The organism is Rhodococcus sp. KRD175 (genome assembly GCF_017168275.1).
Taxonomy (GTDB): Bacteria; Actinomycetota; Actinomycetes; order Mycobacteriales; family Mycobacteriaceae; genus Rhodococcoides; species Rhodococcoides fascians.
Window position 1 is genome coordinate 275,689 of record NZ_JABFAQ010000015.1, and the last position, 41,724, is coordinate 317,412.

Consider the following 41,724-nt stretch of genomic DNA (forward strand, 5'->3'; position numbering starts at 1 on the left):
AGCAAGGCATTAGCGTGTGACACGAGGACCTCTCGGTTGTCGGTGCAGTTGTGGTAACCACACCGATACCGGAGGTCCTCACCTATCTGTCGCTGCCACGCCGTCCACAACGTCCCTGCTCATTACATCTAGCCTTCGACGAACGCGGCGAGTTGGCCGATGACGGTTCCCCAACCGTCATCGAAGCCCAACTCCTCGTGCATCTTTCGGTCTTCTACGTTGCGGTGCATCACGTGCGCCCGGTACTCCGTCCCGTCGGGATGATCGGCGAACGTGATCACCGCGGTCATGAACAGTTGCGGGGCAGGTCGCCAACCTTCGACGAGGGAGTTGGTGAACACGATGCGTTCCTGATGGTCGACGGCGAGGAAGCACCCGTCGATGTGCGGTTCGAAGTCGCCTCCGGGTTCACTCATCAGCGTTCGGAATGCGCCTCCGGGCTGCAGATCCCACGCGTCGGCTCGGGTCGGACTCGCCACAACCATCAGTCGTCGGCGAGGTCCTTGAAATACCGGGCGACAGGCCACCGCTCGAAACCACTCTTCTCGTAGACCGACCGCGCCGGCGCATGACCGGGATCGTCACCGGTCTCGACCATTACCATGCGCATTCCGGCGGATCTCACTCGCGCGAAAGACCGATCGAGGAGCGCCCTTCCGACGCCGGCTCGCTGCTGAGCTGGGTCGACCACCAGGACGTACACCTCACCCATGTCGTCGTTCGGGTGCAGGCGGGTACAGACCCAGCCGACCGGCGTGTCACCGTCCACGGCCACGTCCACGCTCTCGGGTTCGTCGTCGATGACGGATGCGAGATCGTCGTACTGACGTGCCTGCCACCCCTGGGGATAGAAGCAGTCGTACACGAACGACGGGACCGCCTCCTGCACGAGAGGAAACACCGGTTCCCACGCGCGAAGCGACAGTGCGAGCAACTCGGCCCGATACCGGGGGACGTACGGCACGATGGTCACCATCGGATCGAGTGTAGGTTGCAGCATTCGAGCGAGGCGGCGGTTCGACCGTCACACCGACTACTGCACGCCACCCCCATTGCGCCGCAGCACTATTGAGTCCAAAAATTTCCGAAAATGTGCCGAAAAGGTCTTGGCACTCGCCGCAATCGAGTGCTAATTTCTGTGTTGCACAGTTGAGGAGCGCCTCGCCACAGGGGCGAGCGCATCTGGGTACAGGAGGTGGTTGCTGTGCTTCGTTTCGATCCGTTCCGTGACGTCGATTCGCTCACCTCGGCATTGTTGGGTGCGTCTACCGGTTCGGACCGCGCACCGCGATTCATGCCCATGGATCTGTACAAGGTCGACGATCACTACGTACTCAGTGCCGACCTTCCCGGCGTCGACCCGGGATCCATCGACGTCGACGTCGATCGCGGCACATTGACGCTCACCGCGCGACGAACAGTGCCGGAAAGCTCCGGCGTGCAGTGGATTTCATCGGAACGGTTCGCCGGGACGTTCCGTCGACAGATCTCTCTGGGTGACGGCGTCGACACCGAGGGCATCTCGGCGTCGTACGACAACGGCGTCCTGTCGATCACCATTCCGCTTGCCGAGCGAGCGAAGCCGCGCAAGGTCGACATCGCTCGTGCCGAGCTGACCGGCGAGCAGAGATCCATCGAACACCAATCGACCTGATCCGTCACGCGCACAAGCACATCGAGCACTGTCGAACTACTCAGGGAGGGTGATGCATATGGAAACGGATACCGTGGTCTGGCCGGAATCTCCCGATCGTGACCAATGGTGGCGCACGGTTCTCGGGGTCGGGACCGAGATCCGTGAATGCGCCGCGGCCGATCTACTGGATCAGCAGCGAGCAGAGCCGGTCGACGACGACCTCTACCCGCACGTACCGCGACAGCCCGTCGCTGCGTGATCCCAACGACCGCAAGGCCGGCACCGACATTCGGTGCCGGCCTGCGTCATTGCCGCACCGAGTAACTGGTCACAAGGCCAGACATCACAGGACCAACGAGTAGAACGTGCTCGACGGGTCCACGACGTAGTCGCCGAACGGGGGCACTGCGACGAATCCATGTCGCTCGTAGAGGCGTCGAGCTGCGGCGAAGTAGTCCTGGGTACCCGTCTCCAGGCTGACGCGCTCGAACCCCAACCGCCGCGCCTCCGTCAGAACGTGCTCGAGCAGTTCGGACGCCACCCCGCGGCCTCGCGCGAAACGCGAGGTGCGCATCGATTTCAGTTCTCCGTGTTCAGGAGTGAGTGTCTTCAGCGCGGCAATGCCGAGCAGTGCCCCGGCCTCCCACGCCGTCCACACCCCCATGTCCGGCCCGCGCAGACCCGACAGATCCAGTGCGTGAACACTCTCTGCCGGGGACGTCGCGTGCATGTCCGCAAGGTGCTCGACGAGCAACGCACCGACCTCCGGCCGCGACAGATCGTCGACCTCGAGACGCATGCAACCTCCTGTCGTGAGTGGAAGTTCGACCCCTGCTACGAAGTACCACTCACCTGCGGCGAAGCCGCTCCAAAGCGTCGAACATCTTGAATCGTCCACTCGTGGGTACGGTTTCGATGTCGTGGCCGGTGACGCCCCAGCCCGCCAACAGGGTGTTCGCTGCCTGCAGTCCGGTGGTGGCGGCACGTTCCATGAGAGCAACGGGCAGATCGATTCGAATGCCGTCACCCGCGAGTACCAGCGAGGGCTCGGGGGTGCGCACGGTGGGCCGCTCGGCGAATGCTCCGAGGCCGAACATCGGACAGTCGTCTCGCCATTCGGATCGTTCCGCGATTACTTCTGCCGCAGCGGTTTCCGGGTAGATCTCGTGCATGCGAGCCATCAGCTGCGCGCGGGTGACCTCCTCGGATTCCTCGGCGGCGTAGGCATGCAGTTCGACCACGGAACCTCCGGTCCTCGCTGCCCACTCCGCGGCCTCGTCCTCGAACCGCTCGAGCACACTGATGTTGTCGATCGGAGGCATACCGCCGGTGCCGATGAACGCGGGACGATCGGCATTCACCGCCTTGCTCAGCCACACGCGGTGGACCATGAAAGGCGGGGTGTTCTGCAGCGCGCCGATCTGCTTGCGCCACGCCGGCGTCCCGAGCTCGGGGGATTCCTCGAGCACCCGCTGCAATCCGGCGATGTCGGTAGCGAGGACCACCGCGTCGGCGTCGATGATTCCGCCGGCGTCGACGCGGAACTTGCGCAGGCCACCGCGGGTGATCTCGCCACACGGAGTGGACGTTCTGATCTCGACACCGAGACCGCTGAGGTACTCCCCCAACGGGTTCCACAGTGCCTGTGGGTAGGGATCGCGGGGGACGTCGAAGATCAGACCCTCGGAGGAGCCGAGGAAGTAGATGTGGAACATCATCGCCAGTTCGGCAGCCGACATCTCCTCCGGGTCGGCGAAGAAGCTGCGTGAGAACACCCCGAACGCCAGATGGCGTGCCGCTTCGGGGAAGTTGATGTTGCGCAGGAACTCCGCCGCGGGAGTGGTGTCGAGTTCGTCGAAGGTCTTCGGCACGCTCACCGTCATCAGTGGCAGGGCGGCGATTCCGTTGAGATCGGTGAGGTCCTTCCACCGGAACGTCGGACTGCGCTTGACGAACGCGAATGCATTGAGCGGTGGCGTCTCGGGCAGACCCTTGAATCCGTCGATACGTCCGTCGCCGTCGATCAGCGGGTAGTCGTCGACCGGGCGTAGACGCGCCAGGTCGGGGTCGGTGCGGCGCAGCAGGTTTCGCAGGTTGTAGTACTGCCGGAAGAACGCGTGGAAGCCGCGGCTCATCGTCGCGGGCGAGCCGTCCTCCAGCGTCGTGTCCCAGCCACCGACGCGGCCACCGAGGTAGCTTTCGCGTTCGACCAGATGAACCTTGACGCCGCGTTCGGCCAGCGCGGTCGCGGCGCTCAGCCCCGCGATACCGCCGCCCACCACCACCACATGCGGGACGTCGGCCAGCTGGCCTGCGTCCGAATATCCTTGCACCGCAGCATGGGTGACCTTCTTGGAGTCGGTCAACGCTCTTCCTTCGCGGGTCGAGAGCCCAGGAACGTGTGCACCACACCGTTCTGCCATCCGGTCATCGTCTCTCGGGCGACACCGCTGTAGCCCGCACGCTGCATCCGTCGCATGAACGCCGATGCGCCGTCGAACGTCACGACGCTGCGCCACAGATGCCGATACAATGTGGCGTCTCGCGTCGCGAGCCAGCCGAGCGGGATGATGATGCCCCAGCTCACGACGTTCCAGGAGATGCGAGCACGCAGTGAATCGTGCACCGAGTATTCGTGGAACGCGATCGTCGAACCCGGACGCAGCAGCGCCAGTAGCGATTTGAGTTCGGTGTCGGGGTCGTCGACGTTCCTGATCAGATATGCGGCCAGGATGGCGTCGAACGGTCCGTCGACCCCGTTCACGGCCAGATCCTCCACCCGCGAATGCACGAACGTGACGTTCGACGGCCAGTCCTTGCTCCGGGCGACCTCGAGCATCTCGGCGGACGCGTCGGCGGCGACGATCTCGGCGTGCGGTGCCGCTTCGAGCAGCGCTGCGGTGGACGCACCCGTACCGCAACCGATATCGAGCAGGCGCAGTCCGCTCCCGAGGTCGGGGATGCGGAGGCGCTGCGCGGACTTGACGAGGTGCTCGTGGTAGCCGGGGTTCGCTCCGACGAGTCGGTCGTACGCCTTGGCACCGACGTCGAATGCGCCGGGAACTTCGTTTCGCGGCAGACCGCGCTTACCGACCTTCACAGTGCCTCTTCCTTGCTCACGCGGGCAGCTGGCCCACCCTGGACCGACACGACATCTCCGTGCTGCAACTGCCGTCCGCGGCGGATGTCCACGTCCCCGTTGACGCTGACCAGGCCGTCGGCGATGATGCCCTTGGCTTCGGCACCGGATTCGATCAGGTTGGCGAGCTTGAGGAATTGGCCCAGCCGGATCGATTCGTCGCGGATGGGGACATCGTGTGCATCGGACATGTCTCCATCCTGTACTAGCGGGCCGCTCGCTGCTACCAACGAGTCACATCGTGGCGCGGAAGCGGCGCAACCGCAGGCTGTTGCTCACCACGAACACCGAGGACAGCGCCATCGCCGCCCCGGCGAGCATCGGGTTGAGCAGGCCCGCGGCCGCGAGGGGTATCGCCGCGACGTTGTAGGCGAACGCCCAGAACAGGTTGCCCTTGATGGTGCTCAGTGTGCGACGCGAGAGCCGGATCGCATCGCCGACGGCCCGTAGGTCGCCGCGGACGAGCGTCAGATCACTCGCCTCGATCGCTACATCTGTACCGGTCCCCATCGCGAGCCCCAGGTCGGCGGTGGCCAGCGCTGCCGCGTCGTTGATGCCGTCGCCGACCATCGCCACGACCTTGCCTGCGGCCTGCAGTTCACGAACGGCATCGACCTTGCCCGACGGCAGCACACCGGCAACGACCTGCTCGATGCCTACCTCCGCGGCGATCGTTCGGGCGGCGGCCTCGTTGTCGCCGGTGAGCATGACCGGCGTCAGGCCCAGCTCGCGCAGTTCTGCGACGGCCTGCTTCGACGTCGGCTTGACCGAGTCGGAGACCACCAGAACCCCGCGAGCCTTCCCGTCCCACCCGATTGCGACGGCGGTGCGTCCCTGGCGTTCGGCGTCGTCGAAGGCGTCGGCCAGTTCCGGTGGCAGGGGCATCGACCAGTCGGCCAGCAGGCTGCGACGGCCGATGACCGCGGCGCGACCCTCGACGACGCCCTGGACACCGAGACCCTCGAGGCTGGTGAACTCCTCGACCGACTGGGACAGTGCCCCGCCTGCGATGGCCCGCGCGATGGGGTGCTCCGAACCCGATTCCAACGCTGCCGCCACGGCACGGACCACGTCCTCGTCCTCACCGTCGGCCACGTGCACCGAGTGCAGTGTCATCTCACCGGTGGTCACGGTGCCGGTCTTGTCCAGCACGACGGTATCGATGCGGCGGGTCGATTCGAGCATTTCTGGGCCCTTGATCAGAATCCCCAGCTGCGCCGCCCGACCGGTGCCGACCATCAGTGCTGTGGGGGTGGCCAGCCCGAGTGCGCAGGGGCACGCGATGATCAGGACGGCTACCGCCGCCGTGAAGGCAGCGGCCACCGAATTGCCGGTGCCGAGCCAGAATCCGAGCGTTGCCACCGAGATGGCGATGACGATCGGCACGAAGATTCCCGAGATACGATCGGCCAGACGCTGGGCCTGAGCCTTGCCGGTCTGCGCATCTTCCACCACCTTCGCCATCTGCGCGAGCTGGGTGTCTGCACCGACTCTGCTGGCGCGCACGGTGATTCGACCACCGACGTTCACCGTGGCTCCGGTCACCGCGTCGCCGGCCCCGACCTCCACCGGCACCGACTCGCCCGTCAGCATCGACCGATCGACGGCCGAGGATCCACTCTCGACGGTTCCGTCCGTGGCGATCTTCTCACCCGGACGAACGACGAACAGATCGCCGACGGCGAGCTGATCGATCGGAATCTGTTGCTCCTCATCGCCTTTCACCACGGCGACGGTCTTGGCACCGAGGTCCATCAGTGCGCGCAACGCCGCACCGGCCTGCCTCTTGGACCTGCTCTCGAACCACCGGCCGGCCAGGATGAAGGTGGTGACACCCGCAGCCGCCTCGAGATAGATATTGCTCGCCCCGTCCATCCGCGCGATAGTGAACTCGAACGGATGCGTCATGCCGGGCTCGCCGGCTGTACCGAAGAACAGCGCATATAGCGACCAGCCCAGTGCAGCAAGGGTTCCCATGCTCACGAGGGTGTCCATCGTCGACGTACCGTGCTTCAGGTTGGTCCACGCGGCCCGGTGGAACGGCAGCGCTCCCCAGACGACGACCGGCGCGGCGAGAGTCAACGACAGCCACTGCCAGTTGGTGAACTGGAGAGCTGGAATCATGGCCATCGCGATGACGGGCACGCTGAGCACCGCCGAAACGATCAGACGCTGCTTCACCGGATCGACCGGCGTCTCGGCGTCGACCGGCTCGGTCACCGGAAGGCTCGCGGTGTAACCGGCGGCTTCGACAGCGGCGATCAGGGCCTCGGTGGCCACGCCGTCACTGGTGACACGCGCCTTTTCGGTGGCGTAGTTGACCGTCGCCGATACCCCGTCGAGCTTGTTGAGCTTGCGTTCGATGCGGTTGGCGCACGACGCACAGGTCATGCCGCCCAGAATCAGTTCGGTTTCCGTACTCATCCCTGATTTCCCTCTGCCTCGATGACGAATGTGGCCGTGCGGACGACACCCTGAGGCTGGAAGTCCGGATGGAGCGCAGATGTTCCGTCGTACGACTCGTGGTCGGAATGCGTCGGTTCGCTGGCCGACGCGTCGGGTCCGATCGTATGGCCTACGAACAGCGCGAGGAAGAAGACGAGGGTTATGCCGACGACGAATCCGACGAGCTTGGTCGGGGTGCCGAGTTCCTGTCGCGTGAAGTTCACATACTTACCCTACCCCCCAGGGTATCTAGTGGGTAGTGCCGATCGCCTTCTTGAAGCCGACGTGCGAGGCAGTGAAGCCCAGACGGGTGTAGAACCGGTGGGCATCCACTCGACGCGAGTCGGACGTCAGCTGCACCAGCGCGCACCCTCGCCGCGTGGCCTCCTCGATCGCCCACTCGATCAACGCGCCACCGAGTCCGCGGCTGCGCCAGGTAGCGGCCACCCGTACGGCTTCGATCTGAGCGCGCAACGCACCACCTCGCGCCAGTCCCGGAATGACCGTCGACTGCAGAGTTCCCACCACCTCGTCACCGTGCACGACGACAACCAGCACGTTCCGTGGATCAGAGGAAATGTCCTCGAAAGCGGTGCGATATCGGTCCATGTCGTCGACGGATTCGCGCGTCGCGCCCAACTGGTCGTCCGCCAGCAGCGCCACGATCGACTCGAGGTCCGACGCCACCGCCTCACGCACGACGCAGGTCGATCCATCGGTCAGAGCTAATTCCATCGGTGTCATTCGAGCGTGAAAAGTCATGTCCACGACGGTAAACGAAGCGTTTTGTAACGCGAACCATCCGAGCGACGAAATGCCGGGTAACCCACTGGCAACTGCAGTCGGGATCGGTTCGGGCGTGGATGATGGGGATCGAAAACATGAATGGTGGCAAGTCGAAGCGTGTGCGCATCGCGCTCAGTGCGTTTGCGATCGGCGCACTCGGTGCCGGAGTGCTGGTAGCAGCACCCTGGTCCGCATCGGAAACGAGTGTCGAGGCCTCGGTCGAGCTGGTGTCGACATCGACCTGCTACGACATGGTCAGCATTGCCATCGGCGGCCGCAGCGACACACCCCGCGAAGGCGTCAAATGGCTGACCAAGCCTGACGGCACGCGGCTGCCTGCAGCGATGTCCGGCGACTACACCAGTGACTGGATCGATCAGGCGGTGCGGGCACCGATCGGCAAGGTAGACGCCGATTCCTACGCGGCGGTCTACGTGGAGTACCCGGCGGACCTCGCGAGCTACGAGAACGCCGTGCAGACGGGCGTCACCAACTCGCAGACCATCATGAAAGAAATCACCGCGTCCTGCCCCAACACTCGCTTCGCCATAGTCGGCTACAGCGAAGGTGCAGACGTGGCTCGCCGCACCGCCATGGAGATCGGCAACCAGGCAGTTCCCGAGGATGGCAAGTACGGCATCATCGATCCCTCCCAGGTCGTCGGGGTCGTCATTCTCGCCGACGCCGGCCGCGTCGCCGGCGAGGGTCCGTTCCCCGGTGCCGAGAACCCGTTCAGCAACCCGGACGGTTTCGGCACCAAGTACCAGAACGGCAACACCGCCATCCCCGGTCAGGGCGCGTTGCCCGGAACCTCGGGCAGCTTCGGCGCACTCGACGGACGCGTCGCGTCCTTCTGCTCCGACGGTGACCTCACCTGCGCTCTGCCGCAGAACACGTCGCTGATCCACTTGGCCGCCAACGTCGGTCGACAGGTCAATGCCGACGCGCTGCAGAACGAGCAGCTCACTCCGGCCACCGGAGCCGATCTTGCTCTGGCCATGGGCCGCATCGCAATCAATGCATTCAACGACATTGCGTCGCAACCCAACTGGATGCAGAGCGACGAGACGTTCCTCGACGTGCTGATCAAGGTGTCCGAGCCCAATTACAAGCCCGGCACCGCAACGACCCCCGTCTCGGCCGAGGTCGACGGTGAAGAACCGATCGAGACCGGCCAGATGGTCGACCTGGTGTACCTGCCGCAGAAAATCTTCCGCGAAATCACCGGATTCATCTCGTCCAACCAGAACACGATCCCGGTCGTCATGAACGATCCCTACGGCCTCACCCTCGGACCCGGCACGGGACACCACTTCGACTACTGGCGCGACGCCGACGCAGCCAACGGCAAGCCACTGACGTCGGTCCAGTACGCCGCAGCCTGGCTGACCCAGCTGGCCGAGCAGGCCAACCGAGGCGAGCCGGTGAAGACCAAGGAAGTACAGGAGAAGGCAGGCCGCGCAGCAATTCAGGCCATCGCCGCCACACCCGAGACCACCACCTCGGCAACGGCAACTCCGACCGCAACCACGACGGCACCGGTCACCACCAGCCCGGCTGCCCCGGCCGCCCCCGTTGCGCCTGCTCCCGGCCCCGCGGCCGAGGTGCCGGCACCGGCACCGGCTCCCGCTGCCGAGCCTGCAGAACCGGCTTGCACGACTGCAGCCGAGGGTGAGGCACCCGTCGAGGGCGCACCGCCGGTATGCGTCACCGCGCCCGCCACGGACACCCCGGTCACTCCCGACGCCGCAGCTCCGACGACGACTGTCGCGCCGACCCCGTAGGTGCGTGGAAACTCGTAGCCCACTACGAGTTTCCACGCACGACGGGTGAGCGACGCGCCAGCAGAACAGCGGCACCCGTCACCACAGCAAGAACCACGAGCCCGGCCACCGACAGCACCAGGTGGTCGGGCTCGCTTGTGCGTGAGATGACCGATTCATCCATGGAAAACGACGGTGTGTAGCCGGCGGACACCACGGTCACGGGCAGGGCCATGACGAACACCGCCGGCAGTGAGATCACCAGAGATCCGGGCGAGGTCGCCAGTGCGGAGACCAGAACATAGGCCGCAACGAGCGGCAGAGCGAACTGCGAGACGATCGGAATGTCGACGTAGTTCTCCGTCAGGCTCGTAGCAGCGATGACGAACAGGCCGCCCAGCCCGATGTACAGCTGCGGCCACCGGTAACCGATCCCGGCTCCCACTACCAACAGTGCTGCGCTCGCGCACAACCGAACGGCATCTCCCGCGGCGAAGCCGGAGGTGCCCAGGGCCGTCGCCGACACTGCGAACAGCACCAGCAGCAGGCATCCGTCGCGCCCAGGAAGTAGGAACGAGGCCAGCAGCGCGGCAGCCGTCATACCGACGAGAGCCCCGAGCCACTCGACGCTCCGCGTATCGGCATCTGCCGCAATCCAGCTCAGGACGCTTGCCACGACGGGCAGCGACAGGCCGACGAGCAGAATCCGCGGGGTCTCGGGTGGCTGCACCACCTCGTGGCGGCGTGCCAGGAACAACGTGACTGCCGCGGCCACTGCAGCGATCACCATGACGATCGCGCGCTCGGGCGCCACATCGTCCTCGGCACCGACCACATCCCAGACGAAGACGGGACCGTCGTTCGCCTGCATCAGCGCATCGAGCCAATAACCCAGCAGCCCGGCGCCCACAACCGAGACACCCAGGGCGGCCTGTGCACCACGGTGGTGTCCCGACAAGACCGCGGCCGCACCCAGCAGCACACCGGTGCCCACTGCAGCGGCCCAGTGCCCGAGTATGCCGGGCACCATTCCGACGGTCTGGAACACCACGACGAGCAGCGCTGCCATCGCCACGATGGTCGCAGTTGGCGCACTGACCCGGGCCACGGCGACCGCCGTCCCACAGGCAGCGACGGCAACGACTGTGAGCCCGTTGACAATCGACCAGAACGACCCGAATTCCGCAGTGCTGTTCACCAGCGACTCGACGGGGCCGATGTCACTGATGGCATAGCCGAGAACGAAACCGGCCAAGAGCATCGACAGTACTTTCATACTGCCGATCATGCCGTCAGCCGAATTTCACTCCCTGCGCCAGGGGCAGTTCGTTGGAATAGTTGACCGTGTTCGTCGCCCGGCGCATGTAGGCCTTCCATGCGTCCGAACCTGATTCGCGTCCGCCACCGGTTTCCTTCTCGCCGCCGAAAGCACCGCCGATCTCGGCACCGGAGGGACCGATGTTGACGTTCGCGATGCCGCAGTCCGATCCCGCAGCCGACAGAAAGCGTTCCGCTTCACGCAGGTCGGTAGTGAAGATCGACGACGAAAGTCCCTGCGGCACATCGTTGTGCAGGGCGATGGCCTCGTCGAGGGTGTCGTAGGTGAGCACGTACAGGATGGGCGCGAACGTCTCGTGCTTGACGATGTCGGTCTGGGCGGGCATCGTCACGATCGCGGGCTGCACGTAGTACGAATACTCGTCGACGACATTCACGCGCTCACCGCCGACCACCACCGTTCCGCCGTCGGACCTGGCGGCCTCGAGCGCCTTCTGATAGCCGGCGAACGCGCCCGCGTCGATGAGCGGTCCCACCAAAGTGTCACTCTCCAAGGGAGATCCGATGGACAGCGTCTCGTACGCCGCGACCAACTTGGCCACCAGTTCGTCCGCAACCGAGGAATGCGCGATGACGCGTCGGAGCGAGGTGCACCGCTGGCCGGCCGTACCCGCCGCCGAGAACACCAGCCCGCGCGTCGTGAGATCGAGGTCTGCCGACGGCGTGACGATCGCCGCGTTGTTGCCGCCGAGTTCGAGCAGCACGCGCCCGAATCGCTGCGCAACCCGCGGCGCAACAGCCTTGCCCATCCTGGTCGAACCGGTTGCCGACACCAGAGCAACACGCGAATCGTCCACCAGCGCTTCACCGGACGCTCGGTCCCCGATCACCAACTGAGCGATCTTGGGATCCACACCTGCAGCGGCAGCAGCACGCTCGAACAGAGCCTGCACGCCGACGGCAGTCAGCGGGGTCTTCTCCGACGGCTTCCAGATGACGGTGTCGCCCGCCACCAACGCCAACGCCGTGTTCCAACTCCACACCGCGACAGGGAAATTGAACGCCGTGATGACGCCGACGACACCGAGCGGATGCCACTGCTCCATCATGCGATGCCCGGGGCGTTCGGTGGCAATGGTGTTGCCGTACAGCTGACGTGACAGGCCGACGGCGAAGTCGCAGATGTCGATCATCTCCTGCACTTCCCCGAGCCCCTCGGAGACGATCTTTCCGGCCTCGATGGAGACCAGGGCGCCGAGGTCCTCCTTGTGCGTACGCAGCAGTTCCCCGAGTTCTCGGATCACCTGACCCCGCGCCGGTGCCGGCACCTGCGACCACGAGACGAACGCCGCAGCTGCGTCCGCGATGACACCGTCGACGTCTGCGGCAGAGGTCGATGCCAGCGACGCCAGATTTCCGCCGGTGATCGGCGATCTCGCGGTGATCGCGTCGAGACCGGCCGGCACGTCGAGCGCGATCGTCGCACCCAGCCGGTCGAGAATGGCGCGCGTACGCACACTCAGCTCGTCGTGGGTGATGGATGCAGACATGCGCGTACACCTTCCGTGGAGAGAATCGAACCGTCGGAGATAAGCCTACCGACGGGGGTTACAACCGTATTATTTCCTGTCTAAATGTCTTGCTTACGGAATATTAACGCGTATGTTCGTCATCATGACGCAAGTATTACAGCGCACCGGAGTGCCCATCGACGCCTCGACCGCCCGCGGCGTGATCGGTGAACACCTATTGGCCGACGGTTTCGAGCTGGTCCTGGACCTGGACGCCTCCACCGGGTCCACCCTGGTCGACGCCCGAGACGGCACCCGCTACCTGGATCTGTTCACCTTCTTCGCGTCCAATGCCCTGGGTATGAACCACCCCGCCCTGACCGACGATCCGGATTTCCGGGCCGACCTGCTGCAGGCGGCGATGAACAAACCCAGCAACTCCGACATCTACACCGTGCCGATGGCACGCTTCGTCGACACGTTCGCCCGGGTGCTGGGCGATGCTCGGCTACCGCACCTGTTCTTCGTCGAGGGCGGTGCATTGGCAGTGGAGAACGCATTGAAGGTGGCATTCGACTGGAAGTCCCGGTGGAACGAGCGCAAGGGCATCGATCCGTCCCTGGGCTCGCAGGTGATGCACTTCGAGCACGCATTCCACGGGCGCTCCGGGTACACGATGTCCCTCACCAACACCGATCCGAACAAGGTCGCGCGCTTCCCGAAATTCGACTGGCCCCGAATTCCGTCCCCGTTCATCAGATCCGACGCGAACATGGACGAGCTCGAAGACGCATCGTTGACGGCCGCGCGGCTGGCCTTCGAAGCCAATCCGCACGACATCGCCTGCGCCATCATCGAACCCATCCAGGGCGAGGGCGGGGATCACCACTTCCGCCCCCGCTTCCTGCAGAAGCTGCGCGCACTCTGCCACGAGTTCGACGCACTGTTCGTCATGGACGAGGTGCAGACCGGAGCCGGAATGACCGGCACCGCATGGGCTTTCCAGCAGCTCGACGTCGTCCCGGATGTGGTCGCCTTCGGTAAGAAGGTCCAGGTCTGCGGCGTGATGGCGGGCGGTCGCGTCGACGACATCGACGACCACGTGTTCGCGGTCAGCTCCAGAATCAACTCGACGTGGGGTGGCAGCCTCACCGACATGGTGCGGTCGCGTCGAATATTGGAGGTCGTCGAAGCCGAGAACCTCATCGAACGCGCCGGCCAACTCGGAACAGTGCTGCTGAAGCAGTTGCAGGAGTTGGCAACTCGACATGAGATGGTCTCCGAGGTTCGTGGACGCGGACTCATGTGCGCCTTCTCCCTGCCCGACGCTACGACCCGCGACCGAGTGATCGAACTGCTGCGCACCGAGGAGCACGTACTCGCGCTCGGCTGCGGCGACGCGGCAGTGCGATTCCGGCCGGCACTGACAGTCACCGAAGCCGAACTGACACAGGCAATCGAGTCGATCGATCGGGTGTTGAATCGGCTCTGACCCACCGCGTCAGGTAATCCTTGACATCAGCCGCAGCCTTCTGTCAGGATAAACCTGACACAGGAGGTGGATCATGGATCCGATCGAGCTGGCCGCCGAGGCCGACATCACTGCGGCAACACGGGCGGTCGTGACGGCCGCAGCCACCGAGGCCGGTCGCATTGCCGACGAGATCATCGGCACCGGCCCACTGCCGGGCACACCGGAATGGGAGGCAGAGCAGTCGACCGAGCTGCCTGCACGACGGAGCCTCGCGTGGCATCTGTTGAGTCTTCGTGTGCAACTGGCGGCGGGGCTCGACGGCATCGAAACCGTTGTGGTGCTGCGCGTTCAGGGTGCGACGTGGGCGATCATCGGCCAGGCGGTCGGCATGTCTCGTCAATCGGCGCACGAGCGGTGGGGTGCCCGCGCGGCGGCGATTCTCGATCCCGTCGGCGATGGGCAGCCCGACATCGTTCCGAACGACAGTCCGGCGTGACTCACCGCAGCACGGTCGCTGCCGCGGCTGCGACGGCGTCGGCCGCTCGCTGCAGTGCAGGCGACGACAGCGACCACTGCTGCCAGTACAGCTGAACGTCTTCGATGCCGTCGGCGTCGAAGCACGTCAGCGAGTCACAGTCCTGGAGGTCCGGGATCATTCCCCAGCCGAAGCCGAGTTCCACCGCCCGGGCGTAGTCCGAGGACGCCGGGACGAGGTGACGGGGCGGGGTATGCGAATCGACGCCTCGGTGCCGTAAGTAGTTGTCCTGCAACCGGTCGTCGGCATCGAACACCACCACCGGCGCGGTCTGCAGTGCCTCGATCGTCGTGCCGGGGCCGAACCATCGCTCGGCGAACTTTTCGGTGGCCGACGGCCGGTAGCGCATGGCACCGAGGGATCGGACGGTACACCCGCGAACCGGCTCGGTCACCGATGTTATTGCAGCAGAGACGATTCCGTCGTGCAGGAGCTGGGCCGTGCGGTCCTGGTCCTGGCGATGCAGATCGAAGGTCGTCGTACCGGCGAGTGGCGCGAGCGCAGGTAGCACCCACGTCGCCATCGAATCGGCATTGACGGCAATCGAAATGGGGGCCGAGACGCCGTCGTCGTTGAGCTCGGCCCTCGTCTGATCCGTGAGCGTATCGATCTGACGAGCCAGGCGTAGTACCGCGGCACCCGACTGGGTGGCCACCACCGGTTTCGTCCGCTGCACCAGGGTGCGCCCCAACGACGCTTCGAGCGACTTGATTCTCTGGCTTACTGCCGACGGGGTCACATGCAATGCACGTGCGGCAGCCTCGAAAGTTCCACCGTCGACTACTGCTGTCAGCGCTCTGAGCTGCTCGATCTCCACAATATGAAGTTACACTTACCGATGGTGAAAAACATTCGCTGGCTCTAATGCTGGTCGCCTCCTAGCGTGAACAGCATGACCTCGCTTGCCGCAGCACAATCGACGTTGACCGGATTGGGAGTCGGCCTGTCCCTTATCGTCGCCATCGGTGCGCAGAACGCGTTCGTCCTGCGCAAGGGCCTGCAACGCACCCATGTGTTCCCGGTGGTTGCGGTGTGCGCGCTGTCCGACGCCGTGCTGATCGTCGCCGGGGTGGCGGGCATCGGCGTCCTCGTGGACCGGTTTCCGCTGGCGTTACGCGTCGTCACCGTGCTCGGAGCGCTGTTCCTCTTCGTCTACGGAGTGATGGCGCTGAACCGCGCCCGCACCCCAGCGGCGATGACCACCGACGGCGGCGGTGGGGGCTCGCTGATCGCCGCTGTCGCAACGTGTCTCGCGTTGACGTGGCTCAACCCGCACGTCTACCTCGATACCGTCGTATTTCTCGGGTCCATCGGTAACCGGCAGCCGGGCGAGCTTCGGTGGTGGTTCGCCCTCGGTGCCGTGCTGGGCAGCGTGCTCTGGTTCACCGCTCTCGGATACGGATCGCGCGTGCTCAGCCCCCTGTTCGCGCGGCCGACGGCGTGGCGGGTCCTCGATCTCGGTATCGGAATCATGATGCTCACCCTGGCCGCGCTGCTGTTATTCGGCTGAGTCTGCCGCGCCGACGGAGCGCGAGCAGTGAGCTGAGTGTCCACAATTCTCGATCGCGGCCCTCATCCCGATTTCGCATCCACAGAATGGACACGCAGCCCACCACCCGATACGAAGGACCCATGGCACAGCTGACGACGTTCCCGGAGCCCGAGTCCTCCTTGTCCGATCCCGCCGACCTGTTCGTCGAGTACCTCCGCTTCTACCGCGGTGAGCTCGCCCGGCGGATCGCCGCGTTGAGTGACGACGCGCTGGCCACGTCGGCTGTGCCGTCGCAGTGGACTCCCCTCGAGATGCTCATCCATCTTGTGTACATGGAGCAGCGCTGGTTCGTCTGGGGGTTCCTCGGGCGCGCCGTCGACGATCCGTGGGGGGACAAAGAGGACGGATCCTGGCATGTGCCGACCGACGTGCCGGCGGCGGCATTGCTCGCGCGCCTCGACGACGGCGCTCGACTGACCGAGCAGGTGCTGCGGTCTCATCGCATGGACGACGTGGCCACCCTGGGTGGACGATTCACCGAAGAACAGCCCACCCTGATCTGGATCTGCTTTCATGTACTGCAGGAATACGCCCGCCATCTCGGCCACCTCGACGTCGCCGTCGAACTGACCGGCGGGCCCACAGGCGAGGGGCCGCAATGAGAATCAACATCACCAGTGTGTTCGTCGACGATCAAGACAAGGCACTGGCGTTCTACACCGACGTACTGGGCTTCGTGGTCAAGCACGACATTCCCATGGGCGGAACAGATCGCTGGCTCACGGTCGTATCTCCTCAGGAGCCGGAGGGCACCGAGCTACTGCTCGAGCCCAGCGGCCATCCGGCAACCGGCCCGTTCAAGACGGCACTGTTCACCGACGGCATTCCGTTCACCCAGTTCGCCGTCGAAGACGTTGCCGCCGAACACGATCGGCTTGTCGGACTGGGTGTCAGGTTCACTCAGGAGCCCACCGAGATGGGCCCGGTGATCACCGCCGTGTTCGACGACACCTGCGGCAACCTGATTCAGATCATCGCTCCGGTGAGCTGACCGGTCACACGTTCGCGTACAGATCGACGGTGGTGCCGTCGGGATCGTGCACGACGGCATAACGCTGCCCCCAGAACGCATCCCACGGCTGCAGGTGCCCTGTGTACCCCGCGTCGGTCACCGCCGCCCACGCGGCATCGACCCCGGCGGCCGTGCCGCAGTCGAATGCCAGCGCGACGCGGTGGCCTCCGCTCGGCGCGGTCCACGTCGGATCGAACGAGGTGATCGTCGAGGGTAGGTCGAACAACAACCGAACCCCACCGAGGTCGACCTCCACATGTTGCTCGGCGTCGGCGTCGGCCGGAATGTCCAGTCCCAGAACGCGGTAGAACGCCAATGCAACTGCCATATCGGCGACGACGATTTCGATTCCTGCCAGACGTGGTTTCACCCGGACAAGGCTAGCCACGTCAGCCCCAGTTCGCGGCATTTGTCAGGCAGAACGGATGCCCGGCCGGATCCAACAGCACACGCCAGGTCTCACCCGGTTGCTCGTCGGGCACAGTTGCACCCAACTGCACTGCGGCTGTCGCGGCCGCATCCAGATCGTCGACCGCGAGATCGAAGTGAAACTGTTTGCTGCCCTTCGTGTTCGGCCACTCCGGCCGCTGATAATTCTCCACGCGTCCGAATCCGAGCGCGCTGGAGGGCCCCTGCAGCATCGCGTAATCCTTCTCCGCGTGGACGACGGTCCAGCCGAGTAGCGCAGACCAGAACGTCGCGCTGGCCTCGGGATCTCCGCAGTCCAGCGTGACCATCTTCAGGGTTGCCACGGGTGCATCGTTCATGGTGTTTCTCCTCGACAGCGTCGATCGTTTCTCGAAGGTGTCGGACCAGACTCCTACACTGACGCCCGTGCCGGATAGGAAAAATGCGACAGCCACCCACGCCGGTGTCCTGCGGCCGGATCAGCTGGCGCAGTATGTCGACCTGGTCCGGCTGCCGTGTGCGGCGTCGTTGGAACCATGGGTCGAGAACTACTGGCAACTTCGGTGGGATCTGCCGTCGGGCACCTCGTATCGCAGCTCGACCCTGCCCCACCCGGCATGCACGCTCAGCGTCGAGCACGGCTGGACCCGCGCCGGCGTCACCGAGCCGGTGGTCGTGACCGGAGTGCTGACCCGACGGTTCGACGTCGAACTCGCCGAGTCCGGGTGGGTGTTCGGCGTCAAGTTCCGACCCGGCGGCTACGCGAGCTTCACCGGAACCGTGGCCCGAACTCTGCGCGACGTCCCAGTAGCTCCGCCCACCCCCTTTCGATCGGAGACCGTCGCCGCGTTGACGCAACTGGACGCACAGCACGATGCCGACCACTGCCGAACCGTCGTCGACGCGGTTCTCGAGCCCTACGCCCACGATGTCGAGCCGGAGTACGAGATCGTCTTGGATGTCATCGGCACGATGCTCGGTGATCGGACGCTGATACGCGTCGGCCAGGTGGAGGACAGATGTGGCATCGGGACTCGTCGGCTACAGCGGATGTTCGAGCGTTATGTCGGTGCGACGCCCAAGTGGGTTCTGGGCCGATATCGGATTCACGACGCACTCAGTGATCTCGACAACGGATACAGCGGGTCGCTGGCGGAACTGGCCGCGCGGTACGGCTGGTTCGACCAGGCGCATTTCACCCGCGAGTTCACCGAATTGGTCGGTGTGCCTCCCGGTACGTATCAACTGTGAGTAACACCTTCGTCACGCAATGCGACTTTTGCCGATTCGTTTGGCACAGTATCCCGCGGTGCTCGGTAGCACCCGGTGGGCAACCGCAGCACAGAGGAAGAGTGGGCTTCAACGCATGATCAACATTCTCGTCGCCGGTGGAATCGCATTGGCGGTCTCGATTCTGTTGACGCCATTTCTCATCGCGCTGTTCACCCGACAGGGCTTCGGCCAGGAGATTCGCGTCGAAGGCCCGGCGAGCCACCAAGCCAAGCGAGGAACGCCGACGATGGGCGGCGTCGCGATCATCGTGGGTCTGTGGGCCGGTTACCTCGGTTCCCACCTCGTGGCGATGGGAGGCGACGGGCCGTCGGCATCGGCGCTGTTGATCCTCGGTCTCGCGACCGCCCTCGGCATCGTCGGTTTCCTCGACGACTACATCAAGCTCCGGATGAAGCGAAGCCTCGGCCTCAAAGCCACCGGAAAATACGTCGGGCAGATCAGTGCCGCGGTGATCTTCGCGGTTCTGGCTCTGCAGTTTCGCAACGGCAACGGGCTGACGCCGGGCAACGTCGAACTGTCACTGGTGCGTCAGTCGACGTTCTTCACGATGGCTCCGATCGTCTTCGTGCTGTTCTGTGTGTTTCTCGTCGTTGCCTGGTCCAATGCCGTCAACCTCACCGACGGGCTCGACGGGTTGGCGGCGGGCTCGATGACCCTCGTCCTCGGCGCCTACACGGTGATGACGTTCTGGCAGTACCGGCAATCGTGCGCCACCAATTCGGTGGCCGGGTGCTACCAAGTGCGTGATCCCCTCGACCTCGCTGTCGTGTGCGCGGCGGCCGCGGGAGCGTGCATCGGATTCCTGTGGTGGAACGCGGCACCGGCCAAGATCTTCATGGGCGACACCGGCTCCCTGGCACTCGGTGGTCTGCTCGCCGGCCTGTCCGTCGTCAGCAAGACCGAGCTGATCGCGGTTGTCTTCGGAGCCCTTTTCGTCGCCGAGAGCGCGTCGGTGGTCATCCAGGTCGCGTCCTTCAAGTCCACCGGCAAGCGGCCGTTCCGGATGGCACCGATCCACCATCACTTCGAGTTGGGTGGCTGGGCGGAAACAACGGTCATCATCCGACTGTGGCTGTTCGCGGCCATCGCGTCGGCGCTGGGGCTCGGATTGTTCTACAGCGAGTTCCTCGCAGCCGTCGGCTGACCTCTACGATTCCGATATGACCGACGAACTGTCTCCGCTGGCCAAGGTCGATGCTCTCGCCGCCGAACTCGAGACCCTCGATGCTCGACGCGTCGCCATCGGAGTCGAACTCGTCAACCTTCAGTTCGGACTCGACGGAAACGCAAAGATCCGCGCCACCGAGGTCTTTCACAGCGACTACCTGGGCAGGCTGTTCACGTTGGTCGACGAACTACGCACGGACGAGTAGGGCTCGCTAGAGCGCATCCGGGTCCGATCGTGACACCGCAGTCAACCGAAAATCCCTCAGCGACAACGTCCATGCCGCCACCGCGGCCAGCACGGCACCGCCGACCGGAAACACCGTCCACGGACTGCCGATGATCGGGGTGAAGGTCGACTCCGGCTCACCGCGAGAGATGTACGACGTATCGGTGCTGTACAGGTCCGATACATACGTGTCCGAGAAGTACGTGTCTGCAGTGTGAATGTCCATCGAAGTCCAGCCGTAGTCGGATGCTGGAGTCGTTGGCTCGTCACCCGAGTCCACGAACATCAACGTGGGGAGCAATGGAGCCGCGGTGTCCGCCTCCGACCGCTGCGGCGGCCAGTGGGTCCACGCGAAGGCGCTGCCCGCTCCCAACGCCGCACCGACGACGATCAGCAACGCGAACAGGTGGGCGGAACTGTACTGACGGTCTCTGACGACGCGCATTCCGGAATCGACGAGAAACCACGCCACCACCAGAGCCAGAGCCACTCCGGCGGCAACGAGATACAGCGACACAGGGAACCAGCTCGGTCGCAGATGTGCCGTCCCAGGAGTGTCCGGCGGTTCGGTGATCGCAACGTGCCACACCACTGCGGCCGCAGTCCCTGTGGCCGCGCCGACGCCCCCAAGCACTGCGACGAGCGATCTGCCGGATGGTCTGTCCACGCGCGAGACTCTACCGGCCAGTCGGTCTCTTGACCTGAAGCATTGTTCAGGTTCTACCGTTCGATGCATGACGACACAGCGCCCTATGCAACCACCCGAGATGCAACCCATCGGCTTCTGGACCATCCGCGCCGGGGAGGCCGTCCGCGCTCGAACGCGCGGAGCGCTCCGCGACATCGGCATCACCCAGGCCGAATGGTGGCTCCTGCATCAGATTTCACTGCATCCCGCTGGTGCCGATCGAGCGAGGACTATCGACACGATCGGACACAACGACACCCCTGGCGCGATCGTCGACGCAATCGACTCCGCTACCGAGAAGGGGTTGATCACCGAATCCCATGCACGACTGAAGTTCACGCCTGAGGGCGAGCGGCTGTTCGCCCGCGCCGCGGACATCCAACGGATGCTGCAAGACGAACGCATGCAGGGAATCAGTCAGGACGATTTCGCGACCACTATCCGCGTCCTGCAACGAACCATCGAGAACGTCGGCGGCGACGCATGGCACTGGTAGGGCAGTCGCCCGGAAACGACAGCGTCAGCGTCGCTTTCTGGTGAACAGAACACCGACCACGAGGCCGAGAACAGCGCCGAGGACGGGCAGGCCGAAGACAACGAACGCCGTTGTGTAGGTGATTCCCAACGAGCGGATGTAACTCGAACTGTCCACGACGAACGCGTAGTTGACCCGTCGCGGCCTGATCTCCCACAGCAAGTATCCGAGCGAGCCGATCAATCCGAGACACAGCCCGACCAGGGTGCTCAACCTACGCATTGCCGTGCGCCCCACGGGCCGCGTCGGCAAACTCCGCCATGCTCGGGAACTGCATCGCAAAACCGTAGTCGCCGTTCGGCTCCGGTGTTGCGCCCCACCCTGGCCGATCGTGTCTGCGATCGATCCACACCGACGCAAGGCCGTGACGCCGCGCCGGGACGTGATCGTGGAACAGGCTCTGTGCCACGTGCAGCAGACGTGATTTGGGCACACCGAAGTCGTCGAGGATCGCGTCGAGCGCATCGAAATGGTTGTCCGCCGGCTTGTATGCGTGCACATCCTCGGCTGTGACGATGGCGTCGAATTCAACGCCGAGCCGACGGTTGCTACCGGCAAAACCCGCGCGGTGCACGTTGGACAGAATCACCAGCTTGTAGTGCTCGGCGAGTGATGCCAGTGCGTCCGCCGAGTCCGGAAACGCCGGCCAGTCCGGAACGGAGCCGGCGAGTCTGCCTGACCATTCCGGGGTGACCGGTATACCCAGCGCGTCGCCTGTTCGTCCGAATGCGTCGGCCAGGATGTCGGGATAGAGCATCGACGGTGAATCCTGCTGCGCCTGTGCTTCGTTGGGCGCATAGGCGGCGAGTAATTCGTCCTTGGACATCGGCGACCCTGTATCCGCAGCCCATGCGCCGAGCACGTCACCGATACCCGACTCCCAATCGATCAACGTTCCATAGCAATCGAAGCTCGAGACGTCGTAGTCGGCCAGGTTCATCGGGCTCCCTTGGGTATTCGGTGGCGGTCGGATCCGGATGCCTCTATCGTCTGCAGGTCATGTGCATCGTACTGCGGTTGGCCGACCCTCGACCGATCGATGGTCGGCGGTTGTGACGGCGACCCGGCTACGGCCGGCAGCCGCCACGGATGCCGAATTCCTGTACTCGATGGCCTCGGACGCCACCGTCATGCAGTGGGTGGGCGACGGAAAGCCCTGGACAAGAACTTATTTCGACCGTCGATTCAGCCGAGCACTGGCGACGACGGACCTCGATACACCCGACCTGCCCATGTGGTCGATCGGAGTCCAAGACGCGGTACCGGTCGGACTGCTGAGCCTCATCCGTCGAGCCGATCACGTCGAGGTGGGCTACTGGGTGCATCCAGAGCACTGGGGACGCGGCTGCGCTGGGCAAGTGCTGGGCTTGGCCCGCGAGACCGTGGGCAACCTCGCGTCGGTTGCGTCAGTCGCACGCGGCAATGCGGCGTCGCGCCGAGTGCTGGAGAAGGCAGGTTTCACGGTCGTGCACGACGGTGATCCGTTGACCTATCGTCGATCACCGTCGTCCTGATTCGAATGCTCACCAGGTCCGATCACCAGGACCGCGGCGGGCGTGGACGCACCGACGTCCGCCCGCTCGTGACCCCGCGGACCATCGGACGCGCCAGGAATTCGTGCGGAAACCCCATGTCGATCGCGCTGACCGAATGCAGCCGAGCCAACTGCGACTCGTCGAAGACGATATCGAGGGCACCGATGTTGTGCTGCAACTGTTCTGCGGTCCGCACACCGATCAACCAACTGACGACGGCGGGATGCAGCAGCGTCCATGCCAACGCCACCTGGGCCGCAGTCGCACCCAACTCTTCTGCCACCTCGACGACGACGTCGGCTGTGCGCAGCCCACGTTCGGTCAGTGTTCGGTTCGACCTCGCGTGATCGCGCCGACTGCCCGTCGGTGAATTCGAGCTCGCCCCTTCGAGGTCGGCAGCGGTGTACTTACCCGTCAACACACCCCCGCCGAGCGGTGACCACGGAATCACACCGAGACCCAGATCTGCTGCCATCGGTAACAACTCGCGTTCGGTAGTGCGCTCGATCAGGCTGTACTCGACCTGCAGTGCGGACAGCGGTGGCCATCCGCGTAGCTGCGCAAGGGTCTGCATTCGCGCGACCTCCCAGGCCGGGGTATCCGAAATGCCGAGGTAGAGAACTTTTCCCGATTGCACCAAATCACCGAGGGCGGCCATGATCTCGTCGCTCGGCGTCACACCGTCCCATGCGTGCAGGTACATCAGATCGATGTAGTCGGTGCCCAGGTTCCGCAAACTGGCCTCGACCGAACCACGCAGGCTCTTTCTCCCGCCGCCACCCGCATTCGGGTCCGCCGGATCGCGCGTCGCCGCATATTTGGTCGATACGACAACCGAGTCGCGACAACCTTCGAGAAATTCCCCCAGATACCGCTCCGATTGACCGTCGGTGTAGATGTTCGCGGTATCGATCATGTTGCCTCCGAGGTCCAGATAAGCGTCGAAGATGCGTTTCGACTCCTGCTTGTCGGCTCCCCACCCCCAGGCGTCCCCGAATGTCATGGCCCCCAACGACAACGGTGCCACGCGCAGTCCCGAGCGTCCCAGGAGTCGATAGTCGTCCATCCGTGTCATCGTGTGTCTCCTTCTCGATCGATCCGTCCGGCTCACAGTGCCGGTCCGGTCGAGAAGCGGGAAGGTCATGGTCATCCTGGGACGCGCGATACCAGGCTGAGTGGTCCGAATTGACCTACGCTGTCTGGAATGACCACGACGCCACCGGAGATGGCCCGCCGAGAACTGGCGGCCTTCCTGCGGTCTCGACGTGAAGCGCTCGTTCCGTCCGACGTCGGTCTGCCGCCACGGATCGGGGCCTCCCGGACCCCCGGACTCAGGCGCGAGGAGGTCGCCGCGCTCGCCGGTGTCAGCGTCGACTATCTCGTGCGGCTCGAGCAGGCCCGTGATATCCGACCGTCCGCCCAGGTGGTGGGGTCACTGTCGAGGGCCTTGAAGTTGTCCGGCGACCAGACGGGCTACCTGTTCACGTTGGCGGGGCATCGTGCACCCGAACGGCCCACCGACCGAAAGATTCCCGACGGAATCGCCCAGTTGGTACACGACGTCGAGCCGCTGCCTGCCATGGTCCTCGATTACAGACTCGACATCCTGGCCATCAACGAAACCATGGCCGCCCTGCTGCTCGACATAGACGAACGGCCCGCCGAGAGTCGTAATGTCCTCCGAATGTGCTTCTTGGACAAATCATTCGACGGCTTCTACGAGTCACGCGACGACGTCGTCCGCGGTGCCGTCGCCGATCTGCGTGCCGCGTGGGTCGACCACTCACACGACACTCACCTCGCCCTGCTGATCGACGAACTCCAACACGGCAGTGCCGAATTCTCGCGATACTGGCAATCGCGTGAAGTATCGATACGAAGCCGGGGAGACAAGCCGATGCGGCACCCGCTTGTCGGCCCGGTGACCGTGACGTTCGACGTCCTCACTCCACTCGGCGACCCGGATCTTAGATTGATCGTCTATCGCCCGGCCGACGCACAATCGCATGCCGCGTTGGCCGAACTCGGTCGCCTCCGTGCGCGGCGACGCGGACGGCATCTGCGCACCATCTGAACCCGACCCAGCCGGGCTCGAAAAGTCGAGCCAACCGTGCCTGCGCCTCCCTATCGTTGTCACCAGACCGAAGGAAAGGCCACCGGCACATGCTCGAACGATGGAATGCAGCACTCGATTACATCGAGGACAACCTCGATCACGACATCGACCCGGCACAGCTTGCTCGCATCACCCTCACGTCCGATTATCACTTTCGACGCGTGTTCTCCGCACTGGCCGGAATCCCACTGTCGGCATACATCCGACAACGGCGAATGTCGTTGGCAGCAGCAGACATTCTCGCCGGCAACGGGGTGCTCGACGTCGCGACCAAATACGGCTACAGCGGCGACGCATTCACTCGCGCATTCCGAGACATGCACGGGGTCACACCATCCCACGCCCGCAAGCCAGGGACCACCCTCCGCTCCAGACCACCACTGGCATTTCACCTGACCATCGAAGGAAAGAGCACCATGGACTACCGCATCACCGAACTGCCCGCATTCCACATCATCGGCAAATCGACGCGAATCCCCCTCACATTCCACGGCGAGAACACCGCCATGACCCAGTTCCACCAGACCTTGCCCACCGGATTCGGCGAACAACTCCGCCGACACGCCGACCTGCCCGAACTCCCCCACATCCTCTTCGTCAGCGATGGCTTCGAGGCCGACCGAACCGACGGCAGTCTCTTCGACTACTACTTCGCCGTCGCCACCACAGCCCCCATACCGGCCGACCTGAACTCCCTCAGCGTCCCCGCATCGACATGGGCGGTCTTCGAAACACGCAGCGACACCGCACTCGCCCCAGCACTACAACAACTCTGGGCCGACGCATTCAGCGAGTGGTTCCCCTCCCACCCCTTCCACATCACCCCCGGACCGGAAATCCTGACCGTCACCGAGAACACGCCCGACTGGTCATCGGGAGCCGGAGAACTCTGGATCCCGGTTGCCCGCAACCAATGACTTCCCGCCCGCCCTGGTCACTCAATGTGACACTTGGTGGCCTTTTCGGGGGTCAATGGCACATCCAGTGGACTGTGGGGGCGGGTGTCGGTGCCAACTCATGACTAATCTGGCGTGATGTCCAGTAGTCGCCGGAACGAGTTGCGGCGACGGTATCTGTCGCTCGGCCTGGGTGAGCTGTCCGCCGCAGCGGTGTTTGCTTCGATTGCGCTCACCATGGCAGAACCACGGCTCGACGGTCGAGAGGAGTCTCTCGCCATGTGGTCTGCTCTCACCCCGTTGCTTGCCGTCCTCGTGCAGGCGGGAATCTACTGGTTGATGGCGCGATCCTGGGTCGAACTCAACCCGATGCCACCGGTCATTCGCGCGTTCTATCGCGTATGTCGAGTCGCAAACGTTCCATTGTTGGCGGCTGGGCTCATCGGTGTCGTCGTATGGTTCCCGTCGAGCGCCGGAATTGGCGTCGCACTGCTCGTCGTGTGGCTGTTCGCCGTTGTCGAATTCGTCAACTACTTCGTGGTTCGACTGTCGTATCCCGCACACCGCTGGTGGTCGACAGTCGGTCAGATGCGCACTCCTCGGCTTGTCCTCGACATCAACACGCGTCGCTGATCGAAACAGGGACCATTAGCACGACATCCCGGTACTCAATGTGACATTCGGTGGCCTTTTCGGGGGTCAATGGCACATCGAGTGGACTGCATGGGTGCGGACGCACCGCCGAGAATCAGGAGCTGCGGCGGGAGAGGATGCTCGTGATTTCCGCCAAGGCCGGCAGAGCTGCGGCGATGGCCTCGCGGTTGTGTCGACTCAGTTCGTCCAGTGCGTCCGCGAGTACTCGGGAGCTCGCCGCGTCGTATTCGGCGAGGAGCTTCACAGCTTTCGGCGATGCGGTGAGTGTCGCCCCTCGAAGGTCACCGGCGGTTATCGATCTTTCCACCAGGCCGGCGTCGACCATCGCTCTGATCAGGTTGCTCACGGTGGATCGGGCCAGGTTGAGGCGGGCGGCAAGGCGTCCCGGACTCATGGACGGTTCTGCTGCGAGGGCTCGCATCACCTCGATGTGCGAGTCGGCGATGTCGGGCAGCTGCGCGACATCCCGCGTCGCCCGGAGCAGTGATCGCCGCAGGGGCCCCAGCTGTCGGCCCAATTCCGTTGCGGTGGAGTCCATGCGTCGATGATTGCACAGATAGTTTTGCCGCAAACATAGTTTTGTGACAAAATGAAGACCATGACCACAGTCGAGAACCCCATCCCCAGCCAAGATCTGAGCGGCATCGTCGGGCATCGCTTCATCTACACGTACGCCAACAGCTGGCAGTACGAGATGTATGTGAAGAACGCGACCACGATCGACTACCGAATTCACACCGGCATGGTCGGCGGACGCTGGGTCAAGGACCAGGAAGTCGATCTCGTCCAGCTCGACGACGACGTCTACAAGATCTCGTGGAACGAGCCCACCGGGACCTCGGTCGTCGTCAACGTCATCCCAGGAAAGCGTCGTCTGCACGGAACCATCTTCTTCCCTCAGTGGATCGAATTGGACGGCACCAAAACGGTCCTCTACCAGAACGATCACCTCGACGAAATGCGTGCGTACCGCGACGCCGGACCGACCTACCCCATCTATGTCGTCCCCGAGTTCGCCACGATCACGCTCTTCGAGAACGTCGGAGCCGACGACGAGACCATCGTGTCCGTCGCACCTGGCGATCTTCCCGACGGCTTCGCAGACCGAACGAACTGACGTGCGCCCCGATCTGACGTTCGTCGCGCACTTGTCCGTCACGGTCGGGGAGCCCATCGATCTCGGCCAGGTCAGCGACGGGCATCGACGCCTCGTACCGATCCTCGGTGGGACCGTCGACGGGCCGGTGATACGAGGACGCGTCCTGGCCGGCGGCGCCGACCACCAGGTCCTCAGATCGGCCACTGTCACCGAACTCGACGCCCGATATGCACTCGAGACCGACGCAGGCGAACGGATCTCGGTCCACAACGTCGGGATGCGCACCGGCAGCGAACAGGACATCGACGCACTGACTCGCGGCGAGCAGGTTCCCGCCGACCGAATCTACTTCCGCACCTTTCCCCGACTGTCGACGTCCGCCGACTCCCTCAGCTGGATGAACGGGACACTCTTCGTGGCCACGGGTGAACGTTTACCGAATTCCGTCGAACTGGACGTCTACCAACTCACATGACGGAGGCAGATATGCACCGACCCCAGTGCACTCAATGGCACATTCAGTGGCCTTTTCGGGGGTCAATGGCACATCGAGTGGACTGCCTAGGCGATCAGGTGAGGCTTTCGCCATAGACGTGGTCGACGGCGATGGTCACCAACACTCGGCGATCCGCGGCCATTGCGGCGCGGTATTCGGTCCAGTCGGGGTGCTCTCCGGCGGCGGCGCGGTAGTAGTCGACCAGCGCATCGATTTCGGGGCTGTTCGGGTTCGCGCCCGGTCCGGTGAGGGTGACGGATCCTTCTGCTGTTGCCCAGGCCTTGCCGTCGGCGCTGGTCACTTCGAGTGCAGCGCGCGGGTCTCGGCGTAGGTTGGCCGTTTTCGCTCGTCCTTCGGTGACCGAAATCTTGATTGTTCGCTCGGTGCGATCGTAGAACGGCGTCACCGGCGACAGTTGCGGCAGGCCGCTCGCTTTTATCGTGGCGAGTACGCCGAGTCGGCTGCGCTCGAGGAGGTCGTGTGGATCGAATGCTCCGCTGGTCATGGCTTCACCTCGGGGTCGTCGAACGAACTGGCACGATCATGGTGGGCAACACGGTCGTCGGTGCCGCTGTTCCTCGGCCTGTCGGTAGGGAGGTCGTCGGCATAAGTTCCGATTGCGCGACGGTATGTGCCGAGCGCAGGCTTCGCTGCCTGCAGTGCCGCCTTCAGCGCGCCAGCACCATCGCCCAGATCCCACAGGATCAGGGCAATGAATGCATCTCGCGCAGAGGAGAATTCGTCGGAAAACTCGAAGTCTTCCAACACACGCGACGCGTCCTCGAGTCGCCCGACATTACGCAGCGAACTGGCGAGCTGAATTCTGGCCTTGCTCTCGTGCACGGAATCGAGCCCACTCGACAGCGCCGCCTCGTACAACGGAATCGCAGCCGATTCTTCGCCCAGAAAATCCTCGAGCGACGCACGTTCGAACAGGGCCCGTGCTCGGGAAAGCCTTGTCGCCGAAAGCAACTCATTCATCTCCGACCGCATCAAAGCAGGCTCGCCGTCATCTGCGTGGCACCAGAACGCAGCTATGGAGTCCATCTGGGCCCCCCGGGATTCGGCCGGACAGCTACCGACGAACGACATGCGCTCACGTTCGTCCCCTCACCAGTCCATCCTTGCAGAGCATGCCTACGCTTGGAACCTTCACTCTGTGATGTTCTCTGAACCGAAGCGAAGTACACGATCGGTGTGAGTCGTCATCGACGGTATCGGCCGGGCTGCGAACTCGAAAAGATGGTGAACAGCACCACCACCGACCTGGGTGAAGCCGGGTCTCGAAACGTCCCACTCGATTGACACGTCGGTGAACGGTAAGCAAACGTATAGCCATGCAACTGAGATTTCTGGCCGGCATCTCGACGGCTTTCGCATGCAAGCTTCTGCTGATGCGAGTGCTGACCCTCAAGTTGCAGCGAGACATCGAGGCGCTCAACAACGGAAACTATCGCCCTCTGCTCTCGTCGTTCCACCGAGACGCGGTGCTCAAATTCGCCGACGGTGACAGCCGATGGTCGGGCACCCACCGCGGACGACCGGCAATCGAAAAGTTCTTCCAGGACTTCGTCGCCGCCGGCATCCGCGGGCAGGTCACGGAAATCTACAGCGGCGGAGCCCCCTGGCGCATGACCCTCCTCGTCCGCTTCGACGACCAAGCACACGCAGCCGACGGCACCGAGTTGTACAGCAACCGAACGGTGCTCCTGGTCCGCACCAGCTGGGGCAAAATCGTCTCGCAAGAGGACTTCTTCGAGGACACCACACGCATCGACGCATTCGAGCGGAAATTGCGCCAACTCTAGATTCGGTCCTGTCTCCTGTCTCTTATACACCTCTGACGCTGCCACCAGGATCGTCGCCGCAGCGGTCACCGCCCCGATCCCCCTGGCGTCGACGACGACGCCTCCCACCAGGGCCCCGGTGGCAATGGCCAGTTGGAAGGCGACGACGTAGATCGCCGACGCCTTGTCGGCGTCGGCAGGGGCGGCCCGAACCACGGCGGACTGGATGCAGACCGGCAGTGTGGTGAATGCCAGACCCCACAACGCGATCGCCCCGACAGCAAGGACGGCCAGGCTGCCCGGTGCTGCGCTGAGGGTGCCCCACAGGATCGCCGTCGCGGCCGCGACGGCACCCAGAGCTGCGATGGTGGAGGGCCGCGGCCAACGGTCGTACGTTCTGCCGATCACCCAGATACCGACGACCCCGAACAAACCGTAGAGCATCAACATCAGCGTCAGAGTGGTTCCGGCCGAACCGATTGCGCGATCGACGATGAGCGAGAAGTACGTGTACGCGGCGAAATGGCCGAGGACGGCCAGGAACGTCACTCCACACAGGATCGCCAGGGTGCCGTCGAGCACGCGCGGTGATTTCTTGTTGCCCGCAGCTGCTCGGGTGACCGGTAGTGCGGGGAGGACGAAGTAGAGCGCCACCGCGATAGCGGCGGCGACGACACCGAGAATCGTTGCAGCAGTGCGCCACCCGAACCACTGACCCATGGCCGCGGTGATCGGATTACCGGCGACCAACGCCAACGAGGTGCCGGCGTACACCGTGGCGATCGCTTTTCCTTGCTTACCGGGAAGTGCGAGTGACGCCGCGACGGGTGCGACCACGGCCCAGAAGACTCCGTGGGTGGCCGCGCACAGCATCCTCGACAGCACCAGCATCGGGTACCCGACGGACACCGCGGAGAGGAGTTGGGAAAAGGCCAGTGCTGCAACGGTGATGACGACGACCCGTCGCCGCGGCCAGTCGCGTACGAACCTGATCAACGGCATGGTCATGACGGCGACGCCGTATGCGTAGAAGGTCAGCAGCAGACCGACAGCGGATTCGCCGACGCCGAGATCGCCCGAGATCTCCGGAAGCAGACCCACGGGCAACGTTTCGGCCGTGACATAGATGAAGGCGGCTGCACCGAGGACCAGCAGCTTGGGGAGGGGCGACGACATGCTGTGTATCGTTACACAGATGGTCGACGCACGCTAAGGTGACCCCGTGAACAATCGGGTGACGATGGCCGACGTCGCGGCGTCTGCGGGAGTCTCCACCATGAGCGTCTCGTACACCTACAACCAGCCCGACCGCGTCTCGCCTGCCACCCGAGACCGCGTCCACGCAGCGGCGGCGGCCCTCGGATACGCAGGTCCCAACCGTGCGGCACGCTCGCTCCGCAGCGGAAAGCACAACAGCATCGGCGTCGTACTCGATGAAAAACTCACCTACGCCTTCGAGGATCCCCAGGCCCGACGGTTCCTCTCGGGCATCGCCGACGCGTGTCTCGACGCCGACACTGCACTGGTGATGCTGCCGAATTTGCACCGCGACAGCGATATTGCGAGGATTCGCGACGCGCAGGTCGACGGCTACGTCGTCTGGACCACCGGCGTCGACGACCCCGTCCTCGACGTCCTCGTCGGCACCGGTCGACCCACCTGCGTCCAGGGCGGACCCGAGCATCCGGGATTGAACTCCATCGGAATCGACGATCGCGCCGCCGCCGACGCGATCGGCACCATTGCTCTGCGCAATCGCCGTCGGCCCGCGATCGTCGCGCTGCGACCCGATTCGCGACGCGAATCGACGGTCGTGCACGGTGCCGACGCGTCGGACATCTCGATGCCGGTAACCCGCGCACGACTCGAGGGCTACCGCGATGCGTGCATGCGTCGAGGCATCGAGTGGTCGACGGTACCGACGCTGTTCACCACCCACAATTCGCGTGCAGAGGGCACACGGTCAGCGCGACTGTTGTTGCGCGACAACGCCGTCGACGTGATTTTCGCGATGAGCGACGAACTCGCCTTCGGCGCACTCGACGCGGCGACGGCTGCCGGTATCGACATTCCCGGCCACGTCGCACTGACCGGATGGGACGACTCCCCGGCAGCGGCAGCGGCCCACTTGACCACCGTCGCTCAATCGTTGTTCGACCAGGGCAGATCGGCGGCCCGGTGGGTGCTCGGCCTCAGCGACACCGTCGACGCAGCGGTGTGGAACATCGAGAAGCGAGGGTCGACGGGCGGGCTGCGTAACGCCCTCTAAAAAGGGCACGTTCCCCGTTTATAGGCGATAAGCAAACTCTTCGGCTAGTATCGCCGGTGGCCGTCCGGCTACGAGGGGGCACTGTGAGTCGAGAACACGACACGCCGCTCCGCCATGCCGACCCCAACCCGACGCTCGACGCCCTCACCGGGCTTCCGAACCGGGACAAGATTCTGGCCACCATCACCGCCGCGCTGGTCGACCTCGGCACCGAACAGCACTTCAGCGTCCTCCTCGTCGACATCGACGGCTTCCGTGAATACAACGACGCGCTCGGACCGGCCCAGGGCGACGAGCTGCTGTGCATGGTCGCCGACCGGCTCACCGCATCGACCCGACCCGGCGACACCATCGGTCGACTCACCGGAGACGAATTCGTCATCGTCGCCTACGGCAGCCATGCCCTGGCAGCCCGAGCCATGGCCGCGGGATTCGCCAGCATCTTCGAGCCCCCCTTCGAGCTCGGCGGCCGTCAACTCACTCTCACCGCCAGCGTCGGTGTCGCGTCCACCACCGGCAGCACCGATCGCGCCACCCAGCTTGTGCACAACGCCACCGCCGCGATGCACGCCGCCAAGGCCACCGGACGCAACCGCCATCACATCTTCACCGACGAGCTGCACCACACCAACCGCATGCGACTCGAACTCCTCGAACGATTGCGCGGTGTCGCCATGACCGAGCGCGAGCTCACCATGGTCTACCAACCCATCGTCGAACTCGCGACCGGAGCAGTCGTCGGAGCCGAAGCCCTCGTCCGCTGGAACCACCCCGAACTCGGACTCCTCATGCCCGACGCCTTCATCCCCCTCGCCGAAGACAACGACCTGATCGTCCCACTGAGCATGTGGATTCTCACCGACGTCGCGGCAACCATCGCCGACTGGCAATCCCGCGCGATCATGCTCCAAGTCGGAGTCAACGTCAGCCCCGCACACTTCGCCGCAGGAACCCTGGCCACCGACGTCATCGACATCGTCGACACCCACGGCATCGAACGCGGTCGACTCGCACTCGAACTCGCCGAATCGCAGACGCTGCACGACCTCGACGCCGTGCACTACCAACTCCGCGACGTCCAACGCCACGGCGTCCTCATCGCGATCGACGACTTCGGCTCCGGCTTCTCCTCCCTCGAACGACTCGCCACCCTCCCCGTCGACATCCTGAAGATCGACAGATCCCTCACCCAACACCTCGACAGCACCAACCTCCACCGACGCCGCGCCATGACCACCCTCTGCACCGCCCTCGTCGACGTCACCACCACCCTCGGCAAAGACACCGTCATCGAAGGCATCGAGACCACCGAACAACTCCGAATCTGCACCGACATGGGCGTAACCTTCGGCCAAGGACACCTACTCGGACGACCCATGCCCGTCGCCGACCTCGAGCAATACATCACCCGACACAGCAGCCACAGCGAATCCGCATGAGGAACCGAACGTGAAGATAGACAACGAAATTCAACGCTTCACCGACGCGCCCCGCGCCCAACTCTCCACCATCAACCCGAACGGCACCCCACACCTGGTCCCCATCGTCTACGCCGTCGCACCCACCGGCGACCGCATCTACACAGCCATCGACTGGAAACCCAAAACCACCCAGAAATTGCAGCGACTCGACAACATCCGCGCCGACCCCGCCGTCAGCCTCATCGTCGACCACTACTCCGACGACTGGTCCCAACTCTGGTGGATCCGCGCCGACGGCAACGCTCGCATCGTCGACGCGGGCAGCGCCGAAGGCACAGTCGGTACCGACACCCTCGTCGCGAAATACAGCCAATACAAGAACAACCGACCCGAGGGGCCGGTCATCGTCATCGACAAACTGTCCTGGAGATCGTGGTCAGCTTCCTGATCGTTTTCCTCCTCTCCACAGCATCGCCCACCCCCCGGCTGACCATCTGACACCACTACCGTCTGACACCACTACTGTCTGACCACTCAATGTGACATCCGGTGGCCCTTTCGACCGTCAATGGCACATCGAGTGGACTGCACATGGGTCGGAGGGCACCGAAAAACCAGTGGAATCGGCATTAGCAGGGAGTCAGACTGTCCCAATGGTCAGCAAACCTCCCGTTCGGATTGTCACCGACCGTCTCGTGGTTCGACGCGAGACGGCAGACGATGTTGTCGTCATTGCCGAAACGATCGAGCGAAATCGGGTCCGCCTGCTGCCGTGGCTCGGTTGGGCCACCGAGGACGCTGCAAACAGGTCGGCGCAGATCGTCCGCATCGCGGAAAGCCGGAAGCTGTGGGACGCCGACGAAATGTACGACTACGGGATTTTCGGACGATCCACCAGCGCATTCCTGGGGAAGATTGCATTGCACCGACGAGTCGGACCGGGTGGGATCGAAATAGGGTACTGGCTCGACAGTGCAGCCGAGGGTGACGGCATCATCTCCGAAGCCACCGCGACCCTCACGCAAGAGGCATTGAAACTCGCCGACGTCGATCGCGTCGAAATTCATTGCGATGCAGCCAATTCGAGGAGTCGAGCCGTTCCGCAGCGGCTGGGTTTCGTCCTCGACAGGATCGAGCCGCGAGCCTTGGCCGCTGCGGCCGAAACCGGGGACCAAATGATTTGGGTGTATCAGCCCGATCGGCGGTAGGACGGGTCGACGGTGACGTCGGGGCGCGGACGCGCGAGCGCCTGTCGGTACCGGGACCGCAGGTCGGAGAGAACACGTTCCGGATCGTCGCGAATATCGCTCGGCAGGTGAGTCACGACAATGATGCCCGCGTTCTGAGCGCGCTCCCGTCGTTCCACGGTGGCGCGGTGCGCCGCGGGTGACAGGTGATATTCGAGCGAGTCGATCTCCCAGTCGAGGGCGACGTCGTCGAGCCAATTGTCGGCCACCAGCAGCAACCTGCCCGACTCGTCGCGTACCGCGACATTGTGAGTCATCGGGGGAAGACCGCTGCGCGCGTACAACTTCTGCGCGTGTGCTTCGGCAACGGAGTGCGCGCCGGCGGCCAGTTCGCGAAGTACTCGACGAGGCATCGCGGTTCCACGCGTGGTGCCGGCGTCCAGTTCCTTCATGATCGCCTCGATCGTTGCGGCACCCCGCTGAACGACACTGGCAACGAGCGCCATGCACTGCTCGGCGTTCTTCATGCGACGAATCGCGTCGCACAAACACCGAACAACCGGCGCGACGGGAAGACCCGACTTACTTTCCGCCGTTGGCATCCGCCACGTACGTTCCACCGCGGCGAAGCTCACGGACCTGCGGTGCTGCGCCTCGGGAATGAGCACGAACGTCTCCTCGAACGAGCCGGATGTACCGAGACCATGCAACGCCAGCCCGGCCCGACCACTGATGACGCCATCACGACCGCAGTAGATGGACGCGGCAACCGCCCGCTCCAAGGGCGTCAGCGAACGGTTCTTCAAGAACACCAGGCCAGGTAGCGCCCGTGACCAGATACCGTCCGGCAGCGTGCGCCGAACAATCGTCTTCGACGCGACGCCGAGTTCGAGAAGATGAGCAGTCCGCACCAGCCCGCGATCCGATGCGGCCGCAATTACCCTCGCATCGACCCGTGCGCCGCCCCTCTTCATACAGACGATCCTGCACGCTCGGCCGGACACCGGATCGCACCCGACGTCGCACTATCAACAGCCCTGTGGACAACCGAATGCCTGTGGACAAACGCATACAGAAAGGGTGGCCCACACTCTGACTCGAGCAAGGCCAGGCGCGCTCTCGTGACCGGACGCGAGTCCACTCAATGTGCCATTGACTGCCGGAAAGGCCACCAAATGTCACATTGAGTGGACGGCGGGGCGGCAACAGGCAACCCACCCACCTCAGCGGGGATACCGTCTATCTTGCAACTCGTGCGTTCTTATTTCGGGAGTGAGACATGACGGCGACAGCAGTTCCCTCGGATCGGTCGGGTACCACGGCACCACGGTCGTTTTCGCCGCCGCAGCGCGGTCGGTTGAGTGAGGTTCCGCATATCGCGGGGCTGGTGCTCGGTGTGTTCGCGGCGGCGTTGTTTCTGTGGAGTCTGTCGCCCACTTTGCGGTATCTGGTTCATGCGCCGCGGGAGTATGTCGACACGTATTACTTCGATGCTCCGGATACGAGTTTGTCGTGGGCGTTGGTTGTCGGGTTGTTGGCGGCGGCGTTGGCGAGTCGGAAGCGTATTGCGTGGTGGTTGCTGACGATCTATTTGGTGTTGTTGGCGATCACGAATGTCGCGGAGGGCATCGAGGACAAGAACGTCAGTTCGTGGATTGCGTTGGCGGTTCATGTCGTCGTGACGGGTCTGTTGATCGCGTCGCGCAAGGAGTTCTACACGCGGGTTCGGCGCGGTGCGGTGTGGAAGGCGCTCGGGGTGCTCGTGCTGGGAGCGGCCGTCGGCACGATTGTCGGGTGGGCGTTGGTGGCGTTGTTCCCGGGTTCGTTGCCGGAGGGTCAGACGTTCCTGTGGGCGTTCAACAGGGTGACGGCGTTGGCGACGGTGGACAACGAGCAGTTCGACGGTAGGCCGAACGGTTTCGTCAATACGGCGTTGGGACTGTTCGGAGCGCTGGCGTTGCTCGGTGCCGTGGTCACGTTGTTTCGGTCGCAACGGTCGAGCAATGCGTTGACCGGGCGCGACGAGTCGGCTCTGCGCGGCCTGCTCGACAAGTGGGGTGCCGACGATTCCCTCGGCTACTTCGCGACCCGCCGCGACAAGGGCGTCATCTTCGCCACCAGCGGCAAGGCGGCGGTGACGTATCGCGTCGAGGTCGGGGTGTGTCTGGCCAGTGGTGACCCGATCGGCAACCCCGAGGCGTGGCCACATGCGATATCCGAATGGCTCGACCTGGCCGAGAAGTACGGTTGGACCCCAGCTGTCATGGGGGCCAGCGAGATCGGGGCCACGGCCTACAAGCGGGCCGGCCTGAGTGTTCTCGAACTCGGCGACGAAGCAATCCTGAAAACCAAAGATTTCAACCTCAATGGACGCGAGATGCGTCCCGTGCGTCAGGCCGTCAACCGGTCTCGCAAAGCGGGTGTCGTGGTCACCGTGCGTCGTCATCGCGATATTTCGGCCGAGGAGATGGACGAGATCATTGCCTGCGCGGATGCGTGGCGCGATACCGAGACCGAGCGTGGTTTCTCGATGGCGCTGGGCCGGTTGGGCGATCCGCTCGACGGCGATTGTCTTCTGGTGCAGGCGGTTCAGGGCGAGAAGATCGTCGGTGTTCTGTCGCTGGTGCCGTGGGGTCGGACCGGCGCGTCGTTGGACCTGATGCGCCGCGATCCGGCGTCGCCGAACGGTGTCATCGAGTTGATGGTGACCGAACTTGCCACCGGCGCAGATCATTTCGGTGTCAGCAAGATTTCGCTGAACTTCGCGGTGTTCCGTGCTGCGTTCGAGGAGGGTAGTCGGATCGGGGCCGGTCCGGTCCTGCGAATCTGGCGCAGCGTATTGGTGTTCTTCTCGCGCTGGTGGCAGCTCGAGGCGCTGTATCGCTCGAATGTGAAGTACTTGCCGGAATGGGAGCCGCGCTACCTGTGCTTCGCCGACAATCGGGTGCTGCCGAAGGTCGGTGTCGCGTCGGCCATCGCCGAAGGCTTCTTGACTCTGCCGACCTTTCGGCGCGCCTCGAAGCACACCGGGTCCCACGTCGCGGTGCCGGCAGCGTTGGTCGACGCCGAGGACATTCATCCCGACGGCAGCGGACCCGAGACTCCCGCAGACGACACCGTGCCCGGCCGCAAACGTCCCGACCAGGTACGCGTGCGCATGGCCAAACTCGATCGTCTCGAAAGTGACGGCATCGAGGGCTATCCCGTCGCCTATCCCCCGACACACACCGTCGGTGAAGCGGCGGCTTCGCCCCAGGGCACGACGGTCCGAATTGCGGGTCGAATACTGCGCATTCGCGACTACGGCGGCGTGTCGTTCGCCGTCATCCGGGACTGGTCGGCCGATATTCAGGTGCTGTTCGACCGCGAACGCGTCGGCGACAGAATCGAGGAATTCGATGCCGACTTCGACCTGGGTGACCTCATCGAAGTCAGTGGCACCATCGGATACAGCAGGCGTGGTGAGCTGTCGCTGCTCGCCACCGAGTGGCGAATGAACGCCAAATGCCTGCACCCTCTACCCGACAAGTACCGCGGTCTGACCGATCCGGAAGCGCGAGTACGGCAGCGGTACGTGGACCTGGCGATCAACCGCGATGCGCGCGCGTTGATGATCGCACGCTCGAATGTGGTGAAGTCGCTTCGTGATTCACTGAGCGATCGCGGCTACATGGAGGTCGAGACACCGATCCTGCAGCAGGTACACGGCGGTGCGAACGCTGCCCCGTTCGTCACCCACATCAATGCCTACAACCTGGATCTGTACCTGCGCATCGCACCGGAGCTCTATCTCAAGCGGCTGTGCGTCGGCGGCATGGAGAAGGTCTTCGAGATCGGGCGAGTGTTCCGCAACGAGGGAGCGGACTTCAAGCACAATCCGGAGTTCACGATCCTCGAGGCGTACGAGGCACACAGTGACTACGAGCGCGCAATGGTGTTGTGCCGCGAACTGATTCAGCGTGCAGCCGTGGCAGCGCACGGCCGCGAAATCATTCTGCGTCCCGACGGCCCGGACGGCGAGATGATCGAGATCGACATCTCCGGGGAATGGCCCGTCAAGACACTGCACGGTGCCGTCGCCGAAAAATTGGGTGTTCCCGTCGAGCCGTCGACGCCCCTGGGCGAGCTGCAGCGGCTGTGCGACGAGAACGCCATCCCCTACGAGAAGTCGTGGGACGCGGGTGCCGTCGCCCAGGGCATGTACGAGCACCTGGTGGAGGACTACACCGAATTCCCCACCTTCTACAAGGACTTCCCGACGTCGATGTCGCCGTTGACGAGACCGCATCGGAGCATCCCCGGCGTCGCCGAAAAGTGGGACCTGGTGGCGTGGGGGGTCGAACTGGGCACGGCCTACAGCGAGCTGACCGATCCCGTCGATCAACGTCGACGCCTCACCGAGCAGTCGTTGCTGGCTGCGGGTGGCGACGAAGAAGCGATGAGCTTGGACGAGGACTTCCTGCAGGCGCTCGAGCACGGGATGCCCCCGACCGGCGGCCTCGGAATGGGCGTCGACCGCGTCGTCATGCTCATCACCGGCGGCAGCATTCGCGAGACACTCGCATTTCCGCTGGCCAAACCGCGACAATGACGGTCTTCCCGAGGCGATCCTCCACGGGAAAGTTGCAAAACGGGGCGAATGGTGGAAACTGGAGGCTTAAACAAACTTCGAGTAGGCAATGCATGGTGGGGACGAAAACATGGATCACGGGAATCGAACCGAGCGCGAGGCATTGTTTCCCGTGAAACATCCTCCCGGGCGGTACATCGAAGTGGACGGCCAACGTCTGCATCTGTTCGTCCGGGGAACCGGCCCCACGATCGTTCTCTGCGGCGGCCTGGGCAGTAACTGGTTCGACTGGAACGACACCGTCGATATCTTGAGCGCCCGACATCATGTCGTGGTTCTCGACCGCCCCGGCTTCGGACTCAGCGACCCTCTGCCCGATGGCGCCACTCCCACCGTCCGCGGCGAGGCCGACAGGATCGTCGGCGTCCTCGACGCGCTCGGTGTCACCGAGCCGGCCGTCGTCGCGGGTCACTCGATTGCCGGCTTCTACGCAGAAGCGGTGGCCCGGCTGTACCCGTCGCGCATACGTGGTGTTCTTCTCCTGGACTCGAGCGCCGAGTCCGACCCCCGCCGCATCCTTCCGGCGGCTCTGCGAGTGCGCGCAGCGCATTCCCTGTCGACGCTACTGAGCCGCACGGGCCTTCAGCGGCTCGTCGGCCCGCGCGTCCGACCGATACTCAACCAGGCGACGCCGCCCGACGGCACACCGAAGGACGTCGTCGACTGGGTCGACGACATCTACCGCAGGCCCACCTATCTCACGGCTGCACTCGTCGAAGATGTCGTCTACCCGGACCTCGCGGCCGAATTGAACCGACTTCGGAAACGATTGCCCCTCGTCGTTCCCGTTATCGTCGCGGCCGCCCACACCGGACGCCCGTCCCCGTGGGGACGCAGATGGATCAAAACCCAGCGCAAGCTGGCCACATACTTGCGAGCCGATTTCACCGTCGTCATACCCGCCCATCACCACGCCATGATCGACAAACCCGCCGAGGTTGCGGCGCTCATCACCGAACTGGTGTGAACCTCTCCCGTCGACGCACGTAACGTGTGTCGACGAGCCCGTAGCCCAAGACCCGAGCCGAAGCTCGGCGATGGCGCGGTAGCACGAGAGGAAATTGAAGATGGTTGCGATCAGCACAACGCAAGGTCGACAGTCGAAGATGCTCGGTCTGGGCGTTCACCGCCCCGAACGAATAGTCACCAACGATGAGATCTGCGAGTTCATCGACTCCAGCGACGAGTGGATTCAGACGCGATCCGGCATCAAGAACCGCCGATTCGCCGACCCCGAAGAAAACGTCGTCCAGATGTCGATCTCGGCAGGCCGAAAAGCACTCGAAGCCAGCGGCATCTCCGCCGAGCAGGTCGACACCGTCATCGTCGCGACCTCCACACACCTCGAACTGACACCCCAAGCAGCCGCCAAGGTTGCCCACGGACTCGGCACCAAAGGACCGGCTGCATTCGACATCTGCGCCGGATGCGCAGGCTTCTGCTACGCACTCGCCGTCGCATCGGACCTGGTCAAGGCAGGAACCTCGCAGTACGTCCTCGTCATCGGAGCCGAGCAGCTCAGCGTCACCACCGACCAGTACGACCGCACCACCCGCTTCATCTTCGCCGACGGCGCCGGAGCCGTCGTCGTCGGACAGAGCGACGAAACCGAAATCGGACCCGCCGTATGGGGATCCGACGGGTCGCAGTCCGACGCCATCGTGCAGACCACGGACTGGTACGAGTACATCACGACAGCCAACATGGAACGACCCTGGATCAGGATGAACGGAATCTCCGTCTTCCGCTGGGCTGCATTCGAGATGGGCAAGGCCGCGCAGAAGGTACTCGACGTCGCCGGCATCAAAACCGACGAACTGCACGCCTTCATCCCTCACCAGGCCAACAGCCGCATCACCGATCTGCTTGCGAAGAGTCTCAACCTGGACGAAGGCACCGCCGTCGCCAACGACATCGCCGAAACCGGCAACACCTCGGCTGCGTCCATCCCCCTGGCAATGGAAGAACTACTGCGCACCGGCAAAGCGAAAGCCGGAGACACCGCACTCCTGCTCGCCTTCGGTGCAGGACTGTCCTACGCCGGACAGGTCGTCAAACTCCCGAAGCTGTAATCACTCCACCTGTCCGCAGCCCACACCCACCCGCAGTCCACCTGTCCGCAGTCCACTCGATGTGACATTCAGTGGCCTTTTCGGCAGTCAATGTCACGTTGAGTGGACTCGGGC

48 protein-coding genes and 1 pseudogene are annotated in these 41,724 nt (G+C 64.1%); 26 read left to right on the forward strand and 23 right to left on the reverse strand.

Going from position 1 to position 41,724, the window contains the following annotated elements; translation table 11 throughout:
* Window positions 1–128 precede the first annotated feature (128 nt).
* Both J1M81_RS21615 and J1M81_RS21620 read right to left on the reverse strand, forming a co-directional pair.
* Complete coding sequence (locus tag J1M81_RS21615; RefSeq protein WP_052061612.1) at window positions 129–485, reverse strand: SRPBCC domain-containing protein; 357 nt, start codon at window positions 483–485, stop codon at window positions 129–131.
* A complete protein-coding gene (locus J1M81_RS21620) occupies window positions 485–976 on the reverse strand; it encodes an N-acetyltransferase (protein WP_052061618.1) in 492 nt (163 codons plus the stop codon). Before J1M81_RS21620 ends, J1M81_RS21615 begins: the two co-directional genes overlap by 1 nt.
* Before the next feature lie 228 nt (window positions 977–1,204).
* On the opposite strand from J1M81_RS21620, the gene J1M81_RS21625 reads away from it, so the two are divergent.
* Entirely contained in the window at window positions 1,205–1,654 is a 450-nt protein-coding gene (locus J1M81_RS21625; RefSeq protein ID WP_032374627.1) for an Hsp20/alpha crystallin family protein, read from the forward strand.
* 58 nt (window positions 1,655–1,712) lie between these two features.
* The gene (locus J1M81_RS21630; RefSeq protein ID WP_032374615.1) at window positions 1,713–1,895 is read left to right on the forward strand and encodes a hypothetical protein; all 183 of its coding nucleotides are present in this window, start codon (window positions 1,713–1,715) and stop codon (window positions 1,893–1,895) included.
* 84 nt (window positions 1,896–1,979) lie between these two features.
* Here J1M81_RS21630 and J1M81_RS21635 read toward each other — a convergent pair whose 3' ends face one another.
* Genes J1M81_RS21635 through J1M81_RS21665 form a run of 7 tightly spaced genes read right to left on the reverse strand, consistent with a single transcriptional unit; the run spans window position 1,980 to window position 7,982 of the window.
* The gene (locus J1M81_RS21635) at window positions 1,980–2,435 is read right to left on the reverse strand and encodes a GNAT family N-acetyltransferase (RefSeq protein ID WP_032400927.1); all 456 of its coding nucleotides are present in this window, start codon (window positions 2,433–2,435) and stop codon (window positions 1,980–1,982) included.
* Between the two features lie 49 nt (window positions 2,436–2,484).
* Complete coding sequence (locus tag J1M81_RS21640) at window positions 2,485–4,002, reverse strand: NAD(P)/FAD-dependent oxidoreductase (RefSeq protein WP_032400926.1); 1,518 nt, start codon at window positions 4,000–4,002, stop codon at window positions 2,485–2,487.
* Window positions 3,999–4,736, reverse strand: a complete 738-nt coding sequence (locus tag J1M81_RS21645) for a class I SAM-dependent methyltransferase (protein ID WP_032367575.1) — start codon at window positions 4,734–4,736, stop codon at window positions 3,999–4,001. The genes J1M81_RS21640 and J1M81_RS21645 overlap by 4 nt, the downstream gene beginning before the upstream one ends.
* A complete protein-coding gene (locus tag J1M81_RS21650) occupies window positions 4,733–4,966 on the reverse strand; it encodes an RNA-binding S4 domain-containing protein (protein ID WP_027494925.1) in 234 nt (77 codons plus the stop codon). Before J1M81_RS21650 ends, J1M81_RS21645 begins: the two co-directional genes overlap by 4 nt.
* Before the next feature lie 43 nt (window positions 4,967–5,009).
* A complete protein-coding gene (locus tag J1M81_RS21655; RefSeq protein ID WP_206498816.1) occupies window positions 5,010–7,199 on the reverse strand; it encodes a cation-translocating P-type ATPase in 2,190 nt (729 codons plus the stop codon).
* Window positions 7,196–7,444 carry a hypothetical protein gene (locus J1M81_RS21660; RefSeq protein ID WP_206498817.1) on the reverse strand — a complete coding sequence of 83 codons (249 nt, stop codon included), beginning with the start codon at window positions 7,442–7,444 and terminating at the stop codon, window positions 7,196–7,198. Before J1M81_RS21660 ends, J1M81_RS21655 begins: the two co-directional genes overlap by 4 nt.
* Before the next feature lie 25 nt (window positions 7,445–7,469).
* Window positions 7,470–7,982, reverse strand: a complete 513-nt coding sequence (locus J1M81_RS21665) for a GNAT family N-acetyltransferase (protein ID WP_241258323.1) — start codon at window positions 7,980–7,982, stop codon at window positions 7,470–7,472.
* Between the two features lie 104 nt (window positions 7,983–8,086).
* Between J1M81_RS21665 and J1M81_RS21670 the strand changes: the two genes are divergently transcribed.
* Entirely contained in the window at window positions 8,087–9,790 is a 1,704-nt protein-coding gene (locus J1M81_RS21670; RefSeq protein ID WP_206498871.1) for a cutinase family protein, read from the forward strand.
* A gap of 22 nt (window positions 9,791–9,812) precedes the next feature.
* Here J1M81_RS21670 and J1M81_RS21675 read toward each other — a convergent pair whose 3' ends face one another.
* Both J1M81_RS21675 and J1M81_RS21680 read right to left on the reverse strand, forming a co-directional pair.
* Complete coding sequence (locus J1M81_RS21675; RefSeq protein ID WP_152530362.1) at window positions 9,813–11,045, reverse strand: hypothetical protein; 1,233 nt, start codon at window positions 11,043–11,045, stop codon at window positions 9,813–9,815.
* 16 nt (window positions 11,046–11,061) lie between these two features.
* Complete coding sequence (locus J1M81_RS21680) at window positions 11,062–12,597, reverse strand: aldehyde dehydrogenase family protein (protein ID WP_206498818.1); 1,536 nt, start codon at window positions 12,595–12,597, stop codon at window positions 11,062–11,064.
* Between the two features lie 157 nt (window positions 12,598–12,754).
* Here J1M81_RS21680 and lat point away from each other — a divergent pair, with 157 nt between their 5' ends.
* The gene (gene lat / locus J1M81_RS21685) at window positions 12,755–14,050 is read left to right on the forward strand and encodes an L-lysine 6-transaminase (protein ID WP_206498872.1); all 1,296 of its coding nucleotides are present in this window, start codon (window positions 12,755–12,757) and stop codon (window positions 14,048–14,050) included.
* Between the two features lie 73 nt (window positions 14,051–14,123).
* Window positions 14,124–14,528 (forward strand): hypothetical protein, encoded by a 405-nt coding sequence (locus tag J1M81_RS21690; protein WP_032385293.1) that lies wholly within the window; start codon window positions 14,124–14,126, stop codon window positions 14,526–14,528.
* A 1-nt stretch (window position 14,529) separates the two neighbouring features.
* Here J1M81_RS21690 and J1M81_RS21695 read toward each other — a convergent pair whose 3' ends face one another.
* Entirely contained in the window at window positions 14,530–15,387 is an 858-nt protein-coding gene (locus J1M81_RS21695) for a LysR family transcriptional regulator ArgP (RefSeq protein WP_206498873.1), read from the reverse strand.
* Between the two features lie 72 nt (window positions 15,388–15,459).
* On the opposite strand from J1M81_RS21695, the gene J1M81_RS21700 reads away from it, so the two are divergent.
* From J1M81_RS21700 to J1M81_RS21710, 3 genes are all read left to right on the forward strand, one after another.
* Window positions 15,460–16,077 (forward strand): LysE/ArgO family amino acid transporter, encoded by a 618-nt coding sequence (locus J1M81_RS21700; protein WP_032367950.1) that lies wholly within the window; start codon window positions 15,460–15,462, stop codon window positions 16,075–16,077.
* 122 nt (window positions 16,078–16,199) lie between these two features.
* Window positions 16,200–16,721, forward strand: a complete 522-nt coding sequence (locus J1M81_RS21705; protein ID WP_206498819.1) for a DUF664 domain-containing protein — start codon at window positions 16,200–16,202, stop codon at window positions 16,719–16,721.
* Window positions 16,718–17,110, forward strand: a complete 393-nt coding sequence (locus J1M81_RS21710) for a VOC family protein (RefSeq protein WP_027494935.1) — start codon at window positions 16,718–16,720, stop codon at window positions 17,108–17,110. Before J1M81_RS21705 ends, J1M81_RS21710 begins: the two co-directional genes overlap by 4 nt.
* 4 nt (window positions 17,111–17,114) lie before the next feature.
* Here the strand turns inward: J1M81_RS21710 and J1M81_RS21715 are convergent, their stop codons facing one another.
* Window positions 17,115–17,501: a VOC family protein gene (locus tag J1M81_RS21715; protein ID WP_032371441.1), complete on the reverse strand. Its 387-nt coding sequence runs from the start codon at window positions 17,499–17,501 to the stop codon at window positions 17,115–17,117.
* 19 nt (window positions 17,502–17,520) lie between these two features.
* Window positions 17,521–17,898 (reverse strand): VOC family protein, encoded by a 378-nt coding sequence (locus J1M81_RS21720; RefSeq protein ID WP_032371440.1) that lies wholly within the window; start codon window positions 17,896–17,898, stop codon window positions 17,521–17,523.
* A gap of 67 nt (window positions 17,899–17,965) precedes the next feature.
* Here J1M81_RS21720 and J1M81_RS21725 point away from each other — a divergent pair, with 67 nt between their 5' ends.
* From J1M81_RS21725 to J1M81_RS21735, 3 genes are all read left to right on the forward strand, one after another.
* The gene (locus tag J1M81_RS21725; RefSeq protein ID WP_283348121.1) at window positions 17,966–18,790 is read left to right on the forward strand and encodes a helix-turn-helix transcriptional regulator; all 825 of its coding nucleotides are present in this window, start codon (window positions 17,966–17,968) and stop codon (window positions 18,788–18,790) included.
* Window positions 18,791–18,905: 115 nt separating this feature from the next.
* Window positions 18,906–19,976: a phospho-N-acetylmuramoyl-pentapeptide-transferase gene (gene mraY, locus J1M81_RS21730; protein ID WP_027494939.1), complete on the forward strand. Its 1,071-nt coding sequence runs from the start codon at window positions 18,906–18,908 to the stop codon at window positions 19,974–19,976.
* A 16-nt stretch (window positions 19,977–19,992) separates the two neighbouring features.
* On the forward strand, window positions 19,993–20,205 hold the full coding sequence (locus tag J1M81_RS21735) for a hypothetical protein (protein WP_027494940.1): 213 nt from the start codon (window positions 19,993–19,995) through the stop codon (window positions 20,203–20,205).
* A gap of 6 nt (window positions 20,206–20,211) precedes the next feature.
* Here J1M81_RS21735 and J1M81_RS21740 read toward each other — a convergent pair whose 3' ends face one another.
* Window positions 20,212–20,892: a hypothetical protein gene (locus J1M81_RS21740; protein ID WP_032389477.1), complete on the reverse strand. Its 681-nt coding sequence runs from the start codon at window positions 20,890–20,892 to the stop codon at window positions 20,212–20,214.
* A gap of 67 nt (window positions 20,893–20,959) precedes the next feature.
* Here J1M81_RS21740 and J1M81_RS21745 point away from each other — a divergent pair, with 67 nt between their 5' ends.
* Window positions 20,960–21,409 carry a MarR family winged helix-turn-helix transcriptional regulator gene (locus J1M81_RS21745; protein ID WP_032373372.1) on the forward strand — a complete coding sequence of 150 codons (450 nt, stop codon included), beginning with the start codon at window positions 20,960–20,962 and terminating at the stop codon, window positions 21,407–21,409.
* Between the two features lie 24 nt (window positions 21,410–21,433).
* Here J1M81_RS21745 and J1M81_RS21750 read toward each other — a convergent pair whose 3' ends face one another.
* Both J1M81_RS21750 and J1M81_RS21755 read right to left on the reverse strand, forming a co-directional pair.
* Entirely contained in the window at window positions 21,434–21,670 is a 237-nt protein-coding gene (locus J1M81_RS21750; RefSeq protein WP_032373373.1) for a hypothetical protein, read from the reverse strand.
* Complete coding sequence (locus tag J1M81_RS21755) at window positions 21,663–22,388, reverse strand: haloacid dehalogenase type II (RefSeq protein ID WP_206498820.1); 726 nt, start codon at window positions 22,386–22,388, stop codon at window positions 21,663–21,665. Before J1M81_RS21755 ends, J1M81_RS21750 begins: the two co-directional genes overlap by 8 nt.
* Before the next feature lie 112 nt (window positions 22,389–22,500).
* Between J1M81_RS21755 and J1M81_RS21760 the strand changes: the two genes are divergently transcribed.
* On the forward strand, window positions 22,501–22,962 hold the full coding sequence (locus tag J1M81_RS21760; RefSeq protein ID WP_206498821.1) for a GNAT family N-acetyltransferase: 462 nt from the start codon (window positions 22,501–22,503) through the stop codon (window positions 22,960–22,962).
* A gap of 22 nt (window positions 22,963–22,984) precedes the next feature.
* Here J1M81_RS21760 and J1M81_RS21765 read toward each other — a convergent pair whose 3' ends face one another.
* On the reverse strand, window positions 22,985–24,058 hold the full coding sequence (locus J1M81_RS21765; protein ID WP_206498822.1) for an aldo/keto reductase: 1,074 nt from the start codon (window positions 24,056–24,058) through the stop codon (window positions 22,985–22,987).
* Window positions 24,059–24,187: 129 nt separating this feature from the next.
* Between J1M81_RS21765 and J1M81_RS21770 the strand changes: the two genes are divergently transcribed.
* From J1M81_RS21770 to J1M81_RS21780, 3 genes are all read left to right on the forward strand, one after another.
* On the forward strand, window positions 24,188–25,057 hold the full coding sequence (locus J1M81_RS21770) for a helix-turn-helix transcriptional regulator (RefSeq protein ID WP_206498823.1): 870 nt from the start codon (window positions 24,188–24,190) through the stop codon (window positions 25,055–25,057).
* An 89-nt stretch (window positions 25,058–25,146) separates the two neighbouring features.
* Entirely contained in the window at window positions 25,147–26,016 is an 870-nt protein-coding gene (locus J1M81_RS21775) for an AraC family transcriptional regulator (RefSeq protein ID WP_206498824.1), read from the forward strand.
* A 117-nt stretch (window positions 26,017–26,133) separates the two neighbouring features.
* Window positions 26,134–26,628 (forward strand): hypothetical protein, encoded by a 495-nt coding sequence (locus tag J1M81_RS21780; protein WP_206498825.1) that lies wholly within the window; start codon window positions 26,134–26,136, stop codon window positions 26,626–26,628.
* A gap of 115 nt (window positions 26,629–26,743) precedes the next feature.
* Here the strand turns inward: J1M81_RS21780 and J1M81_RS21785 are convergent, their stop codons facing one another.
* Complete coding sequence (locus tag J1M81_RS21785) at window positions 26,744–27,187, reverse strand: MarR family winged helix-turn-helix transcriptional regulator (protein ID WP_032367591.1); 444 nt, start codon at window positions 27,185–27,187, stop codon at window positions 26,744–26,746.
* Between the two features lie 60 nt (window positions 27,188–27,247).
* Between J1M81_RS21785 and J1M81_RS21790 the strand changes: the two genes are divergently transcribed.
* Entirely contained in the window at window positions 27,248–27,766 is a 519-nt protein-coding gene (locus J1M81_RS21790; RefSeq protein ID WP_197077467.1) for a phenolic acid decarboxylase, read from the forward strand.
* Between the two features lies 1 nt (window position 27,767).
* A complete protein-coding gene (locus J1M81_RS21795; RefSeq protein WP_032373378.1) occupies window positions 27,768–28,223 on the forward strand; it encodes a DUF3237 domain-containing protein in 456 nt (151 codons plus the stop codon).
* Between the two features lie 94 nt (window positions 28,224–28,317).
* Here the strand turns inward: J1M81_RS21795 and J1M81_RS21800 are convergent, their stop codons facing one another.
* Window positions 28,318–28,749 carry a PPOX class F420-dependent oxidoreductase gene (locus J1M81_RS21800; RefSeq protein ID WP_206498826.1) on the reverse strand — a complete coding sequence of 144 codons (432 nt, stop codon included), beginning with the start codon at window positions 28,747–28,749 and terminating at the stop codon, window positions 28,318–28,320.
* Window positions 28,746–29,336, reverse strand: a complete 591-nt coding sequence (locus J1M81_RS21805; RefSeq protein ID WP_080733230.1) for a tetratricopeptide repeat protein — start codon at window positions 29,334–29,336, stop codon at window positions 28,746–28,748. Before J1M81_RS21805 ends, J1M81_RS21800 begins: the two co-directional genes overlap by 4 nt.
* A gap of 302 nt (window positions 29,337–29,638) precedes the next feature.
* Between J1M81_RS21805 and J1M81_RS21810 the strand changes: the two genes are divergently transcribed.
* Window positions 29,639–30,052 carry a nuclear transport factor 2 family protein gene (locus tag J1M81_RS21810; RefSeq protein WP_072692008.1) on the forward strand — a complete coding sequence of 138 codons (414 nt, stop codon included), beginning with the start codon at window positions 29,639–29,641 and terminating at the stop codon, window positions 30,050–30,052.
* Between the two features lie 51 nt (window positions 30,053–30,103).
* On the opposite strand, the pseudogene J1M81_RS27065 reads toward J1M81_RS21810, so the two are convergent.
* Window positions 30,104–31,207, reverse strand: a pseudogene (locus J1M81_RS27065) (MFS transporter); the annotation flags it as partial.
* 46 nt (window positions 31,208–31,253) lie between these two features.
* Between J1M81_RS27065 and J1M81_RS21820 the strand changes: the two are divergent.
* The 4 genes from J1M81_RS21820 (at window position 31,254) to J1M81_RS21835 (ending at window position 34,929) form a co-directional block, all read left to right on the forward strand.
* On the forward strand, window positions 31,254–32,300 hold the full coding sequence (locus tag J1M81_RS21820; RefSeq protein ID WP_032373383.1) for a LacI family DNA-binding transcriptional regulator: 1,047 nt from the start codon (window positions 31,254–31,256) through the stop codon (window positions 32,298–32,300).
* Window positions 32,301–32,383: 83 nt separating this feature from the next.
* Window positions 32,384–33,739: a bifunctional diguanylate cyclase/phosphodiesterase gene (locus J1M81_RS26905; protein WP_052062921.1), complete on the forward strand. Its 1,356-nt coding sequence runs from the start codon at window positions 32,384–32,386 to the stop codon at window positions 33,737–33,739.
* Window positions 33,740–33,749: 10 nt separating this feature from the next.
* Window positions 33,750–34,169, forward strand: a complete 420-nt coding sequence (locus J1M81_RS21830) for a TIGR03668 family PPOX class F420-dependent oxidoreductase (RefSeq protein WP_032373384.1) — start codon at window positions 33,750–33,752, stop codon at window positions 34,167–34,169.
* 205 nt (window positions 34,170–34,374) lie between these two features.
* Complete coding sequence (locus J1M81_RS21835) at window positions 34,375–34,929, forward strand: GNAT family N-acetyltransferase (protein ID WP_206498827.1); 555 nt, start codon at window positions 34,375–34,377, stop codon at window positions 34,927–34,929.
* On the opposite strand, the gene J1M81_RS21840 is transcribed toward J1M81_RS21835, so the two are convergent.
* Window positions 34,911–35,882, reverse strand: coding sequence for a hypothetical protein (locus tag J1M81_RS21840; RefSeq protein WP_206498828.1), 972 nt, complete (start codon window positions 35,880–35,882; stop codon window positions 34,911–34,913). The two genes, J1M81_RS21835 and J1M81_RS21840, sit on opposite strands and share 19 nt — an antisense overlap.
* A gap of 305 nt (window positions 35,883–36,187) precedes the next feature.
* On the opposite strand from J1M81_RS21840, the gene lysX reads away from it, so the two are divergent.
* The 3 genes from lysX (at window position 36,188) to J1M81_RS21855 (ending at window position 41,610) form a co-directional block, all read left to right on the forward strand.
* On the forward strand, window positions 36,188–39,499 hold the full coding sequence (gene lysX, locus J1M81_RS21845) for a bifunctional lysylphosphatidylglycerol synthetase/lysine--tRNA ligase LysX (protein WP_206498829.1): 3,312 nt from the start codon (window positions 36,188–36,190) through the stop codon (window positions 39,497–39,499).
* 109 nt (window positions 39,500–39,608) lie between these two features.
* A complete protein-coding gene (locus tag J1M81_RS21850; protein ID WP_179273856.1) occupies window positions 39,609–40,505 on the forward strand; it encodes an alpha/beta fold hydrolase in 897 nt (298 codons plus the stop codon).
* Window positions 40,506–40,605: 100 nt separating this feature from the next.
* Window positions 40,606–41,610, forward strand: coding sequence for a beta-ketoacyl-ACP synthase III (locus tag J1M81_RS21855; RefSeq protein ID WP_206498830.1), 1,005 nt, complete (start codon window positions 40,606–40,608; stop codon window positions 41,608–41,610).
* Window positions 41,611–41,724 lie beyond the last annotated feature (114 nt).

Coding starts and splice junctions, on each gene's coding strand:
- J1M81_RS21770 (WP_206498823.1), top strand. CDS start 24,188: ATGACCACGACGCCACCGGAGATGGCCCGCCGAGAACTGGCGGCCTTC.
- J1M81_RS21690 (WP_032385293.1), top strand. CDS start 14,124: ATGGATCCGATCGAGCTGGCCGCCGAGGCCGACATCACTGCGGCAACA.
- J1M81_RS21850 (WP_179273856.1), top strand. CDS start 39,609: ATGGATCACGGGAATCGAACCGAGCGCGAGGCATTGTTTCCCGTGAAA.
- J1M81_RS21805 (WP_080733230.1), bottom strand. CDS start 29,336: ATGTCGTTCGTCGGTAGCTGTCCGGCCGAATCCCGGGGGGCCCAGATG.
- J1M81_RS21620 (WP_052061618.1), bottom strand. CDS start 976: ATGGTGACCATCGTGCCGTACGTCCCCCGGTATCGGGCCGAGTTGCTC.
- J1M81_RS21665 (WP_241258323.1), bottom strand. CDS start 7,982: ATGACTTTTCACGCTCGAATGACACCGATGGAATTAGCTCTGACCGAT.
- J1M81_RS21700 (WP_032367950.1), top strand. CDS start 15,460: ATGACCTCGCTTGCCGCAGCACAATCGACGTTGACCGGATTGGGAGTC.
- mraY (WP_027494939.1), top strand. CDS start 18,906: ATGATCAACATTCTCGTCGCCGGTGGAATCGCATTGGCGGTCTCGATT.
- J1M81_RS21855 (WP_206498830.1), top strand. CDS start 40,606: ATGGTTGCGATCAGCACAACGCAAGGTCGACAGTCGAAGATGCTCGGT.
- J1M81_RS21705 (WP_206498819.1), top strand. CDS start 16,200: ATGGCACAGCTGACGACGTTCCCGGAGCCCGAGTCCTCCTTGTCCGAT.
- J1M81_RS21615 (WP_052061612.1), bottom strand. CDS start 485: ATGGTTGTGGCGAGTCCGACCCGAGCCGACGCGTGGGATCTGCAGCCC.
- J1M81_RS21800 (WP_206498826.1), bottom strand. CDS start 28,749: ATGACCAGCGGAGCATTCGATCCACACGACCTCCTCGAGCGCAGCCGA.
- lysX (WP_206498829.1), top strand. CDS start 36,188: ATGACGGCGACAGCAGTTCCCTCGGATCGGTCGGGTACCACGGCACCA.
- J1M81_RS21755 (WP_206498820.1), bottom strand. CDS start 22,388: ATGAACCTGGCCGACTACGACGTCTCGAGCTTCGATTGCTATGGAACG.
- J1M81_RS21780 (WP_206498825.1), top strand. CDS start 26,134: ATGTCCAGTAGTCGCCGGAACGAGTTGCGGCGACGGTATCTGTCGCTC.
- J1M81_RS21675 (WP_152530362.1), bottom strand. CDS start 11,045: ATGAAAGTACTGTCGATGCTCTTGGCCGGTTTCGTTCTCGGCTATGCC.
- J1M81_RS21785 (WP_032367591.1), bottom strand. CDS start 27,187: ATGGACTCCACCGCAACGGAATTGGGCCGACAGCTGGGGCCCCTGCGG.
- J1M81_RS21670 (WP_206498871.1), top strand. CDS start 8,087: ATGGGGATCGAAAACATGAATGGTGGCAAGTCGAAGCGTGTGCGCATC.
- J1M81_RS21650 (WP_027494925.1), bottom strand. CDS start 4,966: ATGTCCGATGCACACGATGTCCCCATCCGCGACGAATCGATCCGGCTG.
- J1M81_RS21750 (WP_032373373.1), bottom strand. CDS start 21,670: ATGCGTAGGTTGAGCACCCTGGTCGGGCTGTGTCTCGGATTGATCGGC.
- J1M81_RS21810 (WP_072692008.1), top strand. CDS start 29,639: ATGCGAGTGCTGACCCTCAAGTTGCAGCGAGACATCGAGGCGCTCAAC.
- J1M81_RS21635 (WP_032400927.1), bottom strand. CDS start 2,435: ATGCGTCTCGAGGTCGACGATCTGTCGCGGCCGGAGGTCGGTGCGTTG.
- J1M81_RS21735 (WP_027494940.1), top strand. CDS start 19,993: ATGACCGACGAACTGTCTCCGCTGGCCAAGGTCGATGCTCTCGCCGCC.
- J1M81_RS21840 (WP_206498828.1), bottom strand. CDS start 35,882: ATGAAGAGGGGCGGCGCACGGGTCGATGCGAGGGTAATTGCGGCCGCA.
- J1M81_RS21720 (WP_032371440.1), bottom strand. CDS start 17,898: ATGAACGATGCACCCGTGGCAACCCTGAAGATGGTCACGCTGGACTGC.
- J1M81_RS21680 (WP_206498818.1), bottom strand. CDS start 12,597: ATGTCTGCATCCATCACCCACGACGAGCTGAGTGTGCGTACGCGCGCC.
- J1M81_RS21745 (WP_032373372.1), top strand. CDS start 20,960: ATGACGACACAGCGCCCTATGCAACCACCCGAGATGCAACCCATCGGC.
- J1M81_RS21630 (WP_032374615.1), top strand. CDS start 1,713: ATGGAAACGGATACCGTGGTCTGGCCGGAATCTCCCGATCGTGACCAA.
- J1M81_RS21790 (WP_197077467.1), top strand. CDS start 27,248: ATGACCACAGTCGAGAACCCCATCCCCAGCCAAGATCTGAGCGGCATC.
- J1M81_RS21765 (WP_206498822.1), bottom strand. CDS start 24,058: ATGACACGGATGGACGACTATCGACTCCTGGGACGCTCGGGACTGCGC.
- J1M81_RS21710 (WP_027494935.1), top strand. CDS start 16,718: ATGAGAATCAACATCACCAGTGTGTTCGTCGACGATCAAGACAAGGCA.
- J1M81_RS21775 (WP_206498824.1), top strand. CDS start 25,147: ATGCTCGAACGATGGAATGCAGCACTCGATTACATCGAGGACAACCTC.
- J1M81_RS21655 (WP_206498816.1), bottom strand. CDS start 7,199: ATGAGTACGGAAACCGAACTGATTCTGGGCGGCATGACCTGTGCGTCG.
- J1M81_RS21835 (WP_206498827.1), top strand. CDS start 34,375: ATGGTCAGCAAACCTCCCGTTCGGATTGTCACCGACCGTCTCGTGGTT.